Origin of the sequence: Schlesneria paludicola DSM 18645 (assembly GCF_000255655.1) — a bacterium.
In the GTDB taxonomy this organism is placed as follows: Bacteria; Planctomycetota; Planctomycetia; order Planctomycetales; family Planctomycetaceae; genus Schlesneria; species Schlesneria paludicola.
In genome coordinates this window covers 3,347,443-3,405,113 of sequence record NZ_JH636435.1, presented here as the reverse complement: position 1 = coordinate 3,405,113, position 57,671 = coordinate 3,347,443, and the positions used below count along the sequence as shown (strand labels likewise).

Here is a 57,671-nt window from a genome sequence, read left to right as displayed (position 1 = left end):
GTGAAGGAAGACGTTTACACGTCCATCCACATCGACGAGTTCGACGTCGAAGTTCGCGAAACCAAACTGGGCCGTGAAGAGTTTACGCGAGACATTCCGAACGTCAGCGAGAAGGCATTGCGCCATCTCGATGAAGAAGGGATCGTCAAGATCGGGACGTATGTCGAGCCTGGCGACATTCTGGTTGGTAAGGTTTCGCCGAAAGCGAAGACCGAATTGACGCCGGAAGAAAAGCTGCTGCATGCGATCTTCGGTCGGGCAGGGGAAGACGTGAAGAACGAATCGCTGGAAGTACCGAGCGGTACCGAAGGGATCGTAATTCATACCGAGAAGTTCTCACGCCGGATGAGCCTGTCAGAAGGTGACCGCAAGAAGTTTGAAGCGGACCTGAAAAAGGTTGAAGACAGCGGAAATGAAGCAGTGGCGGCAGCGTTCCGCGAGTTCCTCAAGGAATTCGAGAAGGCTCTCGAGAAGAAGCTGACGGACGACGACGGCCGCGACATCCGGACGATCGCGGATGATAAGTTCGTTGCGACTTATGCCGAGAATTTCCTAGGCAAGTTCGAGACGCTCGATATCAAGAGCCCGCAGAAGCGTTCGGAATGTAAGAAGGTCATCAAAGAACAATGGACGCCTGTTGAAGATGCGATTGATTCCCGTGACCGCAAGCTGAACACGATGAAGCGTGGCGATGAATTGCCAAGCGGCGTGTTGCAGATGGTGAAAGTCTATGTCGCGTCGAAACGACAGATTTCGGTCGGTGACAAGATGGCTGGTCGGCACGGTAACAAGGGGGTGATCTCGAAGATCCTGCCCGAGGAAGACATGCCGTTCCTGGCTGACGGAACGCCCGTCGACATCATTCTGAATCCGCTGGGCGTGCCGAGCCGTATGAACGTGGGTCAGATTCTGGAGACACACTTGGGGTGGGCCGCCGCGAAGCTGGGCTTCAAGGTTCGCAGTCCGGTGTTCGACAGCCCTTCAGAAGATACGGTCCGCGCATTGCTGGTCGAGGCGGGTTTGCCTGAAGACGGCAAGGCGCAGCTGCACGACGGACGCACGGGCGAGCCGTTCGAGCAGAAGACGACCGTGGGTTATATCTACATGCTCAAACTGCACCACTTGGTCGAAGACAAGGTACACGCACGAGCCACTGGACCGTACTCGCTGATCACGCAGCAGCCACTGGGTGGTAAGGCGCGGTTCGGCGGTCAGCGATTCGGTGAGATGGAAGTGTGGGCGCTTGAAGCGTACGGTGCAGCCTACATTCTGCAAGAATTGTTGACGGTGAAGAGTGACGATGTGGAGGGACGTACGAAAATCTACGAATCGATGGTCAAGGGTGAAAACACTCTGGAGGCGGGTACCCCCGCCAGCTTCGAAGTGCTGAATAACGAAATTCGCGGGCTGTGCTTAAACATGCAGCTCGAAAAGAGCCCGACCTGAGCTGTTTCTGAAGTCATGGATCGTCGTCCGCTGCCGGCTTCATCCGTCAGGATTTGAGCCGGCCGACGATTCAGGCCGCTTTCAACGTCCGAACAATTCGACTTCCCGCCTGCCAAACGAAGGAGCACGCCGTGAGCGTCGGTGAAACCACATACGATCGCGTCAACGAGTATTCAGCAATCAAGATTGGTTTGGCCAGTCCGCAAGACATCCGCGGCTGGTCCTTTGGCGAAGTCAAAAAGCCAGAAACCATCAACTACCGAACCTATCGCCCCGAGCGTGACGGTTTGTTCTGCGAGCGGATCTTTGGGCCTGAAAAGGACTGGGAATGCGCTTGCGGTAAATATCGCGGGATGAAGTACAAAGGGATGATCTGCGATCGCTGCGGCGTGAAGGTCACCCACAGTCGTGTGCGTCGCAAGCGCATGGGGCATATCGAACTGGCGGCGCCCGTCGTCCATATCTGGTTCTTCAAGTCGATGCCCAGCCGTCTGGGTGCCTTGCTGAATGTGAAGACGACCGCGCTGGAAAAGGTCGTCTACTTCCAGGATTACATCGTTCTCGACCCCGGCGATACCCCGCTGCGGAAGGGGCAGTTGCTGACGGAAGAAGAAGCGCGTCAGGCTCGGGCGAAGTATGGCGAAGGCACCTTCGAAATCGAAATGGGTGCCGATGCTGTCAAGAAGTTGCTGACCGGGTTGAATCTGCGGGAGCTCTCGGAGCAGCTCCGCATTGAGCTGAAGAAGACATCCAGCCAGCAGAAGAAGAAAGAGCTGATCAAGCGGCTCAAGATCGCCGAAGCACTGCGCGACAGCGACAACAAGCCCGAATGGATGGTACTGGACTGCGTTCCCGTGATCCCGCCGGATTTGCGGCCGTTGGTTTTGCTCGATTCAGGTAACTTCGCAACGAGCGATTTGAACGACCTGTATCGTCGTATTATCAACCGCAACAACCGGTTGAAAAAACTGGTTGACCTCAATGCCCCCGAAGTCATCGTGCGCAACGAAAAGCGCATGCTGCAGCAATCGGTGGATGCGTTGTTTGATAATAATCGTTGTAAGCGACCAGTGCTGGGGTCGTCGAACCGTCCTCTGAAATCCTTGACCGACATGATCAAGGGTAAGCAGGGGCGGTTCCGCGAGAACCTGCTGGGTAAGCGCGTCGACTATTCCGCCCGAAGCGTGATCGTCGTCGGTCCGAACCTGGAACTGCATCAGTGTGGTCTGCCGAAAAAGATCGCGCTCGAACTGTACCAGCCGTTCATCATTCGTCGGCTCAAGGAACTCGGCCACGCCGATACCATCAAGAGCGCCAAGCGAATGCTGGAACGACGTGACGAAGAGGTGTGGGATATTCTCGAAGAGGTCATCACCAATCATCCGGTGTTGTTGAACCGAGCTCCCACGCTGCACCGAATGGGTATTCAGGCGTTCGAACCAATCCTGGTCGAAGGAAACGCCATTCGAATTCACCCGCTGGTGTGTAAGGGCTTTAACGCCGACTTCGACGGCGATCAGATGGCTGTGCACTTGCCGCTGTCGATCGAAGCTCAAGTCGAAGCCACGACCCTGATGATGTCGACCAATAACATCTTCAGTCCGTCGAACGGTGCCCCGATCATCAGTCCGTCACAAGATATCGTGATGGGTTGCTACTACGTCACATTGAAGAAGGCCGACCGGCCTGGTGATGGGATGATCTTTGCCTCGACGCAAGAAGTGCACACGGCCTTTTTGTTGGGCAAGGTCACGCTGCACACCGCGATCAAGGTTCGGATGCCGAAGGACAAACGCGTCAAGGGCGAAGGTTCGGACGATTACACCTTGGGTGGCGTCGTCGAGACCAGCGTCGGGCGGATCATGTTCAACGACATCCTTCCTCCGAAGATGGCGTTCTACAACCAGACGATGAAGAACAAGGATTTGGCGAACGTCATTTCCGACTGCTACCTGGAGTTGGGACGACGTCAAACGATCAAGCTGCTTGACCGGATGAAGGAAGTTGGCTTCCGGGAATCGACCCGCAGTGGTCTGTCGTTCGCCGCCAGCGATCTGAAGACTCCGGACAACAAGGAAAAGGTGATTCTGGCTGCCGAGGCCACGGTTCTCAAGAAGCAGAAGCTGTATGAGAAGGGTGTGATCACGGCCAAGGAACGGTATGAACAGGTTCTCGATACCTGGACGCATGCCAGCGATCAAATCAAGATCGCGATGATGGAAGCGTTCAAGAACGACCATCGTGATAACGGGCACTATGTGAACCCCGTGTATCTGATGGCCGACTCGGGTGCTCGAGGGGGTCAGGAGCAGATCCGACAGCTTGCCGGGATGCGTGGTTTGATGGCCAAGCCAAGCGGCGAAATCATCGAAACCCCGATTAAGGCGAACTTCCGCGAAGGTCTGTCGGTGCTGGAATACTTCAGCTCGACGCACGGTGCGCGTAAGGGTCTGGCCGATACTGCTTTGAAGACGGCAGACAGCGGTTACTTGACCCGTAAGCTCGCAGACATCTGCCAGAACATGGTCGTCACTTCGCATGACTGCGGAACCACCAAGGGGATTACCCGCGGTGTGGTCTATCGAGGCGAGAAAGTCGAAGTCAGCCTGGCTGACGCGATTCGTGGTCGTGTCAGTCGGCAGAACATTGTGAATCCGATCACGGACGAAGTCATCGTTCGCGAAGACGAGATGATCACGGTGGATATCGCTCGCAAGATTGAAGAGATGGGACTGGAGAAGATCCAGGTCCGCAGCCCGATGACATGCGAGTCCGATCTGGGGATGTGTCGTCTGTGTTACGGGATGGACTTGTCGACTGGTTCGCTGGTCGAAGAAGGTCTGGCGGTCGGGATCATCGCCGCTCAGAGTATCGGTGAGCCTGGTACACAGTTGACGATGCGTACGTTCCATATCGGGGGCGTCGCGATCAAGGACATTCAGGAAAGCGAAATCAAGTCGCGTCGTGCCGGTCATGTGCGACTTGCTCGAATTCGCAGCGTGGTGAACGCCGACGGCAAGAGCGTGGTGCTCGGTCGAAACGGTGAGATCCTTGTTGTGGATTCGAAGGATCGCGAACTCGAACGCTACACGGTTCCCACCGGGGCTGTGTTGCAGGTTGCCGAGAACGAAAACGTGGCTGTGGGCCAGGTGCTTTGCACGTGGGATCAGCACTCGATTCCGATTCTCTGCGAAGTCGGCGGTCGCGTTCGGTTCGAAGACTTGATCGAAGGACAATCGATTCGATCCGAGAAGGATCCAAGCGGCAATATTCGTAAGACCGTGATCGAGCACAAGGGCGACCTGCATCCGCAGATCGTGCTGGAAGATTCGACCGGCAAGATTCTCGACTTCTACTACTTGCCGGAACGTGCGAGTATCGAAGTGCTGGAAGGTCAGCAGATTTCCGCTGGTACGGTTTTGGCGAAGAATCCGCGAGAAACGTCGGGTACGCAGGACATCACTGGTGGTCTTCCGCGAGTCACCGAGCTGTTCGAAGCACGGAAGCCGAAAGAGCCCGCGATCATCGCGGAGATCGACGGTGAAGTGGAACTTGTCGCCGAGAAGAAACGCGGCAAGCGAATCATCATCGTTCGCGGTGCCGATGGTACCGAGAAGGAACACGTCATTCCGCACGGCAAGCAGTTGCTGGTGCATGCCAAGGATCAGGTGCGGGCCGGGGACGCACTGGTTCGTGGTCCGTTGGTTCCACACGACATTCTGAGGGTGAGCGGTGAAGAAGCCGTGCAGCAGTACCTGCTACACGAAATTCAGACCGTGTACCGTTCACAGCGCGTGGTGATCGACGACAAGCACATTGAGATCGTGCTGTCGCAGATGTTGCGTAAGCTGAAGGTCGAAGATGTGGGTGATACAGTGATGCTGCCAGGCGTGCTGGTTGACCGCTTCGAGTTCCGTAAGATGAACCAGAAGCTGCAATCCAGTGGGCGGGTGTCCGATCCTGGGGATTCGGAATTCCACGAAGGCGATGTGGTTCCTCTGGAAACCATCGAACAAGTGAATCGCGAAATCGAAGGATCGAATGGTTCGCTGATCAAGACGGCCAAGCCGAAGCCCGCCAATGCGAGCACCCAGTTGCTGGGGATCACGAAGGCGGCTGTTCAGAGCGACAGCTTTATTTCGGCAGCGAGTTTCCAGGAAACGACCAAGGTGCTGACCGAGGCGGCCATCGCTGGCAAGATCGACAATCTGGTTGGTTTGAAGGAAAACGTGATTCTTGGCCACTTGATTCCGGCAGGGACCGGTTTCCAACTGCATCAGCAGTCGGAAGTGAAGATCAAGCCGGAAGCGTTGGCCGAAATTTATGCCGAGCGTGACCGCATCTTGGCTGCTCGTGCCAACTTGCTGAACGAGCCGGATTTGACGAATACGATGACGGACAACAAGTAAATTCGCGGATCACCCCGGAAAATGGGTTCTTGGAACCCGTTTTGGGGGTGAAGTGAATTTAAAAATCGAGGACAAATACAGGACTCTCACAGCCAAGCTTGAAGTTCTGGCGGTTGAAATTTACACTCTATGGTTTCCCACCAAACGTTCAGTAGTGCGCGTTGGGCCGGAAGCCGCCTCATCGATAAGACACAGGTAAAAGAATGCCGACGATCAATCAACTGATTCGCAAACCGCGAAAACATCAACCCGTTCGCACCAAGACTCCGGTGTTGGAAGGTTGCCCGCAGAAACGCGGTGTGTGTCTGTTGGTGAAAACGGTCACCCCGAAGAAGCCGAACTCTGCGCTGCGTAAGGTGGCCCGTGTTCGTCTTTCGAATGGAAAAGAAGTCACGGCTTACATCCCCGGTGAAGGCCACAACCTGCAAGAACACTCGATCGTGCTGGTTCGCGGTGGTCGTGTTCGCGACTTGCCAGGGGTTCGTTACAAGATCATCCGCGGGGTGCTGGATACGTTGGGCGTTGCCAAGCGTATGCAAGCTCGCAGCCGTTACGGTGCCAAGCGACCCAAGTAAATCGCTGCCGGTCGAGCGTTTGTCGGATGGCACTCGCGAACGATCGTGGTGTTTGGGGCGACGAGTTAATATCGGGTCGTGTTCGTGCTGGCCCGTTGAGATGTTCGCTGAGTTATTGCGGAAAAAGAATCAAACATGGCAGATAAGTTCACACGCAGTCGATCGCAATTGGCCCCAGATCCACGCTATGGTTCGAAGCTTGTGTCGAAGTTCATCAACTGTCTGATGCACGACGGCAAGAAGAGCGTCGCTCAGCGATCGTTCTACGATGCGATGGATCTGATCGCCGAAAAGATTCCCGACAAAGAGCCCGTCGAAATCTTTACCGTCGCGGTCGAGAATTGTCGGCCGTCGCTGGAAGTGAAGTCAAAGCGCGTTGGTGGTGCGAACTACCAGGTGCCGACTCCTGTGAATTCCAAGCGTCAGCAGACGCTGGCGATCCGCTGGATTCTGGAAGTTTGTCGCGATAAGAAAGGGCGTCCAATGAACCGACGCTTGGCCGAAGAGTTAATGGCCGCTTATCGACGTGAAGGTGCGGCGATCACGAAGCGCGAAAACGTGCATCGTATGGCCGACGCGAACAAGGCCTTTGCCCACTTCGCGTGGTAATCGCCTTCGGACGGTTTGCCTATTCGCCTCACGGCCTTGTGCTGATCGATGGCGGAATCTGAGTTATCATCAAGACCCGGTATCCAGTGATACCGGGTCTCTTTGTATCAAGACTTCACGACGGAGGCCTGATCGTGGCCACGGATATTCAACAGATTCGCAACATCGGGATCATTGCTCACATTGATGCCGGTAAGACCACGACCACAGAGCGAATCCTGTTCTATGCCGGAGCGACGCATCGCATGGGAGATGTGGATGCCGGCACGACGGTGACGGACTTCGATCCGGAAGAAGCGGCACGCGGGATTACGATTTATTCGGCCGCCATTTCCTGCAAGTGGCAGGGGCATGTTGTCAATATCATCGATACGCCTGGTCACGTGGACTTTACCGCCGAGGTTGAGCGAAGCTTGCGGGTGCTCGATGGCGGTGTTGTCGTCTTTAGTGCCGTCGAGGGTGTTGAGGCTCAGAGTGAGACGGTGTGGCGGCAGGCGGATCACTATCGCGTGCCGCGAGTCTGCTTCATCAACAAGATGGATCGGATCGGAGCTGGCTTCGAGCGCGTGTTCGGGCAGATCGAGAATCGATTACATGCGAATCCGGTTGCGTTGCAGCTACCCATCGGTGAAGGGCCCGTCGATCGCCCGAACGGGTTTTGCGGCGTGATCGATCTGATCGAGATGAAGGCGCTCTACTTCAGTCGAGAGAATCAGGGACGCGAGATTCGAGTTGAGCCGATTCCCGAGGCTGAGGTCGATCGGGCTCAGGAATGGCGAGCGCGTTTGATCGATGCGATCGCCCTGCTGGATGATGATGCGTTTGCGATATTTGACGAAACTGGTGATCTGCCTCCCGATCAGGTGATTCGTGTTCTTCGCAAGGCGGTGATTACGTGTCAGCTTCAGCCGGTGTTGTGCGGCGCGTCATTAGACTATGTGGGTGTGCAGCCGATTCTGGATGCCGTGATTCGCTACCTGCCAAGTCCTGACGATTTGCCGCCGGTGAAGGGGCGCAATCCAAATCCTAAAAAGGATAAGGAAGAGGTTCGGAAGCCGTCGGACAAGGAGCCATTCTGCGGGCTGGTCTTCAAAATTCACATTGATGAGCACACTGAGCTTTGTTTCATCCGGATTTACTCGGGCGTCCTGAAGAGCCGATCACGGTTGCTGAATCCGAGGACGGGTGGAAAAGAGCTGGTGAGTCAGCTTTGGAGGATACAGGCCGACTCACGTGAAAAGCTTGAAGAGGCATCGGCGGGCGACATTGTGGGTGTGGTTGGGCCCAAAGAATCAGTGACGGGAGACACACTCTGTGATCCGCTGAATCCGATTTTGTTGGAGTCGATTGAGTTTCCGGAGTCGGTGATCTCGATGGCGATTGAGCCGGAGAGTAGTGCTGATCGGAAAAAGCTCGAAGAAGTTCTGACGTTGATGGCGAAGCAGGATCCCACGTTTTCGCGGAACTCAAGCGAAGAGACCGGCCAAACCATTATTAGTGGGATGGGCGAGTTGCACCTGGAGATTATCAGTAAGCGGATTGAGCGCGATTTCAAGCTCAAGATTCGCACGCACCGTCCGCGCGTGACTTATCGGGAGAGTGTTCGTTCGGCGGCCGAGGCGGAAAGTCGGATTGAGCGGCAGGTTGGGGGGGCGAATCAGTTCGCGGCGGTCAAGATTCGGATCGAACCCGACCCAAAGTCTGCGGCCGTGACGGTGGTCAATCAGTTGAAGCCGGGGGATTTGCCGGAGGCGCTGCAAGTGACGCTCGTTCGGTCGCTTCAGGAGCAGCTTGGCGGTAGCGGGGCGGTGGGTTTTCCGCTGCACGATATCAAGTTGACGATTCTGGGGGTGGGCTGGCGCGAGGGTGAGACGACTGAAGCGGCGTTGCAATACGCGGCGGCCATGGCGTTTCGCCAGACGCTGGAGAAGGCCGGCACGGTCCTGCTCGAGCCGATCATGAAGTTGGAAGTCGTTACGCCAGATGGATTTGTCGGCAATGTCTCGGCGGATCTCAATTCGCGTCGCGCAATGATTGTGAATACAGAATTGCGCAATAATTTAGTGGTCATCGACGCCGAGGCGCCTTTGGCTACGATGTTTGGGTACTCCAACGACGTGCGAAGTTTGTCTCAAGGGCGCGCGTCGTACTCCATGGAGCCGCTCCGGTTTGATGAGGCGCCGGCGCGGGTTCTTGAGGAAATGTTGGGGTGAAATCTGCCGGTTTTGCCCTTGTTTTCAGGCTGTTTGCGAAAACAACCAGAAACCGCAAGGGCTTCGTTGACAATGTTCGCTAGCATCAATACTATCTCCGATCCCCCGCCGTGCGGTCGCCGCAGAGGTTCTGTCGGTACAGTGTTCGTTCTAACGACAATGTCCGCTCTCATGGTGGCTAATAGCTGCCAACATCGCGGGGTGAGCTGCCTCAGTTTGGTTGTCTGGGGTGGAAAATGAAGTTCAACAGCATCAAAGTGCGTGTACAGGGATTTTCGAGTGAGCGCCATTAAGCAAGATCGAATTCGGATCCGGATGGAGGCTTACGATCATTCCGTACTGGATCAATCGGCCGCTGAGATTGTGGATACCGCGAAGCGAACGGGAGCGGTTGTGCACGGTCCCGTGCCTCTGCCGACCCGTATCGAACGGTACACGGTGTTGAGAAGCCCGCATATTGATAAGAAGTCTCGAGAGCAATTCGAGATTCGGACTCATAAGCGGTTGATCGACATTATTCAGCCGACGGGTAAGACTGTCGACGCGTTGAATAAGCTGTCGCTGCCTGCGGGTGTTGACGTCAAGATTAAGGCGTCTGCCGGCTAAGGTGGTTGGTGTCGCGTGGTGTCTGGTAAGGTCGGCCGCTAGTGCTGTCTGGCGGGTGTCTGCGGGATTTGCTTCCCGTGACTGTGTTGGAAGAAGGGTTAGGCTCATGGTGGCTGGCTTGCTGGGTTCCAAGGTTGGGATGACGCAGATTTACGATGCGGCTGGGGCGGAAGTTCCGGTCACTGTCGTTAAGGTTGGTCCATGTGCCGTGCTGCAGGTTCGGACGGTCGCAAAGGATGGCTATGAAGCTGTTCAGCTTGGTTTCGGAGCAAAGCCGCGACGGCTGTGTTCGCGATCCGAGTCCGGGCATGTGGCGGGTGTGCTCTCGGGGCTGGTTGAAAAGTCGGTGTTGAGTGGCGGTGACGGCGCGTTCCGATTTGTCCGCGAGTTTCGCACAGAGGGTGGCGGGGCTCAGCCAGCCGTTGGCGATGTGTTGACGGCCGGTGAGTTTGCTGAAGTCGCTCATGTCGACGTGACGGGCGTGTCGAAGGGCCGCGGATTCGCAGGTGTGATGAAGCGACACAACTTCGGTGGTGTCTGTGCAAGTCACGGAGTGAAGAAAGTGCATCGGTCCGGTGGTTCGACTGGTCAAAGTACGGATCCCGGTAAGGTGTTCAAGGGTACCAAGATGCCAGGTCGGTACGGCGGCAAGCGTGCGACTGTGCGTCGGATGAAGGTTGTGTCGGTTGATGCAGATCGGAATTTGCTGCTCATTCGCGGCGCGGTTCCTGGGTTCTCTGGCGGGTATGTGATGGTTCGTCCAACGAACTGTTATTGATCTGTTGTTGAGTGGCCTGCGGTTGTGGTCGTTTTGAGTGGTGTTTGGGTCGGGGTTATTTCAATGCATACATTGCCTGTCTATTCGCAGACTGGTCAGTCAACCGGTGAGTCGTACTCGTTGGATCTGGCAAAGATTGCTGATCGCGTGAATGAAGTTCTGCTTCATGAAGCGGTCGTGATGTATCAGGCGAATCTGCGCGTTGGTACGGCGAAGACGAAGTCGCGTGCCGAAGTGTCTGGCAGCGGCAAGAAGATGTACAAGCAGAAGGGGACCGGTAATGCCCGTATGGGTAATAAGCGGACTCCTGTTCGGCGAGGCGGTGGTCACTGTTTTGCGAAGCGACCGAAAGATTGGGGCTATCGGATGCCTGCCAAGTCGCTTCGGTTGGCAACGCGGATGGCGATTCTGTCGAAGTTCGTTGACGACGAAGTGACAGTTGTTGATTCGATCAAGATGGAGGCACCGAAGACGAGTGCAATTCATGGCATGGTCAAGGCATTGGGATTTGCCGAGACGTCTTGCATGCTGGCGATCGACAAGCATGATCCTGTCGTTTGGAAGTCGTGCCGGAATCTGCCGAAATTTTCGGTAGCTCCTTGCGACGAGTTGAATGCGTTAAGCGTTCTTGGTCGGAAGCGGTTCGTGATTACAAAAGCGGCCCTCGATCGGCTGCTGGCCCGGTAGTTGAACTGCGGTCAGTGTCAGTCGTGTGTGTCGAAGTTGTTGGTTTGTGGATGAGGGAAGGCAGATTGTGGCTGCGGAACACTCGAACGCGTTAAGCGTATACAATGTGATTCTCAGGGCGCACGTCACCGAAAAGGCGACGCACCTGGTTGAACGCAGAAACGTCTATACGTTTCTCGTCAATAAGTCCTCAACCAAAACGGATATCCGTGCGGCTGTGGAAGAGTTGTGGGGTGTGAAGGTCGTCAGTGTCAAGACGATGAATCGAGTTGGCAAGCCTCGTCGTCACAAGATGCGTGAAACGACGGCAGCAGACACCAAGAAGGCCATTGTGGTTCTGAGTGCCGATGATCGCATTGCATTCTTTTGAGAATTGAGATTCGAGGGATCTGACGATGGGTATGCGATTCTATAAGCCGACCAGCGCTGGACGCCGTGGCGGCATGGTTAGTGATTTCAAGGAAATCACAGACCGCAAGAAGAAGCCAGAAAAGTCACTGCTTGAGCCGGTCAAGAAAAAGGGCGGTCGCAACTTCCAGGGGAAGATTACGACGCGTCATCGTGGCGGCGGTCATAAGCGGATGTATCGGCTGATCGATTTCCGACGCGATAAGGACGAGTGCAGCGCGTTGGTGACGCACATTGAGTATGATCCAAATCGCAGCTCGCGAATTGCTTTGTTGCAATACAGCGACGGCGAAAAGCGTTATATTATCGCTCCTGAAGGCCTTGTTGCGGGCGTGACTGTCTCGAGCGGTCCCGACAGCGAGCCAAAGGTTGGTAACACATTGCCATTGAATCGCATTCCAACCGGAACGGTGATTCACAATATCGAATTGCAACCCGGCAAAGGGGCACAGTTGTGTCGCAGTGCTGGGACATCTGCGGTGTTCAATGCGACGGAAGGTGCTTGGGCTCAGATCACTCTGCCTTCGGGCGAAGTGCGACGCGTGCCAGCGTCTTGCCGAGCGACGATCGGCCGAGTGGGTAACTCAGAGCATTCGAGCCGAGTGCTGGCGAAAGCTGGGCGGGTGCGATGGATGGGGATTCGTCCATACGTCCGCGGTTCTGCAATGAACCCAGTTGCTCACCCGATGGGTGGTGGTGAAGGCCGCCGATCTGGTGGACGTCACCCCGTGAGTCCGACCGGAAAGCTGGCGAAGGGTGGTCGTACGCGTAACCCGCGGAAGCCAACGAAGAATGCCATTATCCGTCGGCGTAAGTCGGTTCGTTATGGCCAGTTGAAGCTCTGATTGGTCCGGGTTTGAGATTCACGTCAGTACTTAGTTCATTGTTGGAAATTCCGGATGTCACGTTCACTTAAAAAAGGCCCGTATATCGATGCGGGCTTGATCTCCAAGATCGAGAAGCTTGATGCGGTTCGCAAGAAAGAACCAATCAAGACTTGGGCTCGGCGATCGACGATTTCGCCTGAGTTCGTGGGACACACGTTTCTCGTGCACAACGGCAAACAGCACATCAGCGTGTACGTGACTGAAGAGATGGTCGGTCACAAGTTGGGTGAGTTCTCGCTGACTCGGCTGTTCCGTGGTCATGGAAACAAAGGGAACAAGTAACCTTTCGGTTCGGTGATATTATGATTTACATGTCGAAGCTTAAATACGCTCGTATCGCGCCGACGAAGGTTCACCACGTGTTGGATCTCGTTCGGGGCAAGACGGTCGATGCCGGTTTGGACGCGTTGCGTTTCATTCCGAATCGTAGCGCTCGGATGGTTGAGAAGCTCATCAAGAGTGCGCGAGCCAATGCGGAGGACCGCGGCGAGCGTAATGTGGGTGCGTTGTTCGTTTCGACGGCAACGGCGGGTTCCGGCCCGACGCTGAAACGAATTCAGCCGCACGCCCGCGGGATGGGCTTCATGATTAAGAAGCGGTTCACACACATCACCATTGGCTTAGAGTCAAAGTTGGCGTAGTGATTCGTGTTGGATAAGTGTTGCCCGGCTTCGGTTGGGGCAGTGGTCGATCTGTCTGAATGTTAACGTGACGCGTCAGGTGACGGCGCGAGGGAGAACTCGGCATATGGGCCAGAAGGTTCGACCTACCGGTTTTCGGTTGGGGATTGTCGAAGAGTGGAGAAGTCGCTGGTACGCGACCAAGGCCGAATTCGGCGATCTGCTGATTGAGGACTCGAAGATTCGCGCGTTCATCAAAAAACGCTACGAATTTGCGGCGATTCATAAAGTCGAGATCGAGCGAACTCGTGATCAGGTGATCTGCCACGTGCATACAGCACGTCCGGGGATCATCATCGGTCGCAAGGGGCAAGAAGTTGACCGGCTGAAGACGGAGCTTGAAGATCTGACGGGCCGGCATATGGACCTGAAGATTGTCGAGATTGGGCAGCCGTTCCGGAGTGCCATGCTCGTCGCGGAAGATATTGCTCAGCAGTTGGTGAAACGAGGCAGTTTCCGGAAAGTGATTAAGCGGTCGCTTGATCAGTCGATGGAAGCGGGCGTTGACGGCGTCAAGATCGAGTTGTCGGGTCGATTGGGCGGGGCGGAAATGTCCCGAACTGAGAAGGCCAGTCGCGGTTCGATTCCGTTGTCAACGTTGCGAAAGCGAATTGATTACGGTCTCGCCGTTGCGAGAACGACGATGGGTACAATTGGCGTCAAGGTGTGGATCGATTTAGGCGACGAGGAGGTGAACGATGGCTCTCATGCCCAAGCGGGTCAAGCATCGCAAAGAGCAAAGAGGGCGCGTAAAAGGTAATGCCACCCGAGGGGCCACAGTGGCCTTCGGAGAATGGGGTCTGCAGACGATGGATGCGGGACACATTCGCGGTAATACCATTGAAGCCTGCCGCGTGGCCGCCACGCAGTATGTTCGCGGTGAAGGTAAGTTGTATATTCGGATTTTCCCGAACAAGCCTATGACGGCCCGTCCGCTGGAAACGCGAATGGGTACCGGTAAGGGTGAGCCCGACCACTGGGTTGCGGTTGTTCGTCCCGGGAAGGTTCTGTTTGAATTGGCTGGGGTTTCCCAGGCCGCAGCGCGTGAATGTTTTGCTCGCGTGGCGTATAAGCTTCCTGTCCGGGTGCGGATGGTCGGTCGACACGTCTGATAGTTTGACGCGTGGATCGGGCGTGAGGTTCGCGGGGTCGGGTTCCGGCTTCGCAAAAGGACCCCTTGGCTGGACAGAAAAGGTCGGCGAGCGTCATTGTGACGGGTAAAGACAGTTTGTCGGTCGAAACACGTTCGCGGCCATTGTGACAAGGACAGAGGTGATTTTGTGCATCGATCCGATGATTTGCGACAGATGGCGGTAGAGCAACTGGAGAGCCTGGCGCTTGATTGTGCCAAGGAAGAGTTCGGTTATCGGTTTGGTTCGCATGATGATGCGAAAGCCAAGGCGAACAAACGATCCGATCTGCGTCGACAGATTGCCCGGATCGCGACCGTCATCGGTGAGAAAAAGCGCGGTGCCGAAGCGGCCGCGAAGTAAGGCATAAGGCAGGTCACTCACTGTGGCAGTGCGTGATCACGAGAGTATGTGTTGGGTATCCGGCGGCTGGCAGGAATTGATGTATGAGAAGGCGACTTGTTGGGGTAGTGGCTTCAGATCGTTGCGATAAGACGCGGCGAGTGGAAGTGCGACGTGTTTACCGGCACGCCAAGTATCAAAAGACCGTTTCCGGCACGACGGTCTGCCATGCTCATGATGAAAACAATGTTTCGAAGATCGGCGACGTCGTCGAGATCGTCGAAAGTCGTCCGATGTCACGGTTGAAGCGCTGGTGCGTGGTGAGTGTCGTCACGGCTGCCAATCGTCCCGTTGCGACAGAACCAGTTCAGTGATTTGCCCAGGAGCGCGGTGGCTTAAATGATCCAGATGCAGACAATGGTCAATGTGGCCGACAACACCGGAGCCAAGACGGCTCGCTGTATTAAGGTGTTGGGGTCGAATCGACGCTACGCAGGATTGGGCGATATCGTCGTCGTCGCAGTGCAGAAGTCTCTGCCAAACGGTGGCGTCCAGCACAAGGCCGTGGTAAAAGGCGTCGTGGTTCGTACACGCCAGCCTTACCGCCGCGCGGATGGTAGTTACATCCGGTTTGATGCGAACGCAATCGTGCTTGTTGACAACGACAATAATCCCCGTGGAACGCGTATTTTCGGTGCGGTTGCCCGTGAGTTGCGTGATCGACGGTTTATGAAAATTATCAGTTTGGCTGCGGAAGTCGTCTGATCAGCTTAAGTGAGAATGGGCATCATGCGCGTGCGAAAAGGTGATTTAGTTGTGGTCGTGGCCGGTGACGACGCAAGCCATGTCGCAAGAAAGGTCTTGCGAGTTCTGGATGGCGGCGAACGGTTGCTGATCGAAGGTGTGAATCGCGTTTACAAGCATGTGAAGCGAGGACACCCAAGCAGCCCTCAAGGCGGTCGACTTTCGCGTGAGCTGCCGATCTCGGCCTCGAACGCGATGTTCTTCTGCAGTCAGTGTAACAAGGGTGTTCGCGTCGGAACGCGGGTTAGCGAAACGACGCGTGAGCGATATTGCAAGAAATGCAAGGCTTCGCTCGGGGTCATCGGTCGTCAAAAGGCGGGCGCCTAGACACCAGTAGAAACCAGGTACGGGTAAGAATATGTCACGGCTGTTGGATAAGTATAAGACGAAGGTGCTGCCGACTCTCAAGCAATCGCTTGGTCGAGAGAACGTGCATTCGATCCCGCGCATTCTGAAGGTTGTGGTCAGCATGGGCCTGGGTAAGGCGCTGGCAGATCGCAAGCGAATTGAAGAAGCGGTTGACCACCTGCGAACGATCGTCGGGCAGAAGCCACAGGTCACGAAGTCACGACGCGCCGTGTCGGGATTCCGACTGCGTGAAAACGTGGACGTCGGCTGCAAGGTCACGCTGCGTGGCGCTCGAATGTATGATTTCCTTGACCGTTTGATTACCCTAGCGTTGCCGCGAGTGCGCGACTTTCGTGGGGTTCGATCGACGGGATTCGACGGCAACGGTAACTTCAGCATGGGTTTGAATGAACAAACCGTGTTTCCGGAAATCGATCCGGACAAGGTGACGTACGTTCAAGGGATGAACATTGCGATTGTCACGTCGGCCGGTGATGATGCCGAGGCGCTGCAATTGCTGCGAGAGATCGGGATTCCGTTCGTGAAAGATCAAGCGATCTGACATGCGGCGTCGACTCGCTGTCGCGAATGACAATGAGGCGTGAGTTTTTCGAGAGAGGCGTGAAGACGTTCGAGCGGTCTGGAAGCAGGCCAAGTTCGGTGTCGGCGAGGGAATCAAATGGCAACGACCGCACATGTGGTTAAGGCGAATAAGAAACCGAAGTTCAGTTCACGCATCGAGCATCGCTGCCAGTTGTGCGGTCGATCACGTGCCGTGTATCGGAAATTCAAATTGTGTCGTATCTGTTTTCGGAACCTGTCCCTGGACGGCATGATTCCGGGTGTCAAGAAGGCGAGCTGGTGACGCAATGGCTGATGGTGTTTCGGACATGATCACACGGATCCGCAACGCGATTCGCAACGAAAGCGCGTATGTGGATGTGCTGAATTCCAAGCTGAATCGCTCCATTTTGGACGCGGTGGCACGAGAAGGATATATCTGGAGCTATGAAGCTCCAGCGGATGCCCCTCGCATTTTGCGAGTGGCGTTGAAATATGCTGCGGACGGCGGTTCGGTGGTGCGTCACCTGCGACGCGTCAGCCGACCTGGTTGCCGCGTGTATTCGGCGGTGGAAGAGCTTCCTCAGGTTCTGCAGGGTTTGGGCGTGTGTATCGTCTCAACCAATCGCGGGATCGTGAGCAGTCGCGAAGCGCGACAGATGCGAGTTGGCGGCGAAGTCTTGTTTGTGTTGTGGTAGAACGTCTGCGTTTTAGTTGAGAACCGAGAATGTCCCGTATAGGAAAGAAGCCGATCCCGATTCCTCAGGGCGTGAACTTCGGCTTTAAAGACGGAGTCGCCACGGTATCGAAAGGCAACCGCACAATGACCCTGTCGGTTGACGACCGCATTCAGGTCACCATCGAGGACGGAAATACCGTCATCGTTGGTCGAGCCGATGACGGTCGCGACAGCCGGGCGTTGCATGGCTTGACGCGCAGCCTGTTGTCGAACATGGTTGTGGGGCTCGTGACGCCGTGGGAAGTGAAGCTTGAGATCGTCGGCGTCGGTTACCAGGCGGCATTGAAGTCTGGTGTGCTGTCGCTGCAGGTCGGATTCGCTCACAGCGTGGACCTGAAGGTTCCGGAGGGTGTGTTGTGCGAGCTTCCAGACAATACGCACATCTCCGTCAAGAGTGCTGATAAGCATGCCGCGGGACAGTTCGCTGCGAACATCCGTGCAGTGCGACCACCTGAGCCATACAAAGGTAAGGGAATTCGGTACGCGGGCGAACGAGTTCGACGTAAGGCTGGTAAGGCATTCGGTAGCTAATTGAGTTCGTAGGAACCGCCCGGGTCTCGGGAACTGGTAAGGTCGTCATGAAAAGCCAAGAAATCATTGCCACGCAAAAGCAGCGTCGGCAATTCCGCGTGCGAAACGCTCTGAAGTCCGCTGGTCGACCGCGATTGTCGGTGTTCCGCAGTGGCAAGCACATCTATGCGCAAGTCATTGATGATGCAGCTGGCGTGACGCTCGCTTCGGCGTCGACTTTGGAAGAGTCACTGCGAGGGAAACCTGGCAGCGGTGGCAATTGCACCGGTGCGGAGCTGATTGGTCGCGAGATCGCGTCACGGGCTCTGGCACGCGGGATCAAGGAAGTGTCTTACGATCGGGGGCCTTACCGCTATCACGGTCGGCTGGCCAAATTGGCTGAAGCAGCCCGCGCTGCAGGCTTGGAATTCTAGGGTTTTAAAGTTCTGACTGAATGTCCTGGCGAATTCAGCCCAGTGGCAGGAGATGGTAATAGTGGCCGGCGAACAAACGAATTCAGAATCCCCGGAACGCGTCGTTCAGATTCGACGATGTGCTTGCGTGGTGAAGGGTGGACGTCGATTTAGCTTCACCGCTTTGGTCGTCGTAGGCGATGGCCAGGGACGCGTTGGCTACGGATACGGCAAGGCGATCGAAGTTCCGCTTGCTGTGGAAAAGGCCGTGAAGGCCGCTAACCGCAACATGATTCGTTGTCCGCTGACGAAGAACTCGATCCCACACCAAGTGGTTGGCCGTTATGGTTCCAGCCAGGTCATGCTGATGCCCGCGAATCCCGGAACGGGGATTATTGCCGGCGCGTGCGTGCGTGCAGTGGCGGAATCGCTTGGACTGACAGACGTGCTGACCAAAACTCGTGGTTCCAGCAATCCCATCAATGTGGTGAAAGCGGCCTTCGACGCGTTGACGCAATTGCGCAGCCGAGAAGAGATCGCCCGGTTAAGAGGGGTGGGTGTCTAGTATGATGATTCACGATTTGGGGCTTCAAACCCCACGACGACAACGCAAGCGAGTTGGTCGCGGTATTGGTTCGGGGCACGGTAAGACTTCGGGACGCGGGCACAAGGGTGCTGGTAGCCGGTCTGGCCACAAGAATCGAGTTGGTTTCGAAGGGGGCCAGATGCCGTTGATTCGGCGCGTGGCCAAGCGAGGTTTTTCGAACCGCCAATTTGCGCAGACGGCTGCGGAAATCAATCTGAAGGATTTGGAAGCGGCGTTCGAAGCCGGTTCGGTTGTGGATCTTGTGGCGCTCCGCAAGCATGGGCTCGCGTCGAACGGCAAGATCAGTGTCCGAATTCTTGGCGATGGCGAGCTGACAAAGAAGTTGACAGTGCACGCGAACCATTTCTCACGATCAGCTGAAGAAGCGATTGTGGCGAAGGGTGGCCAGGCAATTCGGGTTGGGCTTGGTGAAGCGGTCGCTCAGTAGTAACGCTGCTTGGACGGGTAGGCCTTACGATCCAGATCGTAAGGGATGGCTCGGGCAGTTTAAGAGGCAAGGCCGGTTCGTTGCGACGCTGCTGGTCTTGTTCTGTTTTGTGATGGTAATCTGATTGATGGAATGCTACTGGCGGCGTTTGCTGTAAGCAGGCCGTTTAGGCGACCCTTCAAACAATCGTAGAGTTTGGCGTCGTGGTGTCTGTCGCGCGAGTTTTCGCGATCGAGTGGCGGCCAGGGATGAGACCTTTGGTTTTGCGGAGCAGTCAGGAACATGCTTAAGCACATCCGCAACGTATTATCGATTCCCGAATTGCGGAACCGGATTGCGCTGACACTCGTGTTGCTGGCGGTCTATCGGCTTGGCTTCTTGATTACTTTACCATTTGTGGATCAAGGGGCGCTGGCGGATAGTCTGAAGCGGCGCGGTGATAGCGGAGTGGCACATGTGATGAACATGCTGTCGCTGTTTTCAGCGTCGAACATTGGACAAATGACCATCTTCGGGCTGGGGATCATGCCGTACATTTCGGCTTCGATTATTTTCCAATTGCTGGGCACCGTCTATCCGCCGCTCGAGAAGCTGCAAAAAGAAGGTGAAGCCGGACGGAAGAAGATCAATGAATGGACGCGTTATGCGACCGTCGTGATTTGTTTCTTTCAGAGTTATTTTTGGATCTCGGTTCTGGCGGGGTCTGATGGCGACAATCGGATCATTTTAAAAGAATTCGATGATTGGTATATGCGACTTGTCTGCGTTGTGACCATGACCACCGGCAGCGTGCTGTTGATGTGGATTGGTGAGCAGATTGACGAATATGGTGTTGGTAACGGAGTGAGTCTTCTGATCATGGCGGGGATTTTGTCCCGCCTGCCGACGGCTCTTGGAAATCTGGTCGGCCCTGCCATGACGAACGGGATTGCGCTGGGGAGTCAGACGGGTATCGACAGGCTGATCGTGTTGGTGGCGGTATTCTTCGGAGTGGTCTGGTGGGTCGTGCTCATTACGCAAGCCCAGCGACGAATTCCGGTGCAGAGTGCGAAGCACGTTCGCGGCAATAAAGTTTATGGGGGAAGAACAGAGAGCTTGCCGTTGCGATTGAATGCTTCGGGTGTGATGCCGATCATTTTCGCATCGAGTTTGCTGATGTTTCCCTGGTTGGCGTTTAAGCAATTGGCCGCGTTAAATATCGATTTCATGGGTCTCGGGGTGATCTTCCAAAAGTTGGAGAACGCTTTCGCGAACCACGGTGGCTTCTTGTACAACGCCTGCTATGTTATGCTGATCTTCTTCTTCTGCTATTTCTGGACGGCGATTATTTTTAATCCGACCGAAATGGCGTCGCAGTTGAAGGATTATGGCAGTTTTATTCCGGGGTATCGTCCCGGCGATCGAACGGCCAGTTATTTGGAGCGTGTGATGACTCGCGTAACTTACGTGGGTGCTGCGTTCCTGTCGTTGGTGGCGGTGATTCCGACGGTTGTGTCGGGGCTATTGAATCTCGATTACACGGTTTCCAGCTTCTACGGTGGAACTGGTTTGTTGATTTGTGTTTCGGTGGCGATCGACTTGATTCACAAGATCGACAGCTATCTGGTGGCTCGTCAGCAGCGTGGGTTGCTGGATGTGCAGGAGTGATTGGCAATGAAGGTTCGTTCTAGCGTGAAGCTGATTTGCGAAGGCTGCAAAGTCGTGCGTCGCAAAGGTCGCGTGTACATTATTTGCTCGACAAATCCTCGCCACAAACAACGGCAGGGTTGATCGTTCACAGTTTCGGTAACTTGATTTTCGTAGTGAGTGGGTTGATATGCCGCGTATTCAAGGTGTGGATTTGCCGGGCGACAAGCATGTCGTGGTGGCGTTGCAATACATCTACGGCATCGGTGATTGGGTCGCGGCGGAGTTGTGTTTCCGATTGGGAATCGATCCGTTTTTGAAGGCGTCGTCCCTCACTGATGAAGCGGTGTCACGCATCACGACGCTGCTCGACAAGGATTACCTTGTCGAAGGACAATTGCGACGCTCGATTCAGCAGAACATCGCGCGATTGCGGGACATTCAGTGTTATCGCGGAATGCGGCATCGCCGAAATCTGCCGGTCCGCGGGCAGCGGACACGCACGAATGCTCGTACTCGCAAGGGTGTGAAGAAGACGGTGGCCGGTAAGAAGGGCGTCAAGGATATGAAGCACTGATCGAAAGATTGGTATGCTTTCCTCTGGGTAGCCCGTGGCGAACCCTGCATGACTTTGTGGTCTATGGCAGTCGTCAGTCGCGAAGCTGATACTCGGTTTGTGGTAAGAAATCAGGATGAGCGGCGAGTTGCGGTCAATGTTGATCGCCGTCGCTTGGAGTGGATTGGACAGCAGGTTTCGTCATGGCCAAAGTCAAAAAACGCAAGATTCGCCGAAATATCACCCGAGGCATCGCCCATATCCAAGCGACCTTCAACAACACGATTGTCACGATCACTGACGTGAACGGCGACGTGCTGTGTTGGGCCTCGGCGGGAACCGTCGGGTTCAAAGGCAGCCGAAAGAGCACGCCGTTTGCCGCTCAGCGAGCCGCAGAAACGTGTTCGGAGCGTGCCGCGAAGTTCGGCATGAAGGAGATGGAAGTCCAGGTCAAGGGCCCCGGCTCCGGTCGCGAAAGCGCAATCACCGGGCTGCAGACTTCGGGCGTTGTGGTCCGGTCGATTGAGGATATCACACCAATTCCGCATAATGGTTGTCGACCACGGAAGAAGCGACGCGTTTGATCGCAGTCGGTTCGGGTCGATGTGTTTGAGTTTTTGACGTTTTAGGTGAGCGATCAATGAGAATACGATGGCGCGGCCTTGAATTGCCGAATCGGGTCATCACCGAGAAAGAAACCCTGACCGACACGTACGGAAAGTTCGTGATCGAACCGTTCGAGCGTGGGTTTGGTGCGACAATCGGCAACAGCTTGCGACGGATTCTGTTGTCCAGTCTGGAAGGAAGTGCAGTCACCCGAATCAAGATTCAGGGTGTGCAGCACGAATTCACGACGATTCCGGGCATCGTTGAAGACGTGACGGACATCTGCTTGAACCTGAAGTCGGTTGTGGTGAAGAATCACAGCCCGATTTCGAAGACGTTGCGAATCGAACGTCATGAGCGGGGTGTTGTGACCGCTGGTGACATCGTGGTCGACGATCAGGTCGAGATTTATAATAAGGATTTGGTGATCGCGACGATGACCGACGATGTGTCGTTGCACGTCGAAGTCCTGGTTGAGAATGGGCGTGGATATCTGCCCGTTTCTGAGCAGCCTGATCATCAGAATGAAGTCGGTGTGATTCCGATCGACTCGATCTTTTCGCCAATTACCCGGGTGCGGTACAAGATCGAAGAAACGCGCGTCGGTCAGCGAACGAACTACGATCGGTTGATTCTGGAGATCTGGACGAACGGTACGATCGTGCCGGAAATCGCTCTGGTTGAAGCGGCGAAGATCCTGCGAAAGCATTTGAATCCGATCATTACGTATCGGGAGCCTGGCCCGGAAACATTCCCGGACAGCGGTTTGCGGAACATGCACGAATCCACGGGATACGCTCCTGTTGATCTCGAGTTGGAAGAACGGTTGTCGCGCAGTCTGGCAGAGTTGAATCTGTCGGTGCGGGCGACGAACTGTCTTGAGTCGGAAGGTATTAATACGGTTCGTGACCTGGTCATTCGAACCGACGATCAGTTGCTGCAAGTGCGAAACTTCGGCGATACAACGCTGCAGGAAGTTCGCGAACGGTTGGCGACGATTGGTTTGCGTTTGGGTATGCGTCTGCCGCAGTCGATGCAGCAGCGAGATCGGTAACGATCGACATCACCTTTTGAAATGGTTTTGAAGAGATCATGCGACATCGAAAAAGCGGTCGAAAATTAAATCGAAATCAGAGTCATCGCACTTCGATGTTTCGAAATATGGCGACGAGTCTGATTTGTGCTGCGGTGCCTGATACGGCAGCGCCAAACACCATCAAGGTAGCTGGTCGGATTATCACGACGGTCGAAAAGGCGAAAGAGCTTCGCCCGGTCGTTGAGAAGCTGATCACGATGGGGAAGAAGGCGCTGAAGCACCAGGACGCTGCGGAGCAGTTCGCGACGGCAGCGGCTCGTGGAAGTGCCGAATGGAACGAATGGCGCAATTCAGATCGCTGGCAACAGTGGGCGAAGGCGATTGCACCAGCGGTGACGTTTCGCCGACGCGCATTCGCAGCGCTTCGCAGCAAGGAAGCGGTCAAGATCCTGTTCAGTGATTTGGCTCCACGGTTCCGTGATCGCGAAGGCGGTTATACACGGATCGTTCGACTTGCTGAGTTCCGTTTGGGTGACGCTGGACGGAAGGCTTTGATCGAGTTTGTTGGTAACAACGATCGAAAGAAGGCTCGTCGTGCGGCACCTACGGTGAACTGACGCGTTGCCGGTAAGAGATAACAAGGGGCTGCCTTAACGATGTTGAGGCGGCTCTTTTTGCATTTGCGGGGAGCTGGAGTTGTCTGGATGTCTTTGGGCGGGTGATGCGTTACCAAGCGAGCGCGTGCTAACGAGGGATGCGAAAAGAGGGCTACCTTGGCTGATGTTGAGGTTGCCTTCTTGCGTTTTCCTGGGGCCAGGTGGTGGACTGGTTTCCCTCGTTTCCGAATGGCGTTTCGGAGCGACCTGTGTGTTTTTACTGGTCGACGGGTGATGCGTTACCCAGCAAATGGCGTTACCAAGTGGGAGTTTGGTAACGAGGTGCGGTTGATGGACGGTCTGGAGGGATGAGGCTGGCAGAGAGGCGATGGCTGCAGCAATGCGGTATTGTGAAATGAACGCGGGCTCGGTCTTTCAAGAAGACCGAGCCCGCTGTGATACGTCATCGTTCGGATCGAAAGGGATCCGGGGACGAGACAGTGGCCGTCTGTAGACAGCCCGTCGACTGCTGTCAGACGATGCCACCTCGCTGGCGTTTACTGTCGGAATCCACTAGACCACCTCCCTTTCTTGAATAGAGCCACCCGCTTCGGCTGGTCGGCCAGGGCCAGTCTCTTCGCGGCTTGCAGGGTCCCGTCGCGTACGTTTCCGCGACCCACACTTTAATCATTTACACGAAAAGCCGTTTCGGCAAGATCGAAGTTCTGGGATGGGCCGATTTTTCGGGAAGTCCTCGGGGCTATCCTGCGGTTCGTTTTTGGGCCGCGAATGGGTGTTTCGAGACGCCTCGGTGCGATTCGAGACCGCGAATCACCAGTTTTCGATGCTTCTGTTCGAAGTCGGCTTCGAGTTCGTGCAGCTTTTCCATGACGGTGTGATCGACGAGTCGCGTGTCGGACAGGTCGAGGACCACGGATCGGTCGGATTGGACGGCGAGAAGTTTTCGTCGAAGCGGGATCCAGGTGCTAAAGACTGCGGAGTTTTTGACCCGGATCAAGGTGGTGGTGGTGTCGGGTTCAGTGATTTCAATGCTTGGAGTGAAGAGCGAGCCAACGGGGGCTCCATTCCAGACGTGGAAGGCGGCTTTCACGACGATTCCAATTCCAACACCGACTAACAGGTCTGTTGCGAGAACGCCGATGATTGTGGCCACGAAGATCGTCAGCTGTTCGGTGCCCACCCGGTACATGTGGATGAATTCGTGAGGAGACGCCAGGCGATATCCTGTAAAGACCAGCATCGCCGCGAGTGCTGCATTGGGGATCATCGTGATCAGCTGCGGCAGCAACGCCACGAAGACCAGCAGGAAGAAGGCGTGGAACATATTCGCGAAGCGGGTGCGGGCACCGTTGTCGATGTTCGCCTTGCTTCGGACGATTTCCGAAATCATCGGCAGTCCACCCACAAACGAGGCGATGGTGTTGGCGATGCCGATCCCGAGCAGATCGCGATTGTAGTCCGTCTTGCGGCGATACGGATCGAGCAGGTCAACCGCTTTGGCGCTCAGCAACGATTCCAGCGTACCGATCAATGAAAACATCACGACGTAGGTGATCGCATTTTGCAGGTGGCCATGTTCGAGCGAGAATGCCCCGCTGAAGTTTGGAAAGGCGATTCCCTGGCGAATGTCGCTGGGGACGCTGACGAGCGACGCTGTCGGCACCTTGAGCCAGATGGCCAGCAGAATTCCGGTGACGACGACGATCAGTTGGGCGGGAATCTTTTTGAGCAGGCCAACGGACTTGGGTAGCATGGCCCAAAGGATCATAATTCCCAGGCAAATGAAGCCGATCGTCGCAATTTCGGGCTTCATGTTTTGCAGGGCATTCGGGATCGTTTCGATCACGCGTAGCGGATCTTTTTCTTTGGTGGGGTCGCCAATCATCGCGTGAAACTGCTTCGTGGCAATCATGACCCCAATGGATGCCAACATTCCGTGAACCGCCGCCGTGGGGAAGAATTCACTGAGAATTCCCGAGCGAAATAGGGCCAAGGCAATTTGAACCAGTCCCGCGATCACTCCGACGGCCAAGGCCATCTGGTAAGCCGACCGATCCGCGACCAGGTCTTTTCCCCCGGTAAAACCAAATCCCTCGACGCAGCCCAGTACGATGACGATCAACCCCGCGGCCGGGCCTTTGATCGTCAGTTCCGAATTGCTGATCCAGGGAACGACCATCCCCCCAATGATCGCGGTGAAAATCCCGGCGATAGGTGGATAGCCACTGGCCTTTGCAATCCCCAGGCAAAGCGGCATTGCGATGAGAAATACGAGAAATCCAGATTTGATATCGGCTGAAAAGTTCGCAGAAGGCCCAGCGAGGGAGGACTTGGAAGCGATGGTTTCCACCTGAGGCATAGTGTCAGTAATCTCCATTCGTGTTCGCGACGAGATGGCGCGGACCGTCGTTGTGACGTCATGCGTCAATTCAACAGAGATTGTCTCGTGTTCGCGAATGAGCGTAATGGCAATGTCGGCTGAAAAACTCTTAATCTATTCCGGCGAATCAGGTGGGTTTACGCATAAGCATTGAAGAGGTATTTGCTTATGAAGAGTGGTGTTTGGCCAGGGTGTGCAGCGCCAGGAATGATCGACTGGGCAGGTTTTGGAGGCCACTCAATGCTCGTAAAGATCTCGTAAGGATCGCGTCGTGGTGTTTTTCCTCGTTCTGATTGGGATGACGCTTCTCCAAGCCAGGACTGGGAATCGCAAGAATTTGCCCTGCAAGGCAACGCCGTGATAGATTTTCACCGCTTAGAATGAGGCTTTTGCGGTTTTTTTCTTGAGTCCCGCAGAGGCGGCGATCTCACCCGCCCGGGTCAAAGGCTGCCAGGGGCAGCCGACGGCCCGGGAATCGGTCTCGGAACAAGAACGCAACCTCCATTGTGGGAGATTACGAACGAGGAGAAGCGTTTCGATCAAATCAACACGCCGTTCGGCTGTTGATATCGAGCCGCATGTCGCAATCACAAATTGTTCGTGACCATTTACCTCGATAGGGCTCGCGGTGGAACCCAACACCGCGAGCAGAGCTCACATCAGAGAGGGGCAATTTGGCGCAGCAATTCTATCCCGACAGGTTCACAGTATGGCCGGCAGGCTCGTTGGCCTGCTCGCGGCAAGGCTTTTTCGGCTAGGCCGCGTCGTGAGGTTCTGTGGTCGGCGGTTCGAACTTTGGAGCGGAGGTTTCGACGCTTTCGTCTTTTGGGGCAGGTCGGGCATTGCTACTTGAACTGCTATTGTTGTAGTCGTGGCGTGGCGAATAGTGATTTGTGTCCAGTTCGTCTTCGATGCTCCGAAGCCCTTTTTTGAATTCGATCACCCCTTTGCCGAGGCTTCGGGCCACTTCCGGCAGTTTCTTTCCAAACAACAGGAGCGCGATAATTCCAAAAAACATCATTTCTGGAATTCCAACACCTGGCAACATGAGAATTCTCCTTGTTCCAATCGAACGCGAATTGCGAATCCAATGATGTCGGGACGTGTTACTTCTTGTCGTCCAGCTTTTCGTCGGCTTTTTGAGCTTCGTCCTCATTCAAACCGGATTTGAACGAGGTGACGCTTTGTCCCAGGGAACGCATTACGGACGGCAGCCGGCTACCGAACAGCAGCAGGACGATCAGACTGAAAAAAATCAGCTCTGGGGCTCCCAGACCAATAAACGCAAACATTGGAACCATGATCACCTCTTGATGAAAAACTCTGAACCCACGTCGAATCAATGATTCTACACAGGGGTTCGCTCAATTCCTGGAAAGCGTATCGGGGCGTTCGGTACGACCTCAGTCACACCAGAATCCCGCTTGACGTCAGCGTTATCCACACGAACCAGGCACTCAAAATTTGGTGCAACGCGACGCGCTGTCGGATGCGTCGGGTTTATCCACTCGGTTCGCCCGCGAGAGAGCAGGAGGGAAGAGCAGTGTCCAAATTCTACCCGTAACGGGCCGCATGTCAATCTGGCAACTTCGGCAGCCCAATGCGAGGGCAAAGCGGTCGAAGTGGGCATTCCAGGCATTTTGGCCGTCGTGCGATACAAATTTGCCGACCGTGGTGGATCAGGCGATGAGAGAAGTTGATCCATTCTTCCGGCGGCAGCAGTTCCATCAAATCACGTTCGATCTGTTCGGGATTGTTGCTGGTTGTCAGTCCGAGCAAATTTGTCAGCCGTTTGACGTGGGTATCGACGACCACGCCACTGGTGATCCCAAACGCGGAGCCCAGAACGACATTCGCGGTTTTGCGGCCGACTCCTGGCAGGGCGACCAACTCCTCCAGTGTTTGCGGCAATTCGCCCTCATATTTTTCCGCCAGAGCCTGAGCCATTCCAATCAAGTTTGTGGCTTTGTTGCGATAAAAGCCGGTTGAGCGGATCAGTTCTTCCAGTTCCGTCTGGTCAGCTTTTGCCAAGTCTTGAGGTGTTGGGAATCGCTTAAACAGGGCGGGGGTGACCATGTTGACGCGTTCGTCGGTGCACTGCGCGGACAGAATTGTGGCTGCCAAGAGTTGGAATGGCGATTCGTGATGCAGGGCACAGAGCGCGACCGGATAGGTCGCAGCGAGTTGCGTGACGATCGAATGGACACGTTGCTTTTTGTCATCGCGTTTTCGACTCGATTGAGCTTTCGCCATCAAAATCTGCTTCAATTTATGGGGGTTGGTCGTGGACTGGACTGGACAACCAGGGGTAAAATTCCGGAGTGAACAGTCGGCAGTGCCGGCCTGCTTCTTTTTCAACCGAGAGATCCTCTCCCTGGCCCGGCCATTCGCCGACTGAGGAATACCGTGATCGACGAGTATCCTGAACAGTATCGCGAAGGTCTGCGACTCTTCAACGAAGAGGAGTTCTTCGAATGTCACGACGTGCTTGAAGAGTTATGGTCAGAATCGACGGGGGCCGAGCGGAAGTTCATTCAGGGGCTGATTCAGGCCTCGATCGCTCTTTTTCATTTCGGAAACGAAAACTTTGGCGGAGCCAAAAAGCTTTACATCTCGGCTCGCAAAAATCTTGATCCGTTCGGAAGCGAATTCATGGGAATTCTGCTCGAGACGTTCCTGCACGATTTCCAGCAATGTTTTCAGGAGCTTCTGGACAACACAGAAGCGTACCCTACGACCGTCGTGCTTCGAGACGAGCTCGTTCCGAAGATACGGTCTATCAGTGAAGGATTGGTCGGATGACATTTTCCTGTGAACTTGATCCGGCGCTCAAGCATTTCTCCGGATCGGCGCCGTTGTTTCCGTTACCGAACGTGGTGCTCTTTCCTCATGCGCTTTTGCCGCTTCAGATCTTCGAACCCCGCTATCGTCAAATGACGGCGGATGCGCTCGATGGCGAGCGGCTGATTGCGATGAGCTTGATGCGGCCAGGTGGCGAGCGTCACCCCGATACTACCTCTCCGGCGATTCATTCCATGGTGGGGCTCGGCAAAATCATCGCTCATGAAAAACTTGACGATGGAAGGTACTACCTGGTGCTTCGCGGGCTAAGTCGTGCGCGCGTTCTTGGCGAACAATCCCCAACCCATCCTTATCGCGTGGGGGACCTCGAGTTGTGTTCGGACGTTTTGGACGAGGCACCGTCGTATGATCGCCAAAGTCGTGTTCAAGAGCTGATCGTCAAATTTGGGCGGTTGTTTCCCGGCGTGAATCTCCAGAAGCTGTTTCTTCAGGCGGCCACAGAGCTTCCGTTGGCAATGGTCTGTGACGTTTTGCTGGGGGCAATTCCCTTGGCACCTCAGGTCTCGCAAACGTTTCTCAATGAGCTGAATGTTGATCGTCGCGGGCAAATGCTGCTGGAACTACTCGATCAATTATCACAGCCTGATTCGAAGTCGGCCAATCGAACCTATCCGCCGCGTTTCAGTGTGAATTGACGACCCATCCGTGGCGTTGCTGCGGGTTCTTTGCCATGATCAGATGATCAACAGTGGTCGTGGGCAGTTCGTCTTCGGCCGAGAGTCGGCAGGCGCGAGAGGCATTCGTTGTTTCTTCGCGTTTCGCAGGCGGCGAGGATGAATTCATGCGCGGTCATTTCGAGCGGATCAGCTCAGAATGTTTTCGGCGAATCGCCATGCAACGGTTTGCGGACCAGAACGGCAGTTCTCGGTGCCCGCTCCCGCATTCTTTCGCGTTGACGTTGTCCATTTGGGCGATTTTCTTATTCGCGATCAGCACCGAGAGTCGATTTAGTGCCGCGCCGGTCTTCGCCGCCGATGAGCCCAAAAATGCCGAGGCAAGTCGACCCGCAGTGGTCGAGACCGTCTTACCCAAATACGAAGAGATGGAATTGCCGCCTGCGACGGAGCTGTTGCGTTCCAAGCCGTTTGATTGGATTGTCCTGAAATCGGCGGACGTGCTGGTGACCGAACCGGTTGGCCCCCGTCCGGAGACGTTGGCGCGATTGCAAAGCGAGTACGAGCGATACATCAAGGCTCGAGGCGGCATGGCTGCCGGAGAGGAACGTGTTCGTGAGAAGCGTCGGATATTTCAACGTCTGCAACTGACGCTGATCAATCCGGGCCCCGACCAGGATCCCGACTATTTCGTCGAGACGCGGCTCGTGCAGCGGATCGAGTATTTCGAGGATCTGGTCTTACGCCGAGCCAGCATGTCGATCGAGGAAGGTCTCGTGGGCCAGGCCTATGACCTGTTGCTGCTGGTCGATCGCCGGAACCGCGAGAACAATCTGCACCTCAAAGAGAGCCATGCTGCGCGTGCGCGTGAAGAAGCCGAGGCGAAAAACGATGAAACGCTGAGGATCACGGTGCCCGAGCCACCGCCACTGAAGCTGCTCAAAATCTGGCCTCGATTCGATGAGGTCTATCAGCAGTTGTTGTTCAAAGACGCCGAGCTGCACGATCAGCGAGGTGATGGCGAAGCGGCGTTGCGATTGCTGGAGAATCTGTGGGATCACAACGCGTCCTATTCGGGGCTTTCGGGACGGATTGGTGGCGTTGTAGATCGTTTGATCCAGAAGGATGTCGACCGATCCGATTTTCGAGAGGCGCGACATTTTCTGAACCGTCTGGCGGGACGCGATGCGCAACATCCGACCGTGACGAAGTGGAAGGCGGAACTGACCGCGCAGACGGTGGCACTCATCGCCGAGGCCCGGACGGTTTCGTCCGAGGGAGACGCATCCCGTGCGGCGAGTCTCATCGATCTGGCCACTCGCGTCTGGCCCGACACTCCCGGTCTGAAAGACGCACACCGCGAATTGATCGAACGATTCCAAAGTGTGCGATTGGGCGTGATCCGATTGCCGGGCGAACCGACAACATACCGGTTTGACACACCCGTCGAGGCGGCGGTCAAGGGGCTGACCGAACAATTGCTGTTTGAGCCCGCGCGCGTTGACGAACGAGGAGTTCGCTATCGCTCGTCGCTGTTTGAGTCGTGGGAGCCGACAGACCTTGGCCGTCAGGTTGAATTTACGGTGCGCATGAAACGCGCCGACTGGGAATCGCGCCCGCTGTTAACTTCGATCGATATTCTCAATGAATTGATCGGCAAACTTGATCCAACGCGTGCCACGTACGACGAGCGGTTGGCGGGTACTGTCGAGCAAGTCACGGTACAATCACCGTCGCAATTCACGATTCATTTCCATCGCTTGCCACTCAGGCTCGAGGCTCTGTTTCAGTTCACGGTTCCGATTGATATGGAATCACTTGCGTTGAATCCCGATTTGCCTGCAGGCGCGATGCCGATGGCCGGGCGTCAAAAGTTTTATGAGTTTGAACGTGATGAACGTCGCGTCGCCTACCGTCGCGTACGTGCTCAGCCCGTCGGGGTTAAAACGCGGTATGTCGATGAAATCGTGCAGCTCAAATACGATTCATGGGATCGCGCCCTGCAGGGATTGCTTCGTGGCGAGATCGTGGCGGTTCCCGACGTGGGGCTGCGAGACGTCAAACGCCTTCAGGAAGACAATCGCTTTCTGGTCATGCCGTATGCACTGCCATTGTCTCATTTCATTCTGTTTCGCCCCACTTCGGCACCATTGCGGGATGGCCAATTGCGGCGGGCGTTGACGCTGGCGTTGCCTCGAGAAGAGATGCTCAAAGAGAAGATTCTATCCGGTGTCAATGAGCCTTACGCCCGATTGACGGCGACGCCATGTCCGACAACCAGCTACGGACACAATCGCCTGTTGTCGGAACCCGCGTATGATCCGCAGCGTGCGGCCGCGCTGGCCCTGACGGCGAGGAAGCAAGCTGGTGGACAACTCGCCGAGCTGCGCATGATCTGCCCACCCGATCCCACGGTGCGCGCGATTGCGGCCACGATGATCGAGCACTGGCGACGCGTCGGGATTACGGTTCGCTTGAACGACGTCAACGAAGATGGCGAGTGGGATCTGGTTTATCGCACAACCAGTCTGGTCGAGCCCGTCACGGAACTGTGGCCGACGATCGCACTGAACGCCGACGCCAAAATTGAAGCATTGAAGCCTTTGCCTGAACGGATTCGCCGCCAGTTGCTGGATCTTGAACGAGCCAATGACTGGACGAACGCGACGCGAATCCTTCGCCGGATCGAGACCGATTTGATGGTCGATGCGCAGTTCATTCCCCTGTGGGAAGTCGATCAGTTCTTTGTTTTTCGCCGACAATTGTTTGGTCTCCCGGCTCGAATGATGAACGCGTTTCAGGATGTCGAGCGATGGACATTGCAGTCCTGGTTTTCGCAGGAGACGCCGTGATGCACCGTCTTTTGATGCGGACGCGCCGCAGCCTGATACTGGCGATTATCGCCTTCGCCGGGACGCTCGATTGCTCTGGCGTGATTCAGGCGAATGAGCCGACGACGGGGGCTGGGGCGATTCCGGCGATGAGGCGACCGTATCAGGTTCGATTATTGATTGCGTTCGATACTGAATCGCGAGATTCGTTTGATCGGTCAACCTTTCTGCGAGATGTGACGCAGATCCTCGATCGCTGTGCGGGCAGGTTGTGGTCCGTCACGATTGATCCGATCGACTGGTTGGGGCCTGCGAACGCGACCGGTCTTGATCGATTGACGGATTCGTTCATCACAGATCGCTATCCGAATGAGGGGGCGGATATCTGGTTCGTCGCGGCGGTCGAATCGCGCGTGGTGGGGACACAGGTGAGTGTTCGTTCGTGGCAGCCGGAGGTTCAGTGCGAAACGTCGGTGCAGACGACCGAAGTGATGGATCACCGTGACTTGGCGGTTGCGTTGACGCGATTGTGCCGTGATTTGTTTCGACCGATGGGCCTGGTCGAACAGGTCGATCAACAGACGGTGCAGATTCGGCTGCGCGGTGGTGAGATCCAACCCCCCGACGCGTCGTTTGCTCAGCTTGCGAAAGACGATGTCCTGCTGCCGATGTTTGCGTTTCGTGATAAGAATCAGCAAATCGAGCGTTTGCAGGCCATCCCTTGGACGTTTGTCACCGTCGACGACGTGGTTGACTCCACCGTCACCGGGACCGTGCGCAGCGGACTGAGAATGTCGCTGGGCGGAAAAAAGCGAGGTCGCATCGACACGCTGGTGGTCGCGGTACGTCCACAGCGTGCTTCAACTGTGTTGGAGCTGACGACTCAAAGCAAGCTTCCGCTGCCGCTCGCGGCACATCGACTGGAAATTCGCCGTGATTCGACGATGATCCGGCCGAACGCCAATCAATCGTCGGATGAAAGCACGTTGCTGAATGAACTTCTGACCGATCGTCTCGGGCTTGTGACGATTCCGCCCGAAGCGGATCACCGGCTGGTGTGGCTGTTCGCCTATAGCGGTGAAAATCTCTTGGCGCGAGTGCCCTTTGTGCCAGGGCTCGTGACACGGCAGCGCCTCGAAGTGCCTGACGATTCGCCGCGATTAAACGCCGAGAGCGATCTTCAGGTTCTACAAGGGGAAGTCATCGATGCTGTCGCGCTTCGCAATACCGCGTTTGCGACCATTCGTGCGGCCGCAAAGAAAGATGATTGGGCGACGGTGAATGCGAAGCTGGCATTGCTCAAGCGGCAGCAGGAAACCAACACGCTCCTTGATCGCCTGAATGCGGTCCGCATCCTGGGGACGACCGCCGCCAAAGCCCGGAAGGATCGAATTGCCGAAGTTCGCATCAATCGCATTTGCGATGACATGCTGACGCTGATCAAAGCGCATCTGAGCCCCGACAAACTGCGGTTGTTGGTTGAAGAAATGGACGCGCTCCAGCAGAGCGAACCGGCAGCAGGTAAGTAAACGGAATCCGATCGCGGTGCGTTTCGTCTGCCGAGTGTTCTCACAATCAACAATAACGGGAGCAGGCGGACGACAATGTCTCGCCGCAAGAGTTGATTGTTTGGGTCGATGAATGCCGAATCGGCGGGGATCATGGCGTGCATATTCGAAATTCATTGCAGGGACACATTCTAAAAATAGTCTGGGATGAACTCGCGCGGCTGGCGTTAAGCTGTTGAATTGAAACGCTCGTCAAGCGGTTGGAAATGCACAATCTCAGCATTGAACAGTTGGGGAAGCTTGTCGATCACCATGGAGCGGCACTCGAACTCTTTGCGCGTCAGTGGACAGATTTCTCGGCGGCAGATGTTGTTCAGGCGGCATTTGTCAAACTCGCGACGAAGTCGTTGCCTCAAGATCAGATCGTTCCCTGGTTGTATCGCGTTGTGCGGAACGGCGCGATATCTGCGGCGCGGTCCGAGTCCCGACGCAGGCGACATGAAGCGACGGGCGCGCAAATCCGTCGTGGATGGTTCGCAACGAGTCCCGACGATCGTCTCGATGCAATTGAGGCAGGGAAAGAACTGAGTCAGTTGCCGCAGGTGGAACGCGAAGTTCTCGTCGCGCGACTGTGGGGTGGACTGTCGTTTCAAGAGATTGCGGATTTGTTGGAGATTTCATCGAGTTCCGCTCACCGGCACTACGTGGCGGGGCTCGGAACGCTTCGAGAGAAATTGGGTGTCACATGGCTGAAGAAAAACCCTTGAATGACGATTTGGGTTCGTTTGCAGCGGCACTGAGCGATCTTGCGCCTCGTCCGATGGAGATTAATCGTGATCGGTTAATGTATGACATCTGTCATGCACAATCTGTCGAGTTGGCGGCCGACCCTAATTTATCGCTTTGGTTATGGAAGTGTGCCACAAGCGTCTCAACGATGACGGCGGCCGTGTTCGCAGGGTTGTGGTTCACGGCAAGTGGAAGCCCCGTGGTTCCAGGCGATCACGTGTCACGCGGGCCAGGTTCAGTGGGGGAAAGTACGGTGACGTTGTCTGACGAGCCGTTGCAAGGGATCGACCTTCGATCGTCAGTCAGTCCTTCGGCCAGCGTTGTCAGCGTTCCTTATATTCATCAGCGAAATCGGCTGCTGGCCGAAGGACTCGAAGATGGTTCCCTGTTTCTCGTTCCTGATCGTACAGGGGCAATTGTTGCACCGACGAATCAGCAGATCCGGGATTTGATTCTCGATCCAAGGGAACTGGGTGGCTAACGCGTTGTCACGCTTAAAAAACTGAGTCATGTGGACTTGGGGTTGGAGAGCCTTGCCGCAACCCTTGGGGTCTCCAGCGATTCGCTCGTCCTGTCCCTGTCACCCGACAACAGAGCCGAAACACGGGCACCCAATGCGGCAGTTTGTCGTTCCATTTCGAATTTTGGTTTGGTGGTGTTGAATCCTGAGGCCATTGAGTGTTGAGGAGAGTCGCATGATGACAATTCGAACTCACGGTTTGTGGCCGCTATGTGCCATGATTGTTGTTGCGATGTCGAGTGATCTGTTTGCTCAAGTGACGCAGATCATTGAAGGCGGAAATCGACCCTGGACTTACAAATTTGTGGTTGACCCTGCGTCAGAGGTTCAGCCTGCTTTGAAGTATCGATTGTTGCCCGATCAGATGATGCTACGACCCGGCGATGCGTCCTCGTTTTACCATCGCGCTCTGCGTCGCTTCAGTGCGCATTCCGACATGGAACGGAAGGAATTTGACGAGTGCCTTGCGTTTGGACTGATGATCCGACCGGCATCGACTGACAAAGACCATCATGTTGTCGCAGGAGTTTCGATTGATCGAGTCAAGACGCTGATTACGACATTCAGCGATGTTCTGGTTGAGCTCAACCTCGCCGCGAATCGCGAGTATTGCGACTGGGGGCTGGGGTTTCGAGAAAAGGACGGCATCGAAACGATCAATTTGCAGTTTGATGAGTTCTACTTGATGCGATCGCTGGCGCGACTGCTTCAAATGAAGGCCCGTGTGGCGATCGTCGACCACGATTACGACGAAGCGTTCCGCGTGATTCAAATGAGCTTTCAACTGGGCCGCGATGTGTCGCAGTGTCCGTTCATTATTACGGGACTGATTGGAACCGCCATCGCTGTTGAAACGCAGGTCGTGCTCATGGAAATCATTGCACAGCCTGGTTCGCCAAATTTGTATTGGGCTTTGGCAATGGTACCCATGCCTTTGATCGACGTTCGCCCCGGCGTGGAAAATGAACTCAATCTGGCGCTGAAGTTTCCGCTTGTCCGGGAGGCAGATCGGCCTCATACATCGCAAGAATGGAAGGACCTGTTCGGCCAATCGATCGAACTTGTCAGACAACTTCGCGCGAATCCTGCAAAAGAAGGTGGCGAGACCGAAACTCTTGAGAATCCCGCCTCATGGAACTCCCTCGATCTCCTGAAACCGGAATTTGCGAGGGTGAAAGAGGAACTGGTTCGGCTTGGGCTGACAGCGGATCAGATTTCCGCGATGCCGGTGCTTCAGTTGATCGCCGCCCATGAGTCACGGCTGGTTCGCTGCAAGCGAGATGAGACGTTGAAATTGATTCGCCTGCCGTTCCATCAGGCCGCGCAATTGTTGGAACGGATTGAGAAACCTGGATCTCAAGATGGTGAATCAAACCGGCTGTCTGACTTCAAAGAAGTGGTGCCACTTTACGACAGTCTGCGTCCTTTCGTGGGACAAGCATTGCATGCCTCGATTCGCCTCGATTGTCGCCTCGCACGGCTACAGGTCGTCGAAGCGCTGCGGCTACATGCGACTGCCAATCGTCGCAAGTTTCCCGAATCGCTTGCCGAGGTGACTCTGGTACCGATTCCACTGAATCCGATCACGGGAAAACCGATCACTTATTCCCTCGATGGTGAGACCGCGGTGCTGGAATTTCCCTCGTCGAACTCGATTGCCAACTATGGTGAGATCACACGAGTCACGTTGCGGAAAGAAGATTAAATTGACGGCGCAGTTGTGTCTCAATTTGTGTGGAAATGAAACCTGATGACGTACTTGTCCTGACCGGGGCGCGTCAATTCACGGACTGCGGAGTGTGTCGCACGCCCAATGGCGCTGCAGGCTTTGCGGCGTGGCACGGCTTCAGGTCTGCCAACGGAGTGGACGACGCTTTTCATTCCTGAATCGCGGGAATAAGATGCGGTCAGTGGCTCTTCGGTGCGCGGTTGGTGTTATCTTAACAACCGCGTGACTGCGGGGCTTCGTTTGTTTGCAGGCCTGAATCGGATGTCGATCGACGAACTCGATCTGGCAAGAAGGATGATCACATGAGCTCTGTCAAAACGCTTGTCGCCGCAATTGCACTTGTCGGAATGGGAGTCGGAATCGGCTGGTCGGTGAAGCCGGTCAGTGCTGAGCCAGAAAAGCCGACGTATGTCTATGAAATGCGAACTTACACGACGCTTCCCGGGAAGTTGCCTGCACTTCATGCGCGGTTTCGAGATCACACCGTCAAGTTGTTTGAACGTCACGGAATGAAGAATGTGATCTATTTGACGCCCGTCGACGCGGACGGGAAGCCGGTCGATAACAAGCTCGTCTATTTGCTGGCACATAAGAGTCAGGCCGCGGCCAAGGCATCGTTTGACGCGTTTCGTAAGGATGCGGAATGGATCGCCGCCCGCGATGCCTCGGAAAAAGATGGTCCAATCCTTGTGAAGCCGCCCGAGAATGTCGTCTCGGTGTTCTATACGCCGACGGACTACTCGCCGATGAAGTGATGTTCAGAGACTGCTGCGAACCGAGTCTCATCCGTGGGGCGTCCTCAAGCTGAGGAACGCCCCTTTACTTTGTTGCGTGTGGCGACAATGTTGTCGTTATCGGCGACAGGCGACTTCTCGGCTGACAACTTCGAAGTTTGCAAATTTCGATTCACCGTTCCCGCTCAGAATAAGACCACTATGACCAACCCGAATACCGCTGTTTCTTGGGTCGGCAATGCCGATGCCGGGCATCTTCGACTGATTGATCAGACATTGCTTCCCGTCGAGCTTCAATTCCTTGACTGTACGACGGTAGAGATTGTGTGGGAGGCGATCAAATCACTTCGCGTCCGTGGCGCACCGGCAATCGGGGTGGCTGCCGCATACGGTGTGATTGTCGGATGCCAAACAGAACGCGATTCCGATCCGGCACGGTTCGAAACGCGATTGAGATATGTGATCGATTATCTGGCGGGAAGCCGCCCGACCGCGGTCAATCTGTTCTGGGCCTTGGATCGGATGCAAAAAACGGCGGCGGCCAACGCCAATCTCGCCCCGCCAGCATTACTCGATCGGTTGCTGGTCGAAGCTCGAAAGATTGAGGACGAAGATCGCGAAATGTGTCTGGCGATCGGCCAGCACGGACTGCCCTTGGTCAAAGACTGTGCCGGGATCTTGACGCATTGCAACACGGGCGGATTGGCCACCGCGGGCGATGGTACGGCGCTGGCCGTCATTTTTGCCGCGGCACGCCTGAATCCACAGGTGCAAATCTATGCCGACGAGACGCGGCCGCTGTTGCAGGGGGCTCGATTGACCGCCTGGGAACTGATGCAACGGAACGTTCCCGTTACGCTGATTTGCGATTCGATGGCAGGCTGGGTGATGAAAGAAGGCCGGGTTCAGGCTGTGATCGTGGGTGCCGATCGAATTGCCGCAAACGGTGATTCGGCGAACAAGATCGGAACTTACTCGTTGTCGATGCTCGCCAAGGCTCACGGAATTCCGTTTTATGTCGCGGCACCGTCCAGCACGTTCGACCTGTCGATTGAACACGGGGGGCAGATTCCGATCGAAGAACGAATTTCGACCGAGATCACACATGGATTTGGACGCCAGACGGCGCCTGATGGGTGTCGAACCTACAATCCCGCATTCGACGTGGCGCCTGCCACGCACATCACAGCATTGATTACCGAGAAAGGTGTCATTCAACCGGTGACGACGGCCAATATTCGATCAATGTTGGGTGAGGCGGTGTAGGGGGGGGCGGTGGCCCCTTCCTGTGGAATTCGGGGCATCCGCCGTGTCGAGAGCCCGGGCGACACGCGGAAATGGCCAGGCGAGGTTAATCCGTTTGCTGCTTTCGTTCTGGAGGAGTGAGCTTTAGAATGCCCCTCACAAAGAACGGCATTATCATTTCTGTGTCACAACTCTCGGGGCCGAGCCATGGCGCAATTGATCCTTCTCCAGGATGGCGAAGCGACTACGTTTGAATTGACGGATGACGAAACCGTGATTGGACGTCATCCCGAGTGCAAAGTTCAAATCAATTCGAACATGGTTTCGCGAAAGCACGCGCGCGTCACTCGCAGCGGAAATGAGTTTCTCGTTGAGGACATGGGCAGTGGAAACGGCACGTTCGTCAACGGAAAAAAGATCGAGAATGCGACCGTCCTGACGACCGAGGATCGGATCAAGTTGGGGCCGGTGCTATTGCGGTTCGAGAATGCGCTGACTCCTGGTCAGCGTGCCGTTCCTCTCAGGCCATTGACCGACCGGCCCGGGGGGTTGGAAGCGGGCGAGCCACGAGCGACCTTCAATTTGCAACTGGACGATGACGAAAATTCGTCGACGATGACCAGCAAGGCAACCGGTTTTGGACAGCTTGATGTCCATCCCGAGGCCAAGTTGAAGGGCGTGCTGGAAATCAGTAAGGCGCTCGCCGGGTCTTCGGACCTGGATACGATTCTGCCGAAGATCCTGGATACGTTGTTCCGCATTTTTCCGCACGTCGATCGTGGCTGCGTGCTGCTGAAAGACGACGCAACGGGGAAAATGATTCCTCGCGCGATGAAGCATCGGCGTCCAAGCGATGACGACACCGTCAAACTGAGCCGCACGATTCTGAAAACGGTTCTAGAGCAAAAGACCGGCATTCTGTCGTTCGACGCTTCCAACGACTCCCGTTTTCAAGCCAGTGAATCGATTGCGAACCTGACGATTCGTTCGATGATGTGTGTCCCGATGCTCAGCGTTTCCGGTGAGCCAATGGGGGTGATCAATGTGGACACTCAGAATGCGTTTAATCAGTTCAGCGCGGATGACCTGGATCTGCTGATGACGGTCGCGAGTCAGGCTGCGATGTCGTACGAACAGGCGAAGCTGCTGGTCACGGCGACGGAGAAGCTAAAGCAGGACAAGGAAATGGACATCGCGATGGGTGTCCAGCGCGCGATGCTTCCAACACAATTGCCCAGTGCCGAGGGCTGGGAGTTTTTCGCCTCGTACGATACGGCGCAGGCGGTCGGCGGCGACTACTACGACGCGTTTCTGGTCGATGGCGGGAACAAGGTCTGCCTGGCATTCGGGGATGTTGCAGGGAAGGGCGTTCCCGCGTCGCTGGTGATGTCGCGTATTGGAACCGTGGTGACGAACGTGATGACGTTCGTCAGCGATGTGCGCGAGGCGGTCAATCGGATCAACGATCAGATGTGCGCCCGTGCCATTGAAGGACGATTTGTCACATTCGTCCTGTGCGTCATTCATCTGAAGACGGGTGAAATGACGCTGGCGATCGCCGGGCATATGCCGCTGATGATCCGCAAGACAGATGGCTCCATCGTCGAATTTGGGGCCGAGGTGGTCGGTGTTCCGATCGGGATTATTGATGGATATCCGTATGACGTCACGACGCGCGTGATCGAACCGGGCGAAACCGTGGTGATCTATACCGACGGCGTCAGCGAAGCGATGAATCACGGAAATGAACTCTATGGGATCGACCGATTGCGAGACCTGATGCAGGCCAGCGTGGGTGGGCATGCCGACGCCCTTGGCAAATCGATCCTGGGCAGCGTCCGAAAGTTTGCCAACGGTCGCCCGCAGAATGACGATATCACGATCATGGTGTTCGGGCGGAAATGACGCGATCGGCCGAACGCCGATCCGATCCGGCCAGCAGTTCTGTTGTGAGACCACGGGAAGGCAGCCTGTTTCACCCGGGGTCACAACCCGAGTGTTGTGAGTCGCTGTCGGGCCTGTGGGTGGTTTGGCTGGTGCTGCAACACCGATTGGTAACGAGTTCTGGCAAGAGCACGATCGCCCATTTGCTCGGCAATCAAGCCGGAATTCATCAGCGCGACCACGTTATCGGGCTGTTGCCGCAGCAAGCGTTCAAATAAGGCTTGTGCATCGCGCGGTCGATTCAAGTTGCCGAGTGCGAACGCACCCTGATTGAGCGCTTCAGGGTGATTCGGTGAGGCGTGAAGGACGATTTCAAATTGTTCCCACGCTTGTTGGGGTTTTGAAAGTTTGAGCGACATCGTTCCCAACAGTAGGCGTGCTCGTTGATCGTCGGACTCGATTTTCAGGTACTGTTTCAGCTGCAGTTCGGCTTCAGGCCATCGTTGCTGATGGTCAAGGATAATGGCAAGATTCGCGATGGCGACTTCGGAGCCTGGATTCGCCTGCAGGGCCTGGCGACTGTGTTTTTCGGCCGACTCCAGATCGCCTTCTGCCGCGGCCAGCGATGCCAGGGAATTGTGGATTTGAAAACTGTCAGGCCATCGGGTCAGAGCGCGCTCGAAATGCTGTCGAGCGGATTTCATCTGGCCCGCTTGCTTGTCCTGATTCCCGAGATGCAGGTGTGCCATCGGATTCTCGGGATCCACAGTCAGCGTGTGTTCCCAGAGCGTGGTGTTCGATTTCCAGTAGGTCACTTGATGGCGGGTCAATCCCGTCAAAACAAGCAGGCTTATCACGGTAAGGCCAAGCACGATCCGACGTACGATCAAGGGCTTGGATAATCGGTCGGCGATTTCCCAAACCAGCCACGTCATGAGCCCGATATGCGGAAGGTAGGTGTATCGATCGGCGTGAGCCTGTGATCCCACCTGAATCAGGCCAATCACGGGCAGTAGCGAGATGATGAACCACCACCAACCGAAGAGTCGAACGCGGGAGTGGGCACCCCACCCGACGGCGAGCGAAATCCCGCTCAGGACGATGGTCCATCCGGCGACGCTTGGCCAGTCAGTGCCTCCTGGTGATGGCTGGTAGAATGGGATCAATCGGGTTGGATAAAAAGTCGTTGCGAGGTACCAACCATAGGAACAGATTGCATTCGCGGCGCGAACGGCGAAGGGGAGCTGCTGGGTGTCGGCAATGGCATGTGCGGCACCTTGAGCGCGAATGGTGACAAGCCCGTCGATTAGCGATAACGCCAACAATGGAAGCTTTTCGACGACGCGGGGCAGTCCGATGGCCCAACGTGAGCGCGGTTGATCCGCTGAATCGAGGGGAACTCGAAATCGGTCCAATGGCCAGATGTCAAATAGCAGCAACAGAATCGGTGTCGTGACGAGCATCGATTTCGAAAGCAATCCCGCGCAGTAGGTGACGCAGGCTGTGAGATACCAGAAGATGCCTGGCCGTTTTGCATACTGTGTATAGGCCAGCAGGATGAGCATCAGCCAGAAGGTGGAGAGAACATCCTTACGCTCTGAAACCCACGCCACGGATTCCACATGCAGTGGGTGGGTCAGGAAAAATGCGGCGACGATCGCACTCCGGGTCATGCGTCCGGTTGTCCTGGAAAGCACAATGTAGAGCAGGCAGCCGTTGACCAGGTGGATGACCAAGTTGGTGGCGTGGAAACCTGCGGGATTGGACGCGTAGAGTGTCGCGTCAAGCTGCAGTGACAGCCACGTCAGCGGCAGCCAGTTGCCTGTGTCGAATGTGGTCCAGGCATAGTTCCATCCCTTCCAGGTCAATCCGTTCAGGACATTGGGATTTTCTGTGACATAGCGTGGATCATCGAATTGGACGAAACCATTGCCGAGCACGCCCCCGTACGCAACCAGTGTCAGGAGCGCCAGTCCTATCACGAGTCCGAGATGTCGGCGTAACGCGTGCGGTGCACGCTGGGCTGGTAGAGACGATCGATCAACCGGCTGCTCAAGTTGAGGGTTCATTGACGGCATCGCGGACAGGTCTCAATTCTCAACTTGGTGTTTGAATGTAGCCGTTCACAGCCCGGGGACACGCACATTTTCCCGGTTCAATTGGAATCCACAGTGCATGGACGAAGGTAAGCCTTCCCTTTACCGCAGGAAAATGAGCCAGTCCCCGTGCTGTGAACGGTTGCTGTTTGAATCCCTCGGAACCACAGCCAGAGGACGATCGATACTAAGTGTTGACGGGAATACTGCCGAAGTTGGATTCCTGTCTTGGAGAGCGGGAACAATTGAGGGGCGAATTGTTATGATCAACGGGCCTGGTGCGGATGAACGGCCGGACCGGTCGACTGGTGTTGGATGCTGACCTGTCCGCACGTTTTTAGGATACTGGAACGATGAGCACACGCTCGCGGCTTGAAAACGCGGCCGAGGCACTTCGCGCTGCGTATGGTACCCCCGAGCTTCCAAGGGCTGCCAGTGGCTGGTCGTTGTTTCTGCAACTGCTGTTGATTGGGCCTGCGCAAGACGTTGGTCCCGCCGTTCGCAATGCACTCGATTCTGATGCGCTGTCCAGCCCGCGCGTCGTTTCTCAAACGTCGGCCGGGCAACTGGTCGAACAACTTGCGGGCGTTCCTCGCGGACCGCAGAAGGCGAGTTTGTTGAGGTCCGTTGCAACCTGGTGGTTAGAAACATTTGGAGATGACTGTTCGCCAGAATGGGTTGGAGGGGCGGACAGGTATCGCGAATCGCTGCTCAAAATTCGGGGGCTGGGCCTGGCCACGGTCGATGAGTTGCTGTTGTTCGCCGGGGGACTTGACCTGTTTCCGCTGGATCGGGGAATCGTTCGTGTGGCGGTCCGTCATGGCTGGCTGGATCTTCCCCTGGAAGATGACGAGGCCCAGCACGTCTTTGCAGGTGGCCTTAAGGAGACGGATGTTGATCTCCGAGAGTTCGTCTTACTGTTGGGACGCGTTGCGACAGAACATTGTCGCCGCGAACCCATCTGCGAAGGGTGCCCGTTGCAACCTCTCTTGCCACCAAATGGTCCGCTGAATCCCGATAGTTGTTAGTCGCACAGGTCACCGTTCGCAGCCCAAAGAGAGGGGGACAGGCACATTTTTCCGGTTAGATTGGAATCCACGTGGATTCCAATCTAAGTACATCGGCGAGGGCAATTCTTCCCTTTGCCGCGGGAAACTCAGCCAGCCCCCGGTTTGTGAGCGGTTACGTGGAACAGTCACGCTGACCGGGCCGGTTTACGAGTATCGCTCGCAGACGCCGGCGGGAAGGATGACCGGTTTGTCCCTGATGCTCGCGAGCGTCAGCGGAATAATCCTGCGCGCAGGGCGGCTGTTCGCAACGAGTTCCTCAACGCGTCATTTCAGGTTGGAAGCGTCAAGAGTCGGGGCACGAGTGAATTGCTGCTGGCGTCGCATTCGGAATGTGGGCTATACTTCAGGGGAGGTGAGATCCGATGATTGACTGAAGCAACGACAAGTCGTGTTAATACGAGGAACTTTGCGGATGGCGAGCAGTTTGTCGAAGAACATGGTGTTTGCTTCGTTTGGCATCGCAGGGTTTGTCACCGTGCTCGCCGTACTCGATATTGCCCTGCAAGTTCCCTTTGCGGGCGCAACAACCATGGACATACTCTTCATTCTGAGCGGTGCCGTGGTCGGATACCTGGGCTGGGACGCCTACAAAGACATCACGTAACCGATTCTGGTCCGTTCGATTCCATTCTGACCGAAATGCGGGTCGATTTGGTTCTTTGCGGTTCCGACCGTTCGCGGCAGCTCAAACGGTATTGTGAAGCAAGCAGGCGACGGATTGGTTGCTTCTGATCGTCGACAATCCCCGATGTCTGGCCCGACACCGGGTTTCAGAGTGGCTGAATCGATTGTCCGATAGATGTCATCAACGTCGCCTGGCGGCGGAAATCAAACAGCGACTTCTTGGGGTTGTTTCGCATATCCCAGGTCACGAACGACTTCGAGAACTTCGCTCCAGGTCGGGAACATCCGACCGCTCTTACGCTTGTACTCGTCCATGGCTTTCATGAATTCGACTTCGTCCAGCGAATAGTCACGTTCGCAGGTGGTGGGATCAATCAGTCGGCGGCGTTCGACTTTGCGTCGCTCGCTCGTTCGTTTTTCCCCACCTTTGAATTCAGCGTCGACTTCAGGGCGACGGCGGTCTCCGCCAATTCGCCGATTTTGCATCCGGCGCTCTGCCGCTGAGATCGCGTCCGCGTTTGAAAGTAATTTTGCCATCGTCATCAACCTTGCCTGTAGACCTTGGGGAGGACATTCCATTGTTGAGAGTCGTTCCATCGACAAGGAGATTATGACCGCAACTTTGACGATTGCGTTGAGAGTAAAGATTGCGAAACGTTGTTAAAGAAAGGAAACATTGCCGGCGGACCGGTTGTGCCGGTTGTGACAGTCGCACTCACGCGGGAATCTGAAATCGGTGAATTCACCCGCAGAATGAGTCATTTTTTCGGTGCCAGACCATCATCGAAGATGCTGCGTGCCGCGGCGTCTTGGCCCGTTGGTGGAGATATTGGCGATGCACTGCGCGCATGTGCACTTCGCGTTCTTCGTCCAATGAAGTGGCTCACGTCGCCGGCGTTCGAGCAAATGACGCGATATCGCCGTCCGACCTATTCCGCGGCGAAATAGTGTTTTAGTTCTCGCATCGTTGCTTGTGTGCGCTGGTTGAATGCCAGGGCATCGCGGAACTTTCCGTCAGGCCGCATCCGAATGTTGACGCGAAGTTTCTTCGATCGGTCTGCTCGTTCGGCGCCATCCATCAGCAATTCGATTTCGATTCCCTGTCGCGCGAAGGCCGATTCAAACAGGCCTCGAAGTCCGCCGACGCCAGGCATCTTCAGCACGACCCGCTCGCGACTGACGTCGAGCAGTTGTGCATGATGGTCCTTGACGAACCCCCCCAATTTCTGGACGACCATGTCAGGCGGGACAAGGGCGGAAAAGCTGCCGGAAAACTCGAAGGGGCGAATCTCTGCATCTTGTGCATGGACATTCTCGTTGGACTGTAGCATCTCGGCGGTAAACCAGCAGGTTCGATCGCGGCCACTCTCTTTCGCGGCATAAAGCGCACGATCGGCACGTCGCAACAATGTCTCGGTGGAATCTCCCGGTTCGACCTGAGAAACGCCGAACGAGCAGGTGATTTTCAGTTTTTCGACTCCACCCACTTTCGCGAGTTTCAGGGACGAACGCAGGCGGTCTGCCCGGCGAACGGCCTGTTCCAGTTCGGTGGCCGGGCACAGAATCACAAACTCTTCGCCGCCATAGCGTCCGACGACTTCGCCGGAATACGTTTCTTCGCTGAAATGGCGTGCCAGATCAATCAGAACCTGATCGCCGACTTGATGACCGAAAGTGTCGTTGACCCGTTTGAAATGGTCGGCATCGGCGAAGATCACGCAGTACGGTTCCAGCGGATTTTCGTTGTATTGGTCAGAGAGCAGCCGCAATTGCTTTTCGAGTTCGCCGCGATTGGCCACCGACGTCAGGGCATCGCGCGAGGCCTGAAGTTTCAACTGAGTGAACTCGGGCGCGTGTGATTTGCGTGACAGATTACGGACGATTTCGGCGACCCCGTGGGTATGCCCCTGGGCGTCGATCAGTGGCACCGTTTGCAGTTCCAACTGAACCGTCGAAAGGTCCGATTTCTGATAGGCAAGTTGGAACACAGCCGATTTCTTCGCATCGAGCGCCTGATCATGCGACGAGATGATTTGGCCGCTTGCGTTCTGGCTTCGATCGGTGTTCGGGACGTTGAACAGTGCAGGATTCCACTCTTTTCCGAGCATGGCCGACGCGGGGCGATTGACCAGTCGCTCGAGTCCGCGGTTCCAGACAATGAACTTGCGTTCAGAGTCGACGACATAGAACCCGTCGTAAAGGCTTTCCAGCATGTAGAGATAGGAAAAGATCTGACAGAGCGCCATCGACTCTGCCGCTTCTTCCAGACTAAAAGGAGCTCGTTGGCTGCCGGCGCCGTTCAGTTCGGCTGTTTGGGCTGCGAAGGGTAATCCGTCTTGCTGCACCCAGCGGGCGAGCGAATTGACGACATTGCCGTCAAATTGTTTTCCTGATTCGGCCATGAGCAGATTCATGATCTCGTCGTGCGGCTTTGCGACACGATAGACCTGTTCGGTGCACAGCGATTCGTAAGCATCCGCCACAGCAAGGATTCGGGCACCGATATGAACGTCGCGGATGACGCGTTCGTCGGTGTCCTTGACGCTGTAAGCGCGATGGGCCTGATCGACAATCCGCAAGACTTCGGCGTCGACGCGGCAGGCCTGCAGCACGTTCAGGCCGATTCCGTGATGCAGATCCATCAATTCGACTTCTTCGGCACTCAGCTTTCCTGGCTTATAGAGCACATTGTCCGGAACACCGATTTTACCGACGTCGTGCAGCAGCGCCGCCACTTCCAGCACTCGCAGGTGGCGACCTTCCCATCCAAGATGGTGGGCCAGTCCGGCCGCCAGCAATGCCACGCGGCGACTGTGACGAAGGGTCCCGACGTCTCGATAGTGCAACGCACCTAACAGGCTGCGAAGCACGGCTTTGCTGATCACGCCGTCGAGTGTTGTTTCTGGTGACCCTGATTTCAGATCTCGCTGAGCAGCATTTGCTAATGCCATAAGTCCCAGCAGGTTGCGCGATGAATCGGAGATCTGGCTGACGGCTTCTCGCAGACTGAGCGATGCCGGGGCCGGCGACGGTGCAGTGGGCGAAACGGGTGGGAATGGCTGTAGGCGTGGGGCAACGGCGACCGCGGTCATCTGGATCTTCCGTCTACGTTAGGGCTGGCGAGTGAAGCATAAAATCTGGCTTGGCACGTCAAGGAACTCGTTGCGAGCAGGCCAACCAGCCTGCGGGCAATACTCGTCAACCTGTCTGGACCTGGTGGCTATGCCACGAAATTGAGGTGGGCGAGCGAAGCGGTCAGACAAAAGTGTTGGGTTTTGTCAGCGCAACCACCTGAACACTAGCTTGGGAAATGACCGAGTCAAACAAGAGTGCAGTGGCTGCCCGTGATCGGCCGATGGGATTAGCACGGATCTGACGATTGGTGTGACAGAGAGTTCAATTGCGTCTGGCCGAAGGTTAGTCGCCGGCAAAGTTGCCGTTTTTTCTCTGGTTTGCCACAATGTGGATTCGATTTTCGTGACACGGCCCCTGCACAAGGTCTTTTGATGAGCGGAACACTGAGTCTCGCCTTACTCGAAGTGAACAATCTCGCCCCGTCGTTTATCGTGGCAGATGCATGTTCTAAGGCGGCAAACGTCAGAATCCTCGGTATCGAAAGCACCGACGGTGCGGCCCAGTGCATTAAACTGGTCGGACCGGTCGCCGACGTCCAGTCGGCGGTGGAGACTGCGATTGAACTCGCAAAGCGAATGGGAAGCTCGGCATTCTGTTCGGTGATGCCGGCGCCCCTGGAACTGACTTACAAACTGGCCGACGCCAAACCGGCGCTCAGTCCATTACTCGGCAGCTATGACATTCGGAAACCCAGAGAGAACGCGATGACGACTACAAATGCTCTTGGACTGTTGGAAACTCAGGGTCTGGTTGCGGCACTGCATGCCACCGACGATATGCTCAAAGCTTCCAACGTCACGCTGGCCGGCAAAGAAAAGATCGGTGCCGCGTACGTCACGATCATGATCCGTGGCGATGTGGCCGCTGTCCAAACGGCAATCGAAGTGGGCCGTCAGACGGTTGAACGTCTGGGCGGAAAACTGATCCTCGCCGACGTGATCGCTCGCCCTCACGCGGATCTGGCCGCGTTGCTGCCGACCTGAGATAGACCGTTGCTCACTTCCGCGCGTGACTTGGGCCCCGGGTGCCCATCTTCGGACACCCGTAGGACCAAGCCGCAAAACGTGTGACGTCCCATCACCTGGTCTTCCGACCAAGGCGATGTGAATTCGTTCAGAGCAAGCACAAACCAAGTCTGACCGCGTTTCCCCGGGCGCTGTGGAATTGGTCGCTGCCGCACTCGGCGTGAGTGTCACTTCCTTGCGGAAGACTAAAGTGAAGTGCAAACAGCGATGCCGCGCCGTCAAAACGCGCGGCATCGCTGCGTTTCAGATTGTTGGAAATCGCGCGCACAACGGTTCGCAAGAAATTTCGGCGCTTTCCGGATCAGCACCGAAATCGATACGTACGATTGCATGCGGTCATTCTTTGGGCTGGTCATCCGTCGATGGTGCGAATTGCGCAGGTCCAACTTGTTGGATCGCTTCATTCCAGGCAAGGTCTGTGAATGAATCGCGAAACGTCAGGGCTTTCGCTTGTTCGCATTTAGGTCGAGCGACGGATTTTCTATTTGGCCCGCGGAGTGGTCTTAACGACCGAAAAACATCTGGCGCAAGGCAGCGTTCTTCCGACGTTCAAGTTCGATGAGACGATTCACTGGTCCCTGTCCTTGTGGGACAGAAACTTGGGGACGAGGTCGTCGTTGTGAGGCTTGAACTTCGATTCCGGTTATGGCAATCGCTGCCAAACTCGCCAGAATCAACAGTTTTCGCATAGACTTCCTTTCGTTAGAGGTCTGCGTTCCACAGAATTGAAATTGGGACCCGTCTTTCGGTGTGACGCGAATGCCGCTCGAGCAATACGACGGAAGTCCCTTCACTAGTGGTTTCGACATCCGGTCATATGCTGACAGGAGCAAAAACTCGACTTCCGGCAGTTCTTGCCGAAGTTGGATTCGCCCGTGCTTAAAGGGTCGATATCGGCGACTGGTGTAATGAGCGAAACATTGTCGGCGGCGACGTGACGTGACTGATTGAACGAACTTGCAACTCCATAAGGTTGTGTCTTGACTGAACAAGCGTCCCCTTCTGCTGCCGAGTCCAATGCCGTGAAGGCCGACATTGGTCTGGTTTGCGCATTGCCGATGGAGCTCAGCGATTTCATCAGTCGCTGCGCCAAAGTCAAAACGTACACGGGCGGAAAGTTCACGTTTCGCGGCGGTTTTTATGGTCAGATCCGTGTAGCAATCGTGGAATCAGGAATGGGGGCCGAGCGAGCCGCGCGTGCGACAGAAGCACTACTGGACGCCCATGCGCCACGCTGGATTGTCTCGACCGGATTTTGCGGTGCTCTCGTTTCGGGCATGCAGATCGGTCAGATCGTCGTTGCCAATCAGATTACAACCCCGACCGGTGACGAACGGATCGTCGATATCGGAATGACCTCGGACGAAAAACGAGGTCTGTATGTGGGCCGAACTTTGACGGTCGATCACATGGTGCGTTCGATCGCCGAGAAGAAGGCGCTCGCCGAACAAACCGGCGCGATCGCCGTTGATATGGAAACACACGCCGTCGCGACCGTTTGCCGTGATCGCAAGACGCGGTTCATCGCCGTCCGGGCCGTCAGTGATGACTTGTCGGCGGATCTTCCGGTCGAAGTGCAAAGCCTGGTCGGTGAAACAGGCGCCGTTCGGATTGGCGCTGTCGTTGGCGCTCTCTGGAATCGCTTTGATAGTTACAAAGACATGTGGCGACTTCGTGAACACGCGATGACCGCCGGTGAGAAGCTCGCAAGCTTCTTGGACGGCGTCGTCAAGCAACTGCATTCCTCGAAGTAGTTCGAGTGTGAATGCCAGGCGCAGGCTTCATGAGTTGTTTCTCGTTACGAGTTCTTCGTTTTCCTCGTCTTGCTTGTCTTCCTCGTTACCAAGCTCCTGCTTGGTAACGCCTCCTGCGATTTTGTTTTCCTTCGAGCAGGAATTGGACCAGCGACCCTCGTGAACACTTCCGATACGTAGGAAGCGTTGCCAAGCGGGAGCTTGGCAACGAAAAAAGCGAGGAATGACGAAAAGTCTTGATCGCTCGTCAAATTACTTCCGGGATCAAAAATTCTTTCCGTCCCAGACGCTTAGTGAGTGCATTCGCCTCATCGTCGCCGACGATCGATTGTGTCTTGGCGTCGAACTTCAGTGGTCTGCCAACTCGGTAGGCCAGATTGCCCAGATGGGCGAGCAGAGTGGACCGATATCCTTCTTCGATGTCGCAGTTCAGCGCCTCGCCCGACCGAATGCCGTTCAAGAAATTTTTGAAGTGCGGAATGTCAGAGAACTGGGCGGATTTTTCCTCGACGACTTTGTTTCGCTTCTCGACCAGTTTCCAACCGGCGCGTCCTGCCAGCAGGTAGCCTTCGGTGCCGTAGAATGCGACGCCGTTTTCGTATCCCTCCTGGAAGTAGGGTGACCACAGCCGTTGTTCATAGACGAGCACTGCTTCCTTCTGAGGGAAACGGAACGTGACGAACTGGGTATCGGGTGTCTCTTGTGAATCACCGGCGAAGGCCAGTTTGTCACCGGTGCATTGAATCTCGGTGGGAAAATCGACATCCAGACCCCAGCGGGCGATATCCAGATCGTGGACGCCATCATTGCCCATGTCGCCCGTGCCATAGTCCCACAGCCATCGCCACCCGTAGCTGAAGCGGTTGGCGTTGAAGGCGTGTTCCGGGGCGGGACCTTGCCAGATGTTCCAGTCGAGCCCCGCGGGAACTGCGCTGTCGGGAACGGCAGGAACGCGCCGTCGCAACTGGCTGTTCCAGGCCTTCGCCATATGGACATGTCCCAAACGACCCGATCGCAGGATCTTGATCATTTCACCATAGTGTGGGGCACTGCGGCTTTGCGTGCCGACCTGGACCACGCGATTGTGCTTGCGCGCCGCGGCCACCATTTGCCGACCTTCGAAAATATTGTTCGAAATCGGTTTCTCGACATACACATGTTTTCCGGCCTGGCATCCCCAGATCGTGGCCAGAGCGTGCCAGTGGTCTGGCGTCGTGACGACGATCGCGTCGACGCTTTTGTCATCCAGAACTCGCCGCAGGTCCTGCACTGTCTTGGGAGTGGTCTTTTGAACTTCGGCAATCTGCTTGGCGTAACCGTCGAGCAGCAGTTCATTCACGTCACAGACGTGAGTCACCTGTGCTTCGGGAAGTCCGGCAAACCCTTTTCCCACAGAACTGCCCCGTCCGCGAACGCCAATCACGCACAGGTTGACTCGTTCATTCGGCCCCGCCTTGGCGGATCGAGACCCCAATGCCATGGCGGCCCCAGCCACAGTGGCACTGGCCAGAAATTCACGACGAGTTGCCTGCGACATGTTCATCTCCAGAGTGGGCTGTTTACTGACGACAGTTCGTGATGCAAATCGAATCTCTCAGATCGGTACCGAATGGTGCCTTGGACGTCGATGCTGTGGTGCGAAAACAGGTCGAGAGATTCCCGTTTTTGTATCAAGAGTCGTTGATGCAATCCAGTTGGCGGCGGGGCCTCCTTCTGATCTGAAATGGCGAATTGTCCGTGTGTGTTGATTGAATTCGATGGGGAAGGCCCTGTTGTGGCCTCGGGACCGACATCGACATTTCTGGTGTCTAGGAAGCGTTGCCAAGCGGGAGCTTGGCAACGAGGAACGAAGAAAGGTGTCTGAGGTGCGATAAACTGTTGATACCTCGCCGAACGAGCAATCAGCGGTCAGGTGCGGTCGCCGTCGGCACTGGTGGATCCCGTTGGAATTCCCAAATCGAGACACCTTTCGGCAGAGGCTTGTCGGGTGAAGGGAACTTGTCGGGTAGAGGCGTGTCGACCTCGTTCGAAACAACCAGGAGCCGCAAAGACTTCTCCGTCAGTTCATAGTGACACTTCTTCTGGTCATTCCTTCTTTCCACCGGGACTAGTGATTTTGGATTTTCGGAAAGAATGCGGATGGATGCAGGGACCTTTACATCGGAGAATCCGATCTCCTTGAGCCCGTCTGGAACTAATTCAATCGTTCCGTCTTTCATGCGTCGAACCATCATGAGCTCTCGTGTTGCGCTGGAGCTTGGAAATGTCAATTTGATTGTGACACTTGGATCTCTCGTCCATAACCACACACCAGAAAGCCTGATTTCGTCACTGAGAATCGGGATTTGATCGCCACTGTTCGAAGGTGGTGTCAACTTGGACAACGCCTCATCCACTGTTTGGAAAAATAGCTTCTCGCTCTCAGAAAAGAGTCCGGTCTTCATCATGCTTGGCGTCTGAAGCATGTGGCACTCTTTTAACAGCCGATAACCGTCTCCATCAGCACCGATCTGCCCCAGTACTTTGACGATTTGAAGGCATTCTGCCGAAGGAAATTTCCAACTGGTGCGACCTGGGCTTTCAGGTGGAACGCAGGCTTTCACGAAGAGTTCGACGAGTTGCGGAGTCAGCGAGCGGGCATGCTCACCTAATCGACCGATGCGTTCCATCACTTCGGGAGCACTCTGGGCATATTTGATCAAGGCTTCAGGCAATCCGGTCGTTTCCGGTGCCAATTCGATCAGCGTATCGGTGACGCGCCACCAACCCGGAAGTTCCTCTCCGAAATTCCGGCTTTCCGATGGCTGGTACGCTCGGGCGCCCTTTTCGACACAATGGAGTCCAATGTCTTTCGCTAAGGGAAACTGCGAGAGATCGAGATGGAATTGTTTGATGAATTGGAGTGCCGCCAGCGCGAGATCGTCGCTGGCGGATTCAGGATTGGAACCGCGTTCCAAAAGGAGTTGGATCACCGTAGTCGCATTCTTTTGGATCTCGGTATCCATTTCTTTGGACGTGCGATATGCCGCAAAAATCCCTTGAAACTGCCGACTCGACGATTGGTCACGAGTATCGCCCAGTGCCTCAACGAATGCTGCCATGACGATTGGAGCAGGCAGGCGCCGTAAGCCGCTGAAGCCTGGTTCCCACACCTTGCTACGGTCGGTTTCTCGTTCGACGTAACTGGCTGCTGTGAAAATCGCCTTGGCAATTCGCTCCTGATCGATTGCGGGTGTCAGTCGGGTCGTGGCTTCAATGGCTTGGCCGAGTTTTTCGGGCTTCCGCTCTGTTTCCAGCATCTTGAGCCAGGCCGAATAAGGTGTGCCGTCGAATGTGGGTTCCAGTTTCGATTCGAAGGTCCCGAGTTTTGCACCGGTGACGTTGGGCGTTGCAGTGCTGCTGGATGAGCTCGCATCTACTTCAGGCAATGGTTCAACCGCTGGTTTCGGCTTGTCCGTTTCGATCTCTTTGATCGCAGCATCCACGACTTCGCGAACGGTCCTGGCGGCCTGCTCGGGCGGGCTGCCTCCCATCGCGGTGGCCGTCGCCAGCAACGGCAATTCTGTTCGATCGAAGTAAGGATGATAGGGGCTCAAATTCCCGGCAGCTTTGGAGTTTCGCATTTCCTTCAGGAAAGGAATCGCCGGTCGAGCGGGAGCTCGAATCGCTGCGAGTGCGAAAAGGCATTGGATGTTGCGTTGCTGTGGTGCTTCCGGAGGATTTGAACGAAGTTGATCGACCAGCAGTTCCACGGCATCTGGAGAATGGTTTGCAGCGAGGATCAACGCGTTAATCACGCTGTCGGGTAGCAAATTGCCCATGTGAGGCTGGTCCGGCTGACGCTCGATGGCTTGGCGAAGGCAAGTCATGACTTTCGGGATCTGAACGCCACTTTCTGCCAAGAGTTCCGCCGCCGTCAATTGGCCAAACATTTTCGGATCTTCCACCACCGCTTCCGCGATCGGAATGAGTTCCGGGTATGTCGTGATCGGTTGTTGACTGATCCGCAGAATAGGGTCAGCAGTCGTGATGGCCCAACTTCTCAGCTTTGGCTCGATCCTAGCGACATCACTCAGGATTCGAATCAGATGACGGGAGCGACGACGGATCTCCGCTCGAAGTGCGTTCTCTGAGTCTTTCGATTCCGGGAAGGTCAAATTAATCTTCGCAACCGGATCGTTGATGTAGATCCGATGTGATGGATATCCGATTGGAGTTCGTTTTTTGACGGCGAGATGTCTGAGCAGTTGCCCAAAAGCATTTCGAAAGTTGCTCAGCGCGAGGGATTGCGACAGGTCAGCAGGGACGGATGAATCGTTGAAGTTGACCACCAACTGGTCCACGACGAGTCGCGCCGGGAGACGAATCAGCGCGAGCAGAGCACCATCTCGAATCATCGGCGTGAAGGAATCTTGATTGGCGCGTTTCGTCTCGGATTTCAGAACGCTCAAGATGATCTGAATCATCTGGTCGGGATCGGCCTGATCCACAAGATAATTTGCCGCCATGACGGCATCCGCAATCTTGGCGCGATCTCGTTCATGTTTCAGCGTCCGCATCCATTCCGACAAGACCACTCCTTTGTAGGTCGGTTCCTCGTTTGAGTCGGCGGGCTTTGCATTCGAAGTGTTATTGGTCGCGGAGAGGGCCTCAAGCTCTTTCAGGAGGAGCACGCGTTCCTTGGCGTGCTTGTACATCTCTTCGAACGTCTCTCCCGTGTTGCCCTGCGATTCAAGATGCTTCAACTGGGCTTCGGCTTGTTCTCGCCGTTTCACCAATTCGCTGCGATTTTTGGTCGTTGCTGGCGTCGCGGAAATGTCTGTGATGGGGGCATGAATCGCGGCTCGTACATCCTTGGTGGGAGGCGCTTTTGCCGTGGAATTTTGAATGACTTTGATGGCGGCGTCACTCAGTTCTTGAAGTGTGAAAGGAGATTTGGTGTCACCAGTAAGATCGAACCAGAATCTGTGGTATGGCCATGGCCATGATGAATCGATCTTGATGGGGCCACCGGCTTCTGTTTGAGTCGATTCCACGATCTTTTGAAGTTCAGGAATAACTCGTTCTGCGGGCTTTCCCATTCGCGCGAGTGCCAAGATGTATTGACCACAGCAATCCGTCTGATTTTGAACTATGCCACTGATGTCGTTCGAATCTCGGGACTTCATCATCCCTACGAGTTTCTCACACTCTTTTCGGAATCTTTCAATCAGCACGTCAACAGTTTCTGGCGCATGCGGGGCCAGAAGTTCCAGATACCGAAGAGTGTCCTCGAGTGACATTGAATTTTTGCCGACCGATGCGAACTGAAGATTGACGAATTCAATTACCTTCGGCGTCTTTAAACCAACTTCTGCAAGAAGTCGCGCCGCGGCAATATGATTTGATTTGGGATCGTCGAGATCGGCTTCGACGATCGGAACAAACTCTGGATAGCTGGTCAGTGATTGACGGCTGATCCGAAGAACGAGATTTCCATCGGCAACGGCCGCGGTACGTAATTCTGGATTTCTTTCGGCGGCTTTGACGAGAAGCTGAATTAGACTCGGTGCCAAGGCCTTCACTGCAGCTTGAAGAGGTAACATCTTCTTATTCGATTGCAGTTGAAACATCGTCCTCGTCGAAAGATTCTGAATCGTGATCGGCACTTGGCGTCGGGCTAGAGGGAATCGAGCGAGAAATTCGCCGCTGTCATCTTCGTCCGTTTTCGTTGCGATGTCTGCCAGAGTCCGTGAGATGAGCTTGCGTGGTTCAGGACGCGAGTAGTCATCCTTCCATCGGGATTGAATTGCTTCGGTCACATGTTCGATCGGCAATTGAATGAGCAAACAAATGGCCCCGCGATAGATCGTATCGGAGTACTGATCGTACGGGACGTCGACCTGGGTGGTCATAAACTTGAAGAGGGCCGAAAGAAGCTCATCCGGGTCGGCTTGGTCCACGAGATGGTTCAGCGCGATGACGGCATCGGCTACTTTTTGGCGATTTCGTTCGTGCTCCAATGTCTTGAGCCACTGGGTCAAGGTGACGCCGTTGAATGTTGATGTGGAATCGGGGCTTACGCTGGAGACTTTGGCATTCGCTTCCGTTTTCGGATTGTTCGTTGACTCGGCGACATCGTCCCAGCCAAGACTCGCATTTGGGTCGGTTAAATCGGAGAATCGGCGAGCCAAGACGTCGGCGCGTTGGTCCTGTCTTTTCTGGTACGCGCTCCGCAAGCGTTCGACCCCTGCGGTCAGTTCGTCCAACTCGCGTTTGCGTCGCTGTTGGCGATAGTCGAAATGTTTTTCGTTCAGCGACTTCAGCTCTTGTTTCAATGCCGCACGCTGATCGGGGCCCGCCGACCGCAACCGCATGGCCAGTTGTTTCGCATCGCGATCAAGCGCCGCGTCTTGCGCGTCATCGACAAACGGCGACGCATCCACCGGACGCGATGTCTCTTGCGCGAACGACCAGGTCGCGTTGCCGCAACACAGGCACAACAGACAAACCCAAACCGGCAACGGTACGAGCGATCGCAATAAAAACGCCATCATTTCCCTTTCAGGTCTTCTCTGTGCCTCCGTGTCTCTGTGTCTCGCTCCCTACCTTTGTGCGCCCGAAGTACGCAAAACGTACAAGTGGGCCCAGCGGGGGTATGGGAGACACAGAGACACGGAGGCACAGAGAAAGATTCGGGCAGTTAGTTTTTGTTGTCGTTGACGACACGGCGGATGCCATCTTTGAGGACTGGGACATTGAAATTCATGAGCAGGCCCAATGGGCATTCTGTCAATCGTAAATAGGTCAGTAACTGTGCCGTATGAACAGGAGCGAGTTGATCGACGGCTTTGATCTCAACAATGACTTGTTGTTGCACAAGGACATCGATTCGGTAACCAGCTTGGACTCTAATTCCTTTATAAACCAGCGGCAGCTTTCTTTGAGCCGTAAAGGGAATCTCGCGCAGCATTAGCTCATGCTCCAGGCATTTCTGATACGCATGTTCGAGGCATCCAGGACCAAGAACGCGATGCACTTCGATCGCTGCGGAAATAATCAGTCCCGTCAATTCATAGGATTGCATTCGAGCTTCCCCGGTTGGTGGCGCACGTAATACTAATCCACACATTCCAAGGAATTCTTGTTCTTTTCTCAACTCTGTGTCTCCGTGTTTCTCAAACCCCCGCTGAGCCCACTGAAACGTTTTGCGTACTTCGGATGCACATGGGTGGGAGGGGAGACACAGAGGCACGGAGACACAGAAGAAGA

55 protein-coding genes (1 of these 55 running past the window's edge) are annotated in these 57,671 nt (G+C 55.5%); 45 read left to right on the top strand and 10 right to left on the bottom strand.

The window, feature by feature from the left end:
* From rpoB to OSO_RS0132635, 31 genes are all read left to right on the top strand, one after another.
* Positions 1-1,446, top strand: partial view of a DNA-directed RNA polymerase subunit beta gene (rpoB, locus tag OSO_RS0132780; RefSeq protein WP_010587116.1) — the 3' portion only. 2,271 nt of this gene lie to the left of the window's left edge; only the last 1,446 of its 3,717 coding nucleotides appear in the window; the start codon falls outside the window, past its left edge; the stop codon is at positions 1,444-1,446.
* A gap of 131 nt (positions 1,447-1,577) precedes the next feature.
* Complete coding sequence (gene rpoC, locus OSO_RS0132775) at positions 1,578-5,855, top strand: DNA-directed RNA polymerase subunit beta' (protein WP_010587115.1); 4,278 nt, start codon at positions 1,578-1,580, stop codon at positions 5,853-5,855.
* Positions 5,856-6,058: 203 nt separating this feature from the next.
* Complete coding sequence (gene rpsL, locus OSO_RS0132770) at positions 6,059-6,430, top strand: 30S ribosomal protein S12 (protein WP_010587114.1); 372 nt, start codon at positions 6,059-6,061, stop codon at positions 6,428-6,430.
* Between the two features lie 135 nt (positions 6,431-6,565).
* A complete protein-coding gene (rpsG, locus tag OSO_RS0132765) occupies positions 6,566-7,039 on the top strand; it encodes a 30S ribosomal protein S7 (protein WP_010587113.1) in 474 nt (157 codons plus the stop codon).
* 134 nt (positions 7,040-7,173) lie between these two features.
* Positions 7,174-9,252 carry an elongation factor G gene (fusA, locus tag OSO_RS0132760; protein WP_010587112.1) on the top strand — a complete coding sequence of 693 codons (2,079 nt, stop codon included), beginning with the start codon at positions 7,174-7,176 and terminating at the stop codon, positions 9,250-9,252.
* A gap of 279 nt (positions 9,253-9,531) precedes the next feature.
* The gene (gene rpsJ, locus OSO_RS0132755; protein WP_010587111.1) at positions 9,532-9,858 is read left to right on the top strand and encodes a 30S ribosomal protein S10; all 327 of its coding nucleotides are present in this window, start codon (positions 9,532-9,534) and stop codon (positions 9,856-9,858) included.
* A 106-nt stretch (positions 9,859-9,964) separates the two neighbouring features.
* Positions 9,965-10,636, top strand: coding sequence for a 50S ribosomal protein L3 (gene rplC / locus OSO_RS0132750; RefSeq protein WP_010587110.1), 672 nt, complete (start codon positions 9,965-9,967; stop codon positions 10,634-10,636).
* A gap of 63 nt (positions 10,637-10,699) precedes the next feature.
* On the top strand, positions 10,700-11,323 hold the full coding sequence (rplD, locus tag OSO_RS0132745; protein WP_029247733.1) for a 50S ribosomal protein L4: 624 nt from the start codon (positions 10,700-10,702) through the stop codon (positions 11,321-11,323).
* 67 nt (positions 11,324-11,390) lie between these two features.
* Entirely contained in the window at positions 11,391-11,693 is a 303-nt protein-coding gene (rplW, locus tag OSO_RS0132740; protein ID WP_010587108.1) for a 50S ribosomal protein L23, read from the top strand.
* A 25-nt stretch (positions 11,694-11,718) separates the two neighbouring features.
* The gene (rplB, locus tag OSO_RS0132735; RefSeq protein ID WP_010587107.1) at positions 11,719-12,576 is read left to right on the top strand and encodes a 50S ribosomal protein L2; all 858 of its coding nucleotides are present in this window, start codon (positions 11,719-11,721) and stop codon (positions 12,574-12,576) included.
* A gap of 54 nt (positions 12,577-12,630) precedes the next feature.
* Positions 12,631-12,900 carry a 30S ribosomal protein S19 gene (rpsS, locus tag OSO_RS0132730; RefSeq protein ID WP_010587106.1) on the top strand — a complete coding sequence of 90 codons (270 nt, stop codon included), beginning with the start codon at positions 12,631-12,633 and terminating at the stop codon, positions 12,898-12,900.
* A 29-nt stretch (positions 12,901-12,929) separates the two neighbouring features.
* Complete coding sequence (gene rplV, locus OSO_RS0132725; RefSeq protein ID WP_010587105.1) at positions 12,930-13,259, top strand: 50S ribosomal protein L22; 330 nt, start codon at positions 12,930-12,932, stop codon at positions 13,257-13,259.
* Between the two features lie 106 nt (positions 13,260-13,365).
* Positions 13,366-14,058: a 30S ribosomal protein S3 gene (gene rpsC, locus OSO_RS0132720; RefSeq protein ID WP_010587104.1), complete on the top strand. Its 693-nt coding sequence runs from the start codon at positions 13,366-13,368 to the stop codon at positions 14,056-14,058.
* Positions 13,997-14,410: a 50S ribosomal protein L16 gene (gene rplP, locus OSO_RS46040; protein ID WP_029247731.1), complete on the top strand. Its 414-nt coding sequence runs from the start codon at positions 13,997-13,999 to the stop codon at positions 14,408-14,410. Before rpsC ends, rplP begins: the two co-directional genes overlap by 62 nt.
* 195 nt (positions 14,411-14,605) lie before the next feature.
* On the top strand, positions 14,606-14,791 hold the full coding sequence (locus OSO_RS0132710) for a 50S ribosomal protein L29 (RefSeq protein ID WP_157605593.1): 186 nt from the start codon (positions 14,606-14,608) through the stop codon (positions 14,789-14,791).
* Positions 14,792-14,874: 83 nt separating this feature from the next.
* Positions 14,875-15,144 carry a 30S ribosomal protein S17 gene (rpsQ, locus tag OSO_RS0132705; RefSeq protein WP_040592733.1) on the top strand — a complete coding sequence of 90 codons (270 nt, stop codon included), beginning with the start codon at positions 14,875-14,877 and terminating at the stop codon, positions 15,142-15,144.
* A 25-nt stretch (positions 15,145-15,169) separates the two neighbouring features.
* Complete coding sequence (gene rplN / locus OSO_RS0132700) at positions 15,170-15,535, top strand: 50S ribosomal protein L14 (RefSeq protein ID WP_010587100.1); 366 nt, start codon at positions 15,170-15,172, stop codon at positions 15,533-15,535.
* A 24-nt stretch (positions 15,536-15,559) separates the two neighbouring features.
* Positions 15,560-15,901 (top strand): 50S ribosomal protein L24, encoded by a 342-nt coding sequence (gene rplX, locus OSO_RS0132695; protein WP_010587099.1) that lies wholly within the window; start codon positions 15,560-15,562, stop codon positions 15,899-15,901.
* A gap of 31 nt (positions 15,902-15,932) precedes the next feature.
* Entirely contained in the window at positions 15,933-16,484 is a 552-nt protein-coding gene (gene rplE, locus OSO_RS0132690) for a 50S ribosomal protein L5 (protein ID WP_010587098.1), read from the top strand.
* Positions 16,485-16,601: 117 nt separating this feature from the next.
* Positions 16,602-16,787: a type Z 30S ribosomal protein S14 gene (locus tag OSO_RS0132685; protein WP_010587097.1), complete on the top strand. Its 186-nt coding sequence runs from the start codon at positions 16,602-16,604 to the stop codon at positions 16,785-16,787.
* Positions 16,788-16,791: 4 nt separating this feature from the next.
* Entirely contained in the window at positions 16,792-17,181 is a 390-nt protein-coding gene (gene rpsH / locus OSO_RS0132680) for a 30S ribosomal protein S8 (protein ID WP_010587096.1), read from the top strand.
* A gap of 29 nt (positions 17,182-17,210) precedes the next feature.
* On the top strand, positions 17,211-17,753 hold the full coding sequence (gene rplF, locus OSO_RS0132675) for a 50S ribosomal protein L6 (protein WP_010587095.1): 543 nt from the start codon (positions 17,211-17,213) through the stop codon (positions 17,751-17,753).
* A gap of 47 nt (positions 17,754-17,800) precedes the next feature.
* Entirely contained in the window at positions 17,801-18,166 is a 366-nt protein-coding gene (gene rplR, locus OSO_RS0132670; RefSeq protein WP_010587094.1) for a 50S ribosomal protein L18, read from the top strand.
* Positions 18,167-18,218: 52 nt separating this feature from the next.
* Complete coding sequence (gene rpsE, locus OSO_RS0132665; RefSeq protein WP_050986229.1) at positions 18,219-18,710, top strand: 30S ribosomal protein S5; 492 nt, start codon at positions 18,219-18,221, stop codon at positions 18,708-18,710.
* Between the two features lies 1 nt (position 18,711).
* Entirely contained in the window at positions 18,712-19,179 is a 468-nt protein-coding gene (gene rplO / locus OSO_RS0132660; RefSeq protein WP_010587092.1) for a 50S ribosomal protein L15, read from the top strand.
* Positions 19,180-19,461: 282 nt separating this feature from the next.
* Positions 19,462-20,826, top strand: a complete 1,365-nt coding sequence (gene secY, locus OSO_RS0132655) for a preprotein translocase subunit SecY (protein ID WP_010587091.1) — start codon at positions 19,462-19,464, stop codon at positions 20,824-20,826.
* Between the two features lie 6 nt (positions 20,827-20,832).
* Positions 20,833-20,949: a 50S ribosomal protein L36 gene (rpmJ, locus tag OSO_RS50215; protein WP_010587090.1), complete on the top strand. Its 117-nt coding sequence runs from the start codon at positions 20,833-20,835 to the stop codon at positions 20,947-20,949.
* Positions 20,950-20,995: 46 nt separating this feature from the next.
* Positions 20,996-21,382, top strand: coding sequence for a 30S ribosomal protein S13 (rpsM, locus tag OSO_RS0132650; protein WP_010587089.1), 387 nt, complete (start codon positions 20,996-20,998; stop codon positions 21,380-21,382).
* A 182-nt stretch (positions 21,383-21,564) separates the two neighbouring features.
* On the top strand, positions 21,565-21,945 hold the full coding sequence (gene rpsK / locus OSO_RS0132645; protein WP_010587088.1) for a 30S ribosomal protein S11: 381 nt from the start codon (positions 21,565-21,567) through the stop codon (positions 21,943-21,945).
* A gap of 56 nt (positions 21,946-22,001) precedes the next feature.
* The gene (locus tag OSO_RS0132640) at positions 22,002-23,021 is read left to right on the top strand and encodes a DNA-directed RNA polymerase subunit alpha (RefSeq protein ID WP_010587087.1); all 1,020 of its coding nucleotides are present in this window, start codon (positions 22,002-22,004) and stop codon (positions 23,019-23,021) included.
* 95 nt (positions 23,022-23,116) lie between these two features.
* A complete protein-coding gene (locus OSO_RS0132635; RefSeq protein ID WP_390511427.1) occupies positions 23,117-23,620 on the top strand; it encodes a bL17 family ribosomal protein in 504 nt (167 codons plus the stop codon).
* 739 nt (positions 23,621-24,359) lie between these two features.
* On the opposite strand, the gene OSO_RS0132630 is transcribed toward OSO_RS0132635, so the two are convergent.
* The 4 genes from OSO_RS0132630 to nth all read right to left on the bottom strand — a co-directional run bounded on the left by OSO_RS0132630 (position 24,360) and on the right by nth (position 28,253).
* Complete coding sequence (locus tag OSO_RS0132630) at positions 24,360-25,979, bottom strand: SulP family inorganic anion transporter (RefSeq protein ID WP_010587085.1); 1,620 nt, start codon at positions 25,977-25,979, stop codon at positions 24,360-24,362.
* A 775-nt stretch (positions 25,980-26,754) separates the two neighbouring features.
* Positions 26,755-27,048: a twin-arginine translocase TatA/TatE family subunit gene (locus OSO_RS0132625; protein ID WP_010587084.1), complete on the bottom strand. Its 294-nt coding sequence runs from the start codon at positions 27,046-27,048 to the stop codon at positions 26,755-26,757.
* A 58-nt stretch (positions 27,049-27,106) separates the two neighbouring features.
* The gene (locus OSO_RS0132620; RefSeq protein WP_010587083.1) at positions 27,107-27,301 is read right to left on the bottom strand and encodes a Sec-independent protein translocase subunit TatA/TatB; all 195 of its coding nucleotides are present in this window, start codon (positions 27,299-27,301) and stop codon (positions 27,107-27,109) included.
* 274 nt (positions 27,302-27,575) lie between these two features.
* Positions 27,576-28,253, bottom strand: coding sequence for an endonuclease III (gene nth / locus OSO_RS0132615; protein ID WP_010587082.1), 678 nt, complete (start codon positions 28,251-28,253; stop codon positions 27,576-27,578).
* 153 nt (positions 28,254-28,406) lie between these two features.
* On the opposite strand from nth, the gene OSO_RS0132610 reads away from it, so the two are divergent.
* The 10 genes from OSO_RS0132610 (at position 28,407) to OSO_RS0132560 (ending at position 40,737) form a co-directional block, all read left to right on the top strand.
* Positions 28,407-28,802, top strand: a complete 396-nt coding sequence (locus OSO_RS0132610) for a DUF309 domain-containing protein (protein ID WP_010587081.1) — start codon at positions 28,407-28,409, stop codon at positions 28,800-28,802.
* Positions 28,799-29,497, top strand: a complete 699-nt coding sequence (locus OSO_RS48900; RefSeq protein ID WP_010587080.1) for an LON peptidase substrate-binding domain-containing protein — start codon at positions 28,799-28,801, stop codon at positions 29,495-29,497. Before OSO_RS0132610 ends, OSO_RS48900 begins: the two co-directional genes overlap by 4 nt.
* 146 nt (positions 29,498-29,643) lie before the next feature.
* Complete coding sequence (locus OSO_RS0132595; RefSeq protein ID WP_010587079.1) at positions 29,644-32,328, top strand: ABC transporter substrate-binding protein; 2,685 nt, start codon at positions 29,644-29,646, stop codon at positions 32,326-32,328.
* Positions 32,289-33,836 (top strand): hypothetical protein, encoded by a 1,548-nt coding sequence (locus OSO_RS0132590; protein WP_010587078.1) that lies wholly within the window; start codon positions 32,289-32,291, stop codon positions 33,834-33,836. Before OSO_RS0132595 ends, OSO_RS0132590 begins: the two co-directional genes overlap by 40 nt.
* Positions 33,837-34,081: 245 nt before the next feature.
* A complete protein-coding gene (locus OSO_RS0132585; protein ID WP_010587077.1) occupies positions 34,082-34,582 on the top strand; it encodes an RNA polymerase sigma factor in 501 nt (166 codons plus the stop codon).
* Positions 34,561-35,085, top strand: coding sequence for a hypothetical protein (locus tag OSO_RS0132580; protein WP_010587076.1), 525 nt, complete (start codon positions 34,561-34,563; stop codon positions 35,083-35,085). The genes OSO_RS0132585 and OSO_RS0132580 overlap by 22 nt, the downstream gene beginning before the upstream one ends.
* A gap of 214 nt (positions 35,086-35,299) precedes the next feature.
* A complete protein-coding gene (locus OSO_RS0132575) occupies positions 35,300-36,829 on the top strand; it encodes a hypothetical protein (protein WP_010587075.1) in 1,530 nt (509 codons plus the stop codon).
* Between the two features lie 326 nt (positions 36,830-37,155).
* Entirely contained in the window at positions 37,156-37,608 is a 453-nt protein-coding gene (locus tag OSO_RS0132570) for an NIPSNAP family protein (protein WP_010587074.1), read from the top strand.
* Positions 37,609-37,788: 180 nt separating this feature from the next.
* Complete coding sequence (gene mtnA, locus OSO_RS0132565; RefSeq protein ID WP_029247727.1) at positions 37,789-38,853, top strand: S-methyl-5-thioribose-1-phosphate isomerase; 1,065 nt, start codon at positions 37,789-37,791, stop codon at positions 38,851-38,853.
* Positions 38,854-39,039: 186 nt separating this feature from the next.
* Complete coding sequence (locus OSO_RS0132560; protein ID WP_010587072.1) at positions 39,040-40,737, top strand: SpoIIE family protein phosphatase; 1,698 nt, start codon at positions 39,040-39,042, stop codon at positions 40,735-40,737.
* A gap of 80 nt (positions 40,738-40,817) precedes the next feature.
* Here OSO_RS0132560 and OSO_RS0132555 read toward each other — a convergent pair whose 3' ends face one another.
* Positions 40,818-42,785, bottom strand: a complete 1,968-nt coding sequence (locus OSO_RS0132555; protein WP_029247726.1) for a tetratricopeptide repeat protein — start codon at positions 42,783-42,785, stop codon at positions 40,818-40,820.
* A gap of 380 nt (positions 42,786-43,165) precedes the next feature.
* Between OSO_RS0132555 and OSO_RS48895 the strand changes: the two genes are divergently transcribed.
* Entirely contained in the window at positions 43,166-43,840 is a 675-nt protein-coding gene (locus OSO_RS48895; protein ID WP_010587070.1) for a hypothetical protein, read from the top strand.
* Positions 43,841-44,294: 454 nt separating this feature from the next.
* Positions 44,295-44,486 (top strand): hypothetical protein, encoded by a 192-nt coding sequence (locus OSO_RS0132545; RefSeq protein ID WP_010587069.1) that lies wholly within the window; start codon positions 44,295-44,297, stop codon positions 44,484-44,486.
* A 224-nt stretch (positions 44,487-44,710) separates the two neighbouring features.
* Here the strand turns inward: OSO_RS0132545 and OSO_RS0132535 are convergent, their stop codons facing one another.
* Positions 44,711-45,043, bottom strand: coding sequence for a hypothetical protein (locus OSO_RS0132535; RefSeq protein ID WP_157605591.1), 333 nt, complete (start codon positions 45,041-45,043; stop codon positions 44,711-44,713).
* 392 nt (positions 45,044-45,435) lie between these two features.
* A complete protein-coding gene (locus OSO_RS0132525; protein ID WP_010587066.1) occupies positions 45,436-47,598 on the bottom strand; it encodes a diguanylate cyclase in 2,163 nt (720 codons plus the stop codon).
* A gap of 414 nt (positions 47,599-48,012) precedes the next feature.
* On the opposite strand from OSO_RS0132525, the gene OSO_RS50210 reads away from it, so the two are divergent.
* Positions 48,013-48,624, top strand: coding sequence for a BMC domain-containing protein (locus tag OSO_RS50210; RefSeq protein ID WP_010587065.1), 612 nt, complete (start codon positions 48,013-48,015; stop codon positions 48,622-48,624).
* A gap of 1,022 nt (positions 48,625-49,646) precedes the next feature.
* Positions 49,647-50,420, top strand: coding sequence for a phosphorylase family protein (locus OSO_RS0132505; protein WP_237729358.1), 774 nt, complete (start codon positions 49,647-49,649; stop codon positions 50,418-50,420).
* 247 nt (positions 50,421-50,667) lie between these two features.
* Here the strand turns inward: OSO_RS0132505 and OSO_RS0132500 are convergent, their stop codons facing one another.
* From OSO_RS0132500 to OSO_RS0132485, 3 genes are all read right to left on the bottom strand, one after another.
* Positions 50,668-51,957, bottom strand: a complete 1,290-nt coding sequence (locus tag OSO_RS0132500) for a Gfo/Idh/MocA family protein (RefSeq protein ID WP_010587061.1) — start codon at positions 51,955-51,957, stop codon at positions 50,668-50,670.
* A 364-nt stretch (positions 51,958-52,321) separates the two neighbouring features.
* Positions 52,322-56,956 (bottom strand): hypothetical protein, encoded by a 4,635-nt coding sequence (locus OSO_RS0132490; RefSeq protein ID WP_010587060.1) that lies wholly within the window; start codon positions 56,954-56,956, stop codon positions 52,322-52,324.
* Positions 56,957-57,102: 146 nt separating this feature from the next.
* Positions 57,103-57,486: a GxxExxY protein gene (locus tag OSO_RS0132485; RefSeq protein ID WP_010587059.1), complete on the bottom strand. Its 384-nt coding sequence runs from the start codon at positions 57,484-57,486 to the stop codon at positions 57,103-57,105.
* Positions 57,487-57,671: the final 185 nt, after the last annotated feature.

Excerpts from the sequence above, each read along its gene's own strand:
- rpsL (WP_010587114.1), top strand. The coding sequence starts at position 6,059 with ATGCCGACGATCAATCAACTGATTCGCAAACCGCGAAAACATCAACCC.
- rpsG (WP_010587113.1), top strand. The coding sequence starts at position 6,566 with ATGGCAGATAAGTTCACACGCAGTCGATCGCAATTGGCCCCAGATCCA.
- rplC (WP_010587110.1), top strand. The coding sequence starts at position 9,965 with ATGGTGGCTGGCTTGCTGGGTTCCAAGGTTGGGATGACGCAGATTTAC.
- rplD (WP_029247733.1), top strand. The coding sequence starts at position 10,700 with ATGCATACATTGCCTGTCTATTCGCAGACTGGTCAGTCAACCGGTGAG.
- rplB (WP_010587107.1), top strand. The coding sequence starts at position 11,719 with ATGGGTATGCGATTCTATAAGCCGACCAGCGCTGGACGCCGTGGCGGC.
- rpsS (WP_010587106.1), top strand. The coding sequence starts at position 12,631 with ATGTCACGTTCACTTAAAAAAGGCCCGTATATCGATGCGGGCTTGATC.
- rplV (WP_010587105.1), top strand. The coding sequence starts at position 12,930 with ATGTCGAAGCTTAAATACGCTCGTATCGCGCCGACGAAGGTTCACCAC.
- rpsC (WP_010587104.1), top strand. The coding sequence starts at position 13,366 with ATGGGCCAGAAGGTTCGACCTACCGGTTTTCGGTTGGGGATTGTCGAA.
- rplP (WP_029247731.1), top strand. The coding sequence starts at position 13,997 with ATGGCTCTCATGCCCAAGCGGGTCAAGCATCGCAAAGAGCAAAGAGGG.
- OSO_RS0132710 (WP_157605593.1), top strand. The coding sequence starts at position 14,606 with ATGGCGGTAGAGCAACTGGAGAGCCTGGCGCTTGATTGTGCCAAGGAA.
- rpsQ (WP_040592733.1), top strand. The coding sequence starts at position 14,875 with ATGAGAAGGCGACTTGTTGGGGTAGTGGCTTCAGATCGTTGCGATAAG.
- rplN (WP_010587100.1), top strand. The coding sequence starts at position 15,170 with ATGATCCAGATGCAGACAATGGTCAATGTGGCCGACAACACCGGAGCC.
- rplX (WP_010587099.1), top strand. The coding sequence starts at position 15,560 with ATGCGCGTGCGAAAAGGTGATTTAGTTGTGGTCGTGGCCGGTGACGAC.
- rplE (WP_010587098.1), top strand. The coding sequence starts at position 15,933 with ATGTCACGGCTGTTGGATAAGTATAAGACGAAGGTGCTGCCGACTCTC.
- OSO_RS0132685 (WP_010587097.1), top strand. The coding sequence starts at position 16,602 with ATGGCAACGACCGCACATGTGGTTAAGGCGAATAAGAAACCGAAGTTC.
- rpsH (WP_010587096.1), top strand. The coding sequence starts at position 16,792 with ATGGCTGATGGTGTTTCGGACATGATCACACGGATCCGCAACGCGATT.
- rplF (WP_010587095.1), top strand. The coding sequence starts at position 17,211 with ATGTCCCGTATAGGAAAGAAGCCGATCCCGATTCCTCAGGGCGTGAAC.
- rplR (WP_010587094.1), top strand. The coding sequence starts at position 17,801 with ATGAAAAGCCAAGAAATCATTGCCACGCAAAAGCAGCGTCGGCAATTC.
- rpsE (WP_050986229.1), top strand. The coding sequence starts at position 18,219 with ATGGTAATAGTGGCCGGCGAACAAACGAATTCAGAATCCCCGGAACGC.
- rplO (WP_010587092.1), top strand. The coding sequence starts at position 18,712 with ATGATGATTCACGATTTGGGGCTTCAAACCCCACGACGACAACGCAAG.
- secY (WP_010587091.1), top strand. The coding sequence starts at position 19,462 with ATGCTTAAGCACATCCGCAACGTATTATCGATTCCCGAATTGCGGAAC.
- rpmJ (WP_010587090.1), top strand. The coding sequence starts at position 20,833 with ATGAAGGTTCGTTCTAGCGTGAAGCTGATTTGCGAAGGCTGCAAAGTC.
- rpsM (WP_010587089.1), top strand. The coding sequence starts at position 20,996 with ATGCCGCGTATTCAAGGTGTGGATTTGCCGGGCGACAAGCATGTCGTG.
- rpsK (WP_010587088.1), top strand. The coding sequence starts at position 21,565 with ATGGCCAAAGTCAAAAAACGCAAGATTCGCCGAAATATCACCCGAGGC.
- OSO_RS0132640 (WP_010587087.1), top strand. The coding sequence starts at position 22,002 with ATGAGAATACGATGGCGCGGCCTTGAATTGCCGAATCGGGTCATCACC.
- OSO_RS0132635 (WP_390511427.1), top strand. The coding sequence starts at position 23,117 with ATGTTTCGAAATATGGCGACGAGTCTGATTTGTGCTGCGGTGCCTGAT.
- OSO_RS0132630 (WP_010587085.1), bottom strand. The coding sequence starts at position 25,979 with ATGCCTCAGGTGGAAACCATCGCTTCCAAGTCCTCCCTCGCTGGGCCT.
- OSO_RS0132625 (WP_010587084.1), bottom strand. The coding sequence starts at position 27,048 with ATGTTGCCAGGTGTTGGAATTCCAGAAATGATGTTTTTTGGAATTATC.
- OSO_RS0132620 (WP_010587083.1), bottom strand. The coding sequence starts at position 27,301 with ATGGTTCCAATGTTTGCGTTTATTGGTCTGGGAGCCCCAGAGCTGATT.
- nth (WP_010587082.1), bottom strand. The coding sequence starts at position 28,253 with ATGGCGAAAGCTCAATCGAGTCGAAAACGCGATGACAAAAAGCAACGT.
- OSO_RS48900 (WP_010587080.1), top strand. The coding sequence starts at position 28,799 with ATGACATTTTCCTGTGAACTTGATCCGGCGCTCAAGCATTTCTCCGGA.
- OSO_RS0132595 (WP_010587079.1), top strand. The coding sequence starts at position 29,644 with ATGCGCGGTCATTTCGAGCGGATCAGCTCAGAATGTTTTCGGCGAATC.
- OSO_RS0132590 (WP_010587078.1), top strand. The coding sequence starts at position 32,289 with ATGGACATTGCAGTCCTGGTTTTCGCAGGAGACGCCGTGATGCACCGT.
- OSO_RS0132585 (WP_010587077.1), top strand. The coding sequence starts at position 34,082 with ATGCACAATCTCAGCATTGAACAGTTGGGGAAGCTTGTCGATCACCAT.
- OSO_RS0132580 (WP_010587076.1), top strand. The coding sequence starts at position 34,561 with ATGGCTGAAGAAAAACCCTTGAATGACGATTTGGGTTCGTTTGCAGCG.
- OSO_RS0132575 (WP_010587075.1), top strand. The coding sequence starts at position 35,300 with ATGATGACAATTCGAACTCACGGTTTGTGGCCGCTATGTGCCATGATT.
- OSO_RS0132570 (WP_010587074.1), top strand. The coding sequence starts at position 37,156 with ATGAGCTCTGTCAAAACGCTTGTCGCCGCAATTGCACTTGTCGGAATG.
- mtnA (WP_029247727.1), top strand. The coding sequence starts at position 37,789 with ATGACCAACCCGAATACCGCTGTTTCTTGGGTCGGCAATGCCGATGCC.
- OSO_RS0132560 (WP_010587072.1), top strand. The coding sequence starts at position 39,040 with ATGGCGCAATTGATCCTTCTCCAGGATGGCGAAGCGACTACGTTTGAA.
- OSO_RS0132555 (WP_029247726.1), bottom strand. The coding sequence starts at position 42,785 with ATGAACCCTCAACTTGAGCAGCCGGTTGATCGATCGTCTCTACCAGCC.
- OSO_RS48895 (WP_010587070.1), top strand. The coding sequence starts at position 43,166 with ATGAGCACACGCTCGCGGCTTGAAAACGCGGCCGAGGCACTTCGCGCT.
- OSO_RS0132545 (WP_010587069.1), top strand. The coding sequence starts at position 44,295 with ATGGCGAGCAGTTTGTCGAAGAACATGGTGTTTGCTTCGTTTGGCATC.
- OSO_RS0132535 (WP_157605591.1), bottom strand. The coding sequence starts at position 45,043 with ATGGCAAAATTACTTTCAAACGCGGACGCGATCTCAGCGGCAGAGCGC.
- OSO_RS0132525 (WP_010587066.1), bottom strand. The coding sequence starts at position 47,598 with ATGACCGCGGTCGCCGTTGCCCCACGCCTACAGCCATTCCCACCCGTT.
- OSO_RS50210 (WP_010587065.1), top strand. The coding sequence starts at position 48,013 with ATGAGCGGAACACTGAGTCTCGCCTTACTCGAAGTGAACAATCTCGCC.
- OSO_RS0132500 (WP_010587061.1), bottom strand. The coding sequence starts at position 51,957 with ATGTCGCAGGCAACTCGTCGTGAATTTCTGGCCAGTGCCACTGTGGCT.
- OSO_RS0132490 (WP_010587060.1), bottom strand. The coding sequence starts at position 56,956 with ATGATGGCGTTTTTATTGCGATCGCTCGTACCGTTGCCGGTTTGGGTT.
- OSO_RS0132485 (WP_010587059.1), bottom strand. The coding sequence starts at position 57,486 with ATGCAATCCTATGAATTGACGGGACTGATTATTTCCGCAGCGATCGAA.